At 63.9% G+C, this 53,681-nt stretch carries 57 protein-coding genes, 2 tRNA genes, 1 pseudogene and 1 riboswitch (2 of these 61 only partly in view); of the genes and pseudogenes, 35 read left to right on the top strand and 25 right to left on the bottom strand.

The window, feature by feature from the left end; translation table 11 throughout:
- The 3 genes from AC2FMM_RS08445 to AC2FMM_RS08435 all read left to right on the top strand — a co-directional run.
- A protein-coding gene (locus AC2FMM_RS08445; RefSeq protein WP_496680135.1) for a tripartite tricarboxylate transporter permease crosses the window boundary here: on the top strand, positions 1-1,176 show its 3' portion. Its footprint begins 363 nt before the window's first position; only the last 1,176 of its 1,539 coding nucleotides appear in the window; its start codon lies beyond the left edge, outside the window; it ends in the stop codon at positions 1,174-1,176.
- Positions 1,177-1,535: 359 nt separating this feature from the next.
- A complete protein-coding gene (locus AC2FMM_RS08440) occupies positions 1,536-1,829 on the top strand; it encodes an ABC transporter permease (RefSeq protein WP_496796314.1) in 294 nt (97 codons plus the stop codon).
- Positions 1,830-1,994 carry a hypothetical protein gene (locus AC2FMM_RS08435; RefSeq protein ID WP_496796313.1) on the top strand — a complete coding sequence of 55 codons (165 nt, stop codon included), beginning with the start codon at positions 1,830-1,832 and terminating at the stop codon, positions 1,992-1,994.
- A 91-nt stretch (positions 1,995-2,085) separates the two neighbouring features.
- Here AC2FMM_RS08435 and AC2FMM_RS08430 read toward each other — a convergent pair.
- The 7 genes from AC2FMM_RS08430 to AC2FMM_RS08400 all read right to left on the bottom strand — a co-directional run bounded on the left by AC2FMM_RS08430 (position 2,086) and on the right by AC2FMM_RS08400 (position 7,627).
- Positions 2,086-2,161, bottom strand: a tRNA-Thr gene (locus AC2FMM_RS08430).
- A 209-nt stretch (positions 2,162-2,370) separates the two neighbouring features.
- Positions 2,371-4,299: a 1-deoxy-D-xylulose-5-phosphate synthase gene (gene dxs, locus AC2FMM_RS08425; protein ID WP_496796312.1), complete on the bottom strand. Its 1,929-nt coding sequence runs from the start codon at positions 4,297-4,299 to the stop codon at positions 2,371-2,373.
- Between the two features lie 15 nt (positions 4,300-4,314).
- On the bottom strand, positions 4,315-5,181 hold the full coding sequence (locus tag AC2FMM_RS08420) for a polyprenyl synthetase family protein (protein WP_496796311.1): 867 nt from the start codon (positions 5,179-5,181) through the stop codon (positions 4,315-4,317).
- Positions 5,181-5,423 carry an exodeoxyribonuclease VII small subunit gene (locus AC2FMM_RS08415; RefSeq protein ID WP_496796310.1) on the bottom strand — a complete coding sequence of 81 codons (243 nt, stop codon included), beginning with the start codon at positions 5,421-5,423 and terminating at the stop codon, positions 5,181-5,183. Before AC2FMM_RS08415 ends, AC2FMM_RS08420 begins: the two co-directional genes overlap by 1 nt.
- Positions 5,420-6,346: a histone deacetylase family protein gene (locus AC2FMM_RS08410; protein ID WP_496796309.1), complete on the bottom strand. Its 927-nt coding sequence runs from the start codon at positions 6,344-6,346 to the stop codon at positions 5,420-5,422. Before AC2FMM_RS08410 ends, AC2FMM_RS08415 begins: the two co-directional genes overlap by 4 nt.
- 70 nt (positions 6,347-6,416) lie before the next feature.
- The gene (locus tag AC2FMM_RS08405; protein WP_496689442.1) at positions 6,417-7,118 is read right to left on the bottom strand and encodes a response regulator; all 702 of its coding nucleotides are present in this window, start codon (positions 7,116-7,118) and stop codon (positions 6,417-6,419) included.
- Positions 7,115-7,627, bottom strand: a complete 513-nt coding sequence (locus AC2FMM_RS08400; RefSeq protein ID WP_170391323.1) for a MarR family winged helix-turn-helix transcriptional regulator — start codon at positions 7,625-7,627, stop codon at positions 7,115-7,117. Before AC2FMM_RS08400 ends, AC2FMM_RS08405 begins: the two co-directional genes overlap by 4 nt.
- 158 nt (positions 7,628-7,785) lie before the next feature.
- On the opposite strand from AC2FMM_RS08400, the gene AC2FMM_RS08395 reads away from it, so the two are divergent.
- Entirely contained in the window at positions 7,786-8,652 is an 867-nt protein-coding gene (locus tag AC2FMM_RS08395) for a branched-chain amino acid aminotransferase (RefSeq protein ID WP_170340845.1), read from the top strand.
- 59 nt (positions 8,653-8,711) lie between these two features.
- Here AC2FMM_RS08395 and cobO read toward each other — a convergent pair whose 3' ends face one another.
- From cobO to AC2FMM_RS08370, 5 genes are all read right to left on the bottom strand, one after another.
- Positions 8,712-9,311 (bottom strand): cob(I)yrinic acid a,c-diamide adenosyltransferase, encoded by a 600-nt coding sequence (gene cobO / locus AC2FMM_RS08390; RefSeq protein ID WP_496796308.1) that lies wholly within the window; start codon positions 9,309-9,311, stop codon positions 8,712-8,714.
- A 56-nt stretch (positions 9,312-9,367) separates the two neighbouring features.
- Positions 9,368-10,303 carry a DMT family transporter gene (locus AC2FMM_RS08385; protein ID WP_496680121.1) on the bottom strand — a complete coding sequence of 312 codons (936 nt, stop codon included), beginning with the start codon at positions 10,301-10,303 and terminating at the stop codon, positions 9,368-9,370.
- A 32-nt stretch (positions 10,304-10,335) separates the two neighbouring features.
- Entirely contained in the window at positions 10,336-11,010 is a 675-nt protein-coding gene (locus AC2FMM_RS08380; protein ID WP_496680119.1) for an HD domain-containing protein, read from the bottom strand.
- On the bottom strand, positions 10,994-12,094 hold the full coding sequence (gene aroC / locus AC2FMM_RS08375) for a chorismate synthase (RefSeq protein WP_496796307.1): 1,101 nt from the start codon (positions 12,092-12,094) through the stop codon (positions 10,994-10,996). Before aroC ends, AC2FMM_RS08380 begins: the two co-directional genes overlap by 17 nt.
- Positions 12,095-12,188: 94 nt before the next feature.
- Complete coding sequence (locus AC2FMM_RS08370; protein ID WP_496796306.1) at positions 12,189-12,629, bottom strand: 6,7-dimethyl-8-ribityllumazine synthase; 441 nt, start codon at positions 12,627-12,629, stop codon at positions 12,189-12,191.
- A gap of 117 nt (positions 12,630-12,746) precedes the next feature.
- A riboswitch (FMN riboswitch) is annotated at positions 12,747-12,901 on the bottom strand.
- A 54-nt stretch (positions 12,902-12,955) separates the two neighbouring features.
- On the opposite strand from AC2FMM_RS08370, the gene AC2FMM_RS08365 reads away from it, so the two are divergent.
- On the top strand, positions 12,956-13,570 hold the full coding sequence (locus tag AC2FMM_RS08365; protein WP_496796305.1) for an FMN-binding negative transcriptional regulator: 615 nt from the start codon (positions 12,956-12,958) through the stop codon (positions 13,568-13,570).
- Between the two features lie 12 nt (positions 13,571-13,582).
- Here the strand turns inward: AC2FMM_RS08365 and AC2FMM_RS08360 are convergent, their stop codons facing one another.
- Positions 13,583-14,026, bottom strand: coding sequence for a c-type cytochrome (locus AC2FMM_RS08360; RefSeq protein WP_496680113.1), 444 nt, complete (start codon positions 14,024-14,026; stop codon positions 13,583-13,585).
- 473 nt (positions 14,027-14,499) lie between these two features.
- Here AC2FMM_RS08360 and petA point away from each other — a divergent pair, with 473 nt between their 5' ends.
- The 6 genes from petA (at position 14,500) to AC2FMM_RS08330 (ending at position 18,796) form a co-directional block, all read left to right on the top strand.
- Positions 14,500-15,060, top strand: coding sequence for a ubiquinol-cytochrome c reductase iron-sulfur subunit (petA, locus tag AC2FMM_RS08355; protein ID WP_496680112.1), 561 nt, complete (start codon positions 14,500-14,502; stop codon positions 15,058-15,060).
- A 12-nt stretch (positions 15,061-15,072) separates the two neighbouring features.
- Positions 15,073-16,404 carry a cytochrome b gene (petB, locus tag AC2FMM_RS08350; protein ID WP_496689455.1) on the top strand — a complete coding sequence of 444 codons (1,332 nt, stop codon included), beginning with the start codon at positions 15,073-15,075 and terminating at the stop codon, positions 16,402-16,404.
- An 18-nt stretch (positions 16,405-16,422) separates the two neighbouring features.
- Entirely contained in the window at positions 16,423-17,208 is a 786-nt protein-coding gene (locus AC2FMM_RS08345; RefSeq protein ID WP_496680110.1) for a cytochrome c1, read from the top strand.
- 210 nt (positions 17,209-17,418) lie between these two features.
- Positions 17,419-17,667, top strand: coding sequence for a PepSY domain-containing protein (locus AC2FMM_RS08340; protein WP_496796304.1), 249 nt, complete (start codon positions 17,419-17,421; stop codon positions 17,665-17,667).
- Between the two features lie 8 nt (positions 17,668-17,675).
- On the top strand, positions 17,676-18,251 hold the full coding sequence (locus AC2FMM_RS08335) for a cytochrome b/b6 domain-containing protein (RefSeq protein WP_496712372.1): 576 nt from the start codon (positions 17,676-17,678) through the stop codon (positions 18,249-18,251).
- The gene (locus AC2FMM_RS08330) at positions 18,248-18,796 is read left to right on the top strand and encodes a helix-turn-helix transcriptional regulator (protein WP_496689461.1); all 549 of its coding nucleotides are present in this window, start codon (positions 18,248-18,250) and stop codon (positions 18,794-18,796) included. Before AC2FMM_RS08335 ends, AC2FMM_RS08330 begins: the two co-directional genes overlap by 4 nt.
- On the opposite strand, the gene mtaB is transcribed toward AC2FMM_RS08330, so the two are convergent.
- Positions 18,778-20,034 carry a tRNA (N(6)-L-threonylcarbamoyladenosine(37)-C(2))-methylthiotransferase MtaB gene (gene mtaB / locus AC2FMM_RS08325; RefSeq protein WP_496796303.1) on the bottom strand — a complete coding sequence of 419 codons (1,257 nt, stop codon included), beginning with the start codon at positions 20,032-20,034 and terminating at the stop codon, positions 18,778-18,780. The genes AC2FMM_RS08330 and mtaB overlap by 19 nt on opposite strands.
- Positions 20,031-20,873, bottom strand: a complete 843-nt coding sequence (gene dapF, locus AC2FMM_RS08320) for a diaminopimelate epimerase (RefSeq protein WP_496742484.1) — start codon at positions 20,871-20,873, stop codon at positions 20,031-20,033. Before dapF ends, mtaB begins: the two co-directional genes overlap by 4 nt.
- A gap of 211 nt (positions 20,874-21,084) precedes the next feature.
- Here dapF and AC2FMM_RS08315 point away from each other — a divergent pair.
- Together AC2FMM_RS08315 and AC2FMM_RS08310 are read left to right on the top strand one after the other, a co-directional pair.
- Positions 21,085-21,160: transfer RNA gene (locus tag AC2FMM_RS08315), tRNA-Lys, on the top strand.
- Between the two features lie 244 nt (positions 21,161-21,404).
- The gene (locus tag AC2FMM_RS08310; protein ID WP_496796302.1) at positions 21,405-23,855 is read left to right on the top strand and encodes a class I SAM-dependent DNA methyltransferase; all 2,451 of its coding nucleotides are present in this window, start codon (positions 21,405-21,407) and stop codon (positions 23,853-23,855) included.
- A 200-nt stretch (positions 23,856-24,055) separates the two neighbouring features.
- Here the strand turns inward: AC2FMM_RS08310 and AC2FMM_RS08305 are convergent, their stop codons facing one another.
- Positions 24,056-24,586 carry a thermonuclease family protein gene (locus AC2FMM_RS08305; RefSeq protein ID WP_496680102.1) on the bottom strand — a complete coding sequence of 177 codons (531 nt, stop codon included), beginning with the start codon at positions 24,584-24,586 and terminating at the stop codon, positions 24,056-24,058.
- A 189-nt stretch (positions 24,587-24,775) separates the two neighbouring features.
- Entirely contained in the window at positions 24,776-25,471 is a 696-nt protein-coding gene (locus AC2FMM_RS08300) for a site-specific integrase (RefSeq protein ID WP_496796301.1), read from the bottom strand.
- On the opposite strand from AC2FMM_RS08300, the pseudogene AC2FMM_RS08295 reads away from it, so the two are divergent.
- A pseudogene (locus AC2FMM_RS08295) lies at positions 25,362-25,673 on the top strand (helix-turn-helix domain-containing protein); the annotation flags it as partial. The gene AC2FMM_RS08300 and the pseudogene AC2FMM_RS08295 overlap by 110 nt on opposite strands.
- Here the strand turns inward: AC2FMM_RS08295 and AC2FMM_RS08290 are convergent.
- Positions 25,670-26,566 (bottom strand): LysR family transcriptional regulator, encoded by an 897-nt coding sequence (locus AC2FMM_RS08290; protein WP_496712531.1) that lies wholly within the window; start codon positions 26,564-26,566, stop codon positions 25,670-25,672. The pseudogene AC2FMM_RS08295 and the gene AC2FMM_RS08290 overlap by 4 nt on opposite strands.
- Positions 26,567-26,691: 125 nt before the next feature.
- Between AC2FMM_RS08290 and AC2FMM_RS08285 the strand changes: the two genes are divergently transcribed.
- Genes AC2FMM_RS08285 through AC2FMM_RS08275 form a run of 3 tightly spaced genes read left to right on the top strand, consistent with a single transcriptional unit; the run spans position 26,692 to position 28,519 of the window.
- Positions 26,692-27,114: a DoxX family protein gene (locus AC2FMM_RS08285; RefSeq protein ID WP_496712505.1), complete on the top strand. Its 423-nt coding sequence runs from the start codon at positions 26,692-26,694 to the stop codon at positions 27,112-27,114.
- Between the two features lie 60 nt (positions 27,115-27,174).
- Positions 27,175-27,996, top strand: a complete 822-nt coding sequence (gene ygiD, locus AC2FMM_RS08280; RefSeq protein WP_496712506.1) for a 4,5-DOPA-extradiol-dioxygenase — start codon at positions 27,175-27,177, stop codon at positions 27,994-27,996.
- Positions 27,997-28,048: 52 nt separating this feature from the next.
- A complete protein-coding gene (locus tag AC2FMM_RS08275) occupies positions 28,049-28,519 on the top strand; it encodes a glutathione S-transferase family protein (protein WP_496796300.1) in 471 nt (156 codons plus the stop codon).
- Between the two features lie 459 nt (positions 28,520-28,978).
- On the opposite strand, the gene AC2FMM_RS08270 is transcribed toward AC2FMM_RS08275, so the two are convergent.
- The gene (locus AC2FMM_RS08270; protein ID WP_496711579.1) at positions 28,979-29,518 is read right to left on the bottom strand and encodes an RrF2 family transcriptional regulator; all 540 of its coding nucleotides are present in this window, start codon (positions 29,516-29,518) and stop codon (positions 28,979-28,981) included.
- A gap of 502 nt (positions 29,519-30,020) precedes the next feature.
- Here AC2FMM_RS08270 and AC2FMM_RS08265 point away from each other — a divergent pair.
- Genes AC2FMM_RS08265 through AC2FMM_RS08235 form a run of 7 tightly spaced genes read left to right on the top strand, consistent with a single transcriptional unit; the run spans position 30,021 to position 38,614 of the window.
- A complete protein-coding gene (locus AC2FMM_RS08265) occupies positions 30,021-32,207 on the top strand; it encodes a 4Fe-4S binding protein (protein ID WP_496711580.1) in 2,187 nt (728 codons plus the stop codon).
- Positions 32,200-34,143: a TAT-dependent nitrous-oxide reductase gene (gene nosZ, locus AC2FMM_RS08260; RefSeq protein WP_496711581.1), complete on the top strand. Its 1,944-nt coding sequence runs from the start codon at positions 32,200-32,202 to the stop codon at positions 34,141-34,143. Before AC2FMM_RS08265 ends, nosZ begins: the two co-directional genes overlap by 8 nt.
- Positions 34,144-34,145: 2 nt before the next feature.
- The gene (locus AC2FMM_RS08255) at positions 34,146-35,483 is read left to right on the top strand and encodes a nitrous oxide reductase family maturation protein NosD (protein ID WP_496796299.1); all 1,338 of its coding nucleotides are present in this window, start codon (positions 34,146-34,148) and stop codon (positions 35,481-35,483) included.
- A complete protein-coding gene (locus AC2FMM_RS08250; RefSeq protein ID WP_496796298.1) occupies positions 35,458-36,345 on the top strand; it encodes an ABC transporter ATP-binding protein in 888 nt (295 codons plus the stop codon). The genes AC2FMM_RS08255 and AC2FMM_RS08250 overlap by 26 nt, the downstream gene beginning before the upstream one ends.
- On the top strand, positions 36,342-37,163 hold the full coding sequence (locus tag AC2FMM_RS08245; protein WP_496796297.1) for an ABC transporter permease: 822 nt from the start codon (positions 36,342-36,344) through the stop codon (positions 37,161-37,163). Before AC2FMM_RS08250 ends, AC2FMM_RS08245 begins: the two co-directional genes overlap by 4 nt.
- Positions 37,160-37,708, top strand: coding sequence for a nitrous oxide reductase accessory protein NosL (locus AC2FMM_RS08240; protein WP_496796296.1), 549 nt, complete (start codon positions 37,160-37,162; stop codon positions 37,706-37,708). Before AC2FMM_RS08245 ends, AC2FMM_RS08240 begins: the two co-directional genes overlap by 4 nt.
- Positions 37,709-37,717: 9 nt before the next feature.
- Positions 37,718-38,614: an FAD:protein FMN transferase gene (locus AC2FMM_RS08235; RefSeq protein WP_496796295.1), complete on the top strand. Its 897-nt coding sequence runs from the start codon at positions 37,718-37,720 to the stop codon at positions 38,612-38,614.
- 58 nt (positions 38,615-38,672) lie between these two features.
- Here the strand turns inward: AC2FMM_RS08235 and AC2FMM_RS08230 are convergent, their stop codons facing one another.
- From AC2FMM_RS08230 to AC2FMM_RS08220, 3 genes are all read right to left on the bottom strand, one after another.
- Positions 38,673-41,783, bottom strand: a complete 3,111-nt coding sequence (locus AC2FMM_RS08230; protein ID WP_496796294.1) for an efflux RND transporter permease subunit — start codon at positions 41,781-41,783, stop codon at positions 38,673-38,675.
- The gene (locus AC2FMM_RS08225) at positions 41,780-43,015 is read right to left on the bottom strand and encodes an efflux RND transporter periplasmic adaptor subunit (protein WP_496796293.1); all 1,236 of its coding nucleotides are present in this window, start codon (positions 43,013-43,015) and stop codon (positions 41,780-41,782) included. Before AC2FMM_RS08225 ends, AC2FMM_RS08230 begins: the two co-directional genes overlap by 4 nt.
- A gap of 67 nt (positions 43,016-43,082) precedes the next feature.
- Entirely contained in the window at positions 43,083-43,580 is a 498-nt protein-coding gene (locus AC2FMM_RS08220; RefSeq protein WP_496711588.1) for a cytochrome b, read from the bottom strand.
- 137 nt (positions 43,581-43,717) lie between these two features.
- On the opposite strand from AC2FMM_RS08220, the gene AC2FMM_RS08215 reads away from it, so the two are divergent.
- Positions 43,718-44,290, top strand: coding sequence for a TetR/AcrR family transcriptional regulator (locus AC2FMM_RS08215; protein ID WP_496711589.1), 573 nt, complete (start codon positions 43,718-43,720; stop codon positions 44,288-44,290).
- Positions 44,291-44,387: 97 nt separating this feature from the next.
- Positions 44,388-44,660, top strand: coding sequence for a hypothetical protein (locus tag AC2FMM_RS08210; protein ID WP_496711590.1), 273 nt, complete (start codon positions 44,388-44,390; stop codon positions 44,658-44,660).
- Here the strand turns inward: AC2FMM_RS08210 and AC2FMM_RS08205 are convergent.
- Positions 44,639-45,052, bottom strand: a complete 414-nt coding sequence (locus AC2FMM_RS08205; RefSeq protein WP_496711591.1) for an RrF2 family transcriptional regulator — start codon at positions 45,050-45,052, stop codon at positions 44,639-44,641. The two genes, AC2FMM_RS08210 and AC2FMM_RS08205, sit on opposite strands and share 22 nt — an antisense overlap.
- Before the next feature lie 118 nt (positions 45,053-45,170).
- Here AC2FMM_RS08205 and AC2FMM_RS08200 point away from each other — a divergent pair, with 118 nt between their 5' ends.
- From AC2FMM_RS08200 to AC2FMM_RS08165, 8 genes are read left to right on the top strand one after another with little or no spacing between them, the layout of a single operon-like run.
- The gene (locus AC2FMM_RS08200; RefSeq protein WP_496711592.1) at positions 45,171-45,653 is read left to right on the top strand and encodes a hemerythrin domain-containing protein; all 483 of its coding nucleotides are present in this window, start codon (positions 45,171-45,173) and stop codon (positions 45,651-45,653) included.
- Positions 45,654-45,711: 58 nt separating this feature from the next.
- Positions 45,712-46,194 carry a DUF2478 domain-containing protein gene (locus tag AC2FMM_RS08195; protein ID WP_496796292.1) on the top strand — a complete coding sequence of 161 codons (483 nt, stop codon included), beginning with the start codon at positions 45,712-45,714 and terminating at the stop codon, positions 46,192-46,194.
- A complete protein-coding gene (locus AC2FMM_RS08190; RefSeq protein WP_496711594.1) occupies positions 46,191-46,877 on the top strand; it encodes a 5-formyltetrahydrofolate cyclo-ligase in 687 nt (228 codons plus the stop codon). The genes AC2FMM_RS08195 and AC2FMM_RS08190 overlap by 4 nt, the downstream gene beginning before the upstream one ends.
- Entirely contained in the window at positions 46,874-47,401 is a 528-nt protein-coding gene (gene ubiT / locus AC2FMM_RS08185) for a ubiquinone anaerobic biosynthesis accessory factor UbiT (RefSeq protein ID WP_496711595.1), read from the top strand. The genes AC2FMM_RS08190 and ubiT overlap by 4 nt, the downstream gene beginning before the upstream one ends.
- A complete protein-coding gene (gene ubiU, locus AC2FMM_RS08180) occupies positions 47,398-48,396 on the top strand; it encodes a ubiquinone anaerobic biosynthesis protein UbiU (protein WP_496711596.1) in 999 nt (332 codons plus the stop codon). Before ubiT ends, ubiU begins: the two co-directional genes overlap by 4 nt.
- Positions 48,397-48,401: 5 nt before the next feature.
- A complete protein-coding gene (ubiV, locus tag AC2FMM_RS08175) occupies positions 48,402-49,313 on the top strand; it encodes a ubiquinone anaerobic biosynthesis protein UbiV (RefSeq protein ID WP_496711597.1) in 912 nt (303 codons plus the stop codon).
- A gap of 20 nt (positions 49,314-49,333) precedes the next feature.
- Positions 49,334-50,539 carry an NnrS family protein gene (locus tag AC2FMM_RS08170; protein WP_496711598.1) on the top strand — a complete coding sequence of 402 codons (1,206 nt, stop codon included), beginning with the start codon at positions 49,334-49,336 and terminating at the stop codon, positions 50,537-50,539.
- 11 nt (positions 50,540-50,550) lie between these two features.
- A complete protein-coding gene (locus AC2FMM_RS08165) occupies positions 50,551-51,216 on the top strand; it encodes an NnrU family protein (RefSeq protein ID WP_496796291.1) in 666 nt (221 codons plus the stop codon).
- A gap of 3 nt (positions 51,217-51,219) precedes the next feature.
- Here the strand turns inward: AC2FMM_RS08165 and AC2FMM_RS08160 are convergent, their stop codons facing one another.
- Together AC2FMM_RS08160 and AC2FMM_RS08155 are read right to left on the bottom strand one after the other, a co-directional pair.
- A complete protein-coding gene (locus AC2FMM_RS08160) occupies positions 51,220-51,531 on the bottom strand; it encodes a carboxymuconolactone decarboxylase family protein (RefSeq protein WP_496796290.1) in 312 nt (103 codons plus the stop codon).
- An 11-nt stretch (positions 51,532-51,542) separates the two neighbouring features.
- Positions 51,543-52,241, bottom strand: coding sequence for a cyclic nucleotide-binding domain-containing protein (locus AC2FMM_RS08155; protein ID WP_496796289.1), 699 nt, complete (start codon positions 52,239-52,241; stop codon positions 51,543-51,545).
- Between the two features lie 257 nt (positions 52,242-52,498).
- Here AC2FMM_RS08155 and AC2FMM_RS08150 point away from each other — a divergent pair, with 257 nt between their 5' ends.
- Positions 52,499-53,681: the 5' end (the start) of a nitrate/nitrite transporter gene (locus AC2FMM_RS08150; RefSeq protein WP_109565320.1), read on the top strand. It continues 1,541 nt past the right edge of the window; the window shows 1,183 of its 2,724 coding nt (coding positions 1-1,183); the start codon lies at positions 52,499-52,501; the stop codon falls past the right edge of the window.

Genomic DNA, 53,681 nt, shown 5'->3' with positions numbered 1-53,681 from the left:
GGTGCGTTCTTGGCGACCTGGGGCCTAATCGTGCTGGCGCCGCAGCTGGTCAAGATCGCCCTGCTGTTCGGCCCGGCTGAATATTTCGCTCTGTTCGCGCTGGCCTTCATGACGTTGGGCGGCGTGTCTTCGACCAACCAGGCGAAATCGGCCTTTGCCGCCGCGCTGGGCCTTGGGCTTGCGACCATCGGGGTGGACACCCAGACCGGCGTGCCGCGCTTTACCTTCGGCGAAGTGCATCTGTATGACGGGCTGGATTTTCTGGTGGCCATCGTCGGCCTGTTCGCCCTGTCCGAGGTGTTCATCTTTCTGGAACATCGCCATGGAGGGTCCGATGCCGAGGGCCGCAAGCTGAACATCGGCAAGCTGTATCCGCCGATGTCGATGATCAAAAGCTGCACGCCCACGATGCTGCGCACCTCGTTTCTGGGCTTCATCGCGGGGGTTCTGCCGGGCGCGGGCGCCTCTTTGGGGTCGTTCATTTCCTACACGATGGAAAAGCGGCTGGTGGACAAGGAGAACACCTTCGGCACCGGCGATCCGCGCGGCGTGGCCGCGCCCGAGGCCGGCAACAACGCCGCCGCCGGGGGCGCATTGGTGCCGATGCTGGCGCTGGGCGTGCCGGGGTCGGGCACCACGGCGGTGCTGCTGGCGGTGCTGCTGGCGTTGAACATCACGCCGGGGCCGCTGCTGTTCACCCAGAACCCGGATGTGGTCTGGGGGCTGGTGGCCGCGCTGTTCATCGCCAACTTCATGCTGCTGGCCATGAATATCCCGATGGTGGGCCTGTTCACCCGCGTGCTGATGATCCCGTCGCGCATCCTGATGCCGATCGTGGCCATGGTCAGCTTTGTCGGCATCTACGGCATTTCGGGGTCCACCTTCGATCTGCTGGTGATGATCGGGTTCGGCGTGATGGGCTGGGTCCTACGCAAGCTGGACGTGCCGCTGGTCCCGATCATCCTGGGCACCCTGCTGGGCAACGCGATGGAGAACAACCTGCGCCGCGCCGTGACCATCGACAATGGCAACTGGTGGACCCTGATCGACAGCCCGTTGTCCATCGGGTTGTGGACCATCGCCGTGATCGGCTTCATCCTGCCGCTGATCGTGGGTGCGCGGGTCAAGGCCCGGATGCACCAGCGCCGCGACGAAGAAGGCGCGATCAGCGACTGACCGCCGCGCCATCCCGCCCTCCGCCCATCCGGGCGGGCGGCGGCCCTCGGGGGTCGGGTTGCGCTGTTGACGATTTTCTCGTGCAGGTTAGGCAGGACGGGTCCGCAGACGCAGGCAGCAGGCGAAGCCAGTGCCACAGGCAGCGCAGATTCTCGAATTGGAACAGTGGCCGACGATCCGCCCGGATGACCGTCAGGCCATCCACCAACTCGTCACCGCGCTGGAATTCGCGCCTCCGGGTATGGTGCCTGTCGGGCCAAATTCGGACGCACAGGCCCAACTTGCGGCCCTGCGGGGCCCCGACTGCCACGAGGACCTGCTGGTGCCCGACCCGCCTGCACAAACGGTGAGCCGAGTGGATGCGGATCCTGTCGGCGCACGGTCTGCACCACGCGGTTTCGATCGGGCAGGTCATTTCGGGCCGGGTTCTGACGATCAACGGAACGGTTGCGGGCTCGGTGCTGCTGTTTGTGCCGGGGGCCGTCATCTACCTGGCCCCGGTGACCGGGTTGGGCATCCTGCTGGCCACTTTCACGTCGTCGATGCCCCAGTTCGGCCTGCTGGCGCTGCCGGTGCTGATCGTGATGAACCTGCTGTCGGGCAGCACGACCCCGATGGAAAGCATGCCGGACTGGCAGCGCATGGCGATGTAGGTGTCTCCCTCGACCCATTTCGTGGGTTTTGCCCAGGCCATCCTCTATCGCGGGGGCGGTCCTGCGATTGTCTGGCCGCAGATGGCGATCATGGCCGGTCTGGGGGCGGCCTTCTTCGCGCTGGCCTTGCGCCGGTTTCGTCAGTCGATGGCCTCGGCCCGGTAACCCGGCCCCGAGCCGAACCGTCCTGCGGAATGGCCGAGACCAATGTGTCCCGCCGCGCGATCTGCCGAGTATTCTTGGGTCCAAAGAAGGATGGTGCCGGTGAAGGGACTCGAACCCCCGACCCCATCATTACGAATGACGTGCTCTACCAGCTGAGCTACACCGGCATCCTTCTTGCGTCATGGGCCGTGATGGCCCTGCGGATCCCTGCACCTTGTCCGACCGGGGCAATTGTGACCCGACGCGTCGGTGGAGGCGACCTCGGGGCGTCCCTTAAACCAAGGCTTGCCGCCTTGCAAGAGCGATTGGCGGCCTGACCCGCGACCTTGGGTCGGTGGCGCGGCGCAATCGGCCGCTTGATGAAAGACGCCCGGATTCAGGCGCGCCGTTCACCGATCGAAGCCACGCCCAGCACCGAGAGAACCTTGGCCTCGATATGCTCGGCGTTCATGCCTGCGACTGCGTACATGTCGGCGGGGCTGGCCTGGTCGATGAAAATGTCCGGCAGCACCATCGAGCGGTATTTCAGGCCGCGATCGAACACGCCCTCATCCGCCAGCAGTTGCGCCACGTGGCTGCCGAACCCGCCGATGGCGCCTTCCTCGATGGTGATCAGTGCCTCGTGGTTGGCGGCCAGGTCCAGGATCAGGTCGCGGTCCAACGGCTTGGCGAACCGGGCGTCGGCGATGGTCGGGGTGATACCGCGGGCGGCCAGCGATTCTGCGGCCTTCTGCACCTCGGTCAGGCGCGTCCCGAAAGACAAGATCGCCACCCGCGCCCCCGACTGGATCAGGCGGCCCTTGCCGATTTCCAGAACCTGCCCACGTTCGGGCAGATCGACGCCCACGCCTTCGCCCCGCGGATAGCGGAATGCGATGGGGCCGTCGTCGTGGGCGGCGGCTGTGGCGACCATGTGCACCAGCTCGGCCTCGTCGGCGGCGGCCATCACCACCATGCCCGGCAGGTTGGACAGGTACGCGATGTCGAACGACCCGGCATGAGTCGCGCCATCAGCACCCACCAGCCCCGCGCGGTCGATGGCAAAGCGCACTGGCAGGCGCTGGATCGCCACGTCGTGCACCACCTGGTCATAGCCGCGCTGCAAAAACGTGGAATACATCGCGCAGAACGGTTTCAGCCCGCCCGCCGCAAGCGCGGCCGAGAACGTGACCCCGTGCTGCTCGGCAATCGCCACGTCGAAACAGCGCGATGGGTAGCGTTCGGCGAACAGGTTCAGCCCGGTACCGTCGGGCATCGCCGCGGTCACCGCCACGATCTTGTCGTCGCGGCTGGCCTCGTCCACCAGGGTCTTGCCGAAGACCGAGGTGTAGGACGGCGCGTTCGACGGCGCCTTCTGCTGCTTGCCGGTGACCACGTCGAACTTGGCGGTGGCATGGCCCTTGTCCCGGGCCTGCTCGGCCGGGGCATAGCCCTTGCCCTTTTTGGTCAGCGCGTGGATCAGTATTGGCCCGGTCGCCCGCGCCTTGACCGTGCGCAGAACCGGCAGTAGCTGGTCCAGGTCATGCCCGTCGATCGGGCCAACATAGGAGAATCCCAGCTCTTCGAACAGGGTGCCGCCCACCGCCATTCCTTTGAGCATTTCTTTGGCGCGCTTGGCGCCTTCGCGGAACGGTTCGGGCAGCAGAGACACCGCCCCCTTGGCCGCTGCTTTCAGATCGTGGAACGGCTCTTCGGCATAGATGCGCGAGAGATAGTTTGACATCGCACCCACGGGCGGGGCGATGCTCATCTCGTTGTCGTTCAGGATCACGATCAGGCGTTTTTTCAGGTGGCCGGCGTTGTTCATCGCCTCGAAGGCCATGCCGGCCGACATCGACCCGTCGCCGATCACCGCGATCGCGTCGCCCAGCCCCTCGGGTGTGACCCCGCCCAGGTCGCGGGCCACGGCAAAGCCCAGCGCCGCGCTGATCGAGGTCGAGCTGTGCGCCGCGCCGAACGGGTCATAGGGGCTTTCGCTGCGTTTGGTGAACCCGCTGAGGCCGCCTTTCTGGCGCAGGGTGCGGATACGGTCGCGCCGCTCGGTCAGGATCTTGTGGGGATAGCACTGGTGCCCGACATCCCAGATGATCTTGTCGCGCGGCGTGTCGAACACCGCGTGCAGGGCCACGGTCAGCTCAACCACGCCCAGCCCTGCGCCCAGATGCCCGCCGGTCACCGACACGGCCGAGATCGTCTCGGCCCGCAACTCGTTTGCCAGCTGATGCAACTGCGCGTCCGAAAACTGCTTGAGATCCGCCGGGCGGTTCACAAGGTCCAGAAGCGGGGTGTTCGGACGGTCTGACATGGCATCCCTTACGGTTCAGCTTTCACGCGCAATAACGAAGCGGGCGGCTTCCTTCAAGGTTTCGGCCTGCGGTCCGTAGCCGTCCAGCGCGCCGCAGGCCTGCTCGACCAGCTCGGTCGCGCGGGCCTTGGCGGCGTCGAGGCCCAGCAGGGATACGAACGTCGCCTTGCCCGCCTGTGCGTCCTTCTGCAATCGTTTGCCCGCCTTTTCGCTGTCACCCTCCACATCAAGGATGTCGTCGGTAATTTGAAAGGCAAGGCCCAGCGCGGAGGAATATTGACGCATGCGTTGGACGTCCTCTCCGGCCAACCGGGCCCCGGCACAGGCCGACCATTCGATCAGCGCGCCGGTCTTGCCGGCCTGCAACCGGGTGATGTCCTCCAGCGAGAGCGGTTGCTGCGCCGTTTCCGCCGCAATGTCCAGCGCCTGCCCCAGCACCATGCCCTGCGCGCCTGCCGCCTGCGCCAGCGTCAGGGTCAGGTCGGCGCGAATCTCGGCCGGCCCCACTTCGGGGCGGGCGCACAGCTCGAATGCCAGCGCCTGCAAAGCGTCGCCAGCCAGAACCGCGATGCCATCGTTCCATTGCTTGTGCACGGTCGGGCGGCCGCGGCGCAGGTCGTCATCGTCCATGCAGGGCAGATCGTCATGCACGAGGCTATAGGCGTGCAGCGCCTCGATCCCGATCGCGGGCCAGATCGCGCAGGTCTCATCTATTCCGTGCAGTCGGGCGCTTTCCAGCACCAGAAATCCGCGCAGCCGCTTGCCGCCCTGCGTGGCATAGGCCATCGCCCGGGTGACATCGACATCGTCCAGCGCACCCAGAATCAGATCGAACTGCGCCTGGATCAGCGCCGCATCCTGCGCCAGCCTTTCGGAAAACATTACAGACCTTCGACAGGGGTCGTCCCGGTGGGCTGACCATCGGAATCCAGCGTGATGGCGGCCACTTTCTCCTCGGCGCGCTTCAGCTCTTCCTCGCAGCGTTTCTTCAGCTTGGCGCCGCGCTCGTACAGGGCGATCGACTGGTCCAGCGCCACGTCGCCGCGCTCCAGTTGGCCGACCACGGCCTCCAGCTCTTTCATCGCCTGCTCGAATGTCATCTGTTCAACGGGGGTCTCGGTCATCGGGCTGCCTTCATCAGTTCTTCAACATGGGCGCGTGTGGCTTTGGCCAGTGCGTTCAGATCATACCCGCCTTCCAGAGTCGAGACGATACAGCCCTTACACAGCTCGTCGGCGATCCGGCAAAGCTGAGCGGTGATCCAGGCGAAATCGTCGGTGGACCAGTTCAGATTGGCCAGCGGATCGTCCTGATGGGCGTCGAAGCCGGCAGAGATGATGATCAGCTCGGGCTTGAACGCGCGCAGCCGGGGAAAGGCCTGTGCCTCGTAGGCCGCGCGCATCTCGGCCCCGCCGGTGCCGGGGGCCAGCGGGATGTTCACGATGGTGTCATGCGCCCCGGTTTCATCCGGCCGTCCCGAGCCCGGCCACAGCGGCATCTGCTGGCTGGTGATCACCAGCGCGCGGGCCTCGTCCCACAGCAGATCCTGCGTGCCATTGCCGTGATGCACGTCGAAATCCACCACCGCGACCCGACCCAGCTCGTGATGATCCAGCGCATGCTTCGCCGCCAAAGCGGCATTGCCGAACAGGCAGAATCCCATGGCGGTTTCCCGTTCGGCGTGGTGGCCCGGCGGCCGAATGGCGCAGAACGCATTCGGCGCCTCACCGCCCAGCACCATGTCCACCGCCCGAACAACGGCCCCCGCCGCCCGATAGGCCGCATCGACCGAGCCGGGTGACATGAACGTATCCCCGTCGATCTGGCGGAACCCCTCGGTCGGGCGGGCGTCACGGATTTCGCGGATATAGCTCTCGGGATGGATACGCAGCAGATCGTCATCCGCCGCCAGCGGCGCGGTCACCCGTTGCAGGTCCAGAGGCTCCAGCGCATGCAGGATATGTTCCAGCCGGGCCACCCGCTCGGGATGCCCCTCAGGGGTGACATGACCCAGACAGTCGGCATGCGTCAAAACAGCGGTCTTCATCAAAATCCCCCACTTCATCTGGCCAAAAATATCCTCGCCGAAGGCAACAAAACGCCGCGCAGCGGCAAAATCAATCCGGCGCCAGCATATAGCCCGCGCCCCGCACCGTCTGCAGATAGCGCGGCTGCTTGGGGTCTTGCTCGATCTTGCGGCGCAGGCGCGTGATCTGCACGTCCACCGCACGCTCCTGCGCCTGCCCCTTGTCGCGCCCCAGATCCTCGACCAGCTTCGACCGGCTGATCGGCTCGCCCGGCTGGGCCGAGAAGATCTTCATCAACTGGCTTTCGGTGGCGGTCAGCCGCACCGGCTCTTCGCCCTGCCACATCTCGCCGCGTTCGATGTCATAGCGGATCGGCCCCAAATGCAGGATCTTGGTGGCCGTGTCCTGCGCTGTGGTTTCCGGCATCCGCCGCAGGATTGCGTTGATCCGCAGCAGCAGTTCCTTGGGTTCGAACGGCTTGGCCAGGTAATCGTCTGCTCCGGCTTCCAACCCGGCGATCCGGTGCTCGGTCTCGCCGCGTGCCGTCAGCAGCAGAATCGGCGTGTCATGCGTCTCGCGCAGGGCACGGGTCAGGCTGACACCATCCTCGCCCGGCATCATCACATCCATCACGATCAGGTCGAAATCCAGCCCCGACAGGACCCGCCGCGCATGGGCGGCATCACGCGCCGCGGTCACAAGAAATCCGCTGCGCATCAAGAATTTCTTGAGCAGATCACGGATGCGTTCGTCGTCATCGACGATCAGAAGATGGGCGTCCACGTCGCTCATGAAGTTGAATCCCGCAGTTTCGTGTAAGCCCGACGCATATCAGCATCCATCATCGCTTCAAGAACCTTGCGGAACCCGGCAACCGCCTCGGGGCCGGCTTCCTTGTAGGCCGCGCGCATCCGGGCGCGCTGGGCGTCCGACAGCTGCGCCTCGAGCGCCTTGCCCTTTTCAGTCAGGTACAGGTGGCGTTCGCGCTTGTCGACGGTGCCGACCCGGCTCTCGACAAGGCCGTCGTCGATCAGCGTGCGTAGCACCCGGTTCAGCGACTGCTTGGTCACCCCCAGGATCGCCAGCAGGTTGTTCACCGTGGTGCCCGGCGCACGGTTGATGAAATGGATCGCCCGGTGATGCGCCCGGCCATAGGCCATTTCGCTCAGAATGCGGTCGGGGTCGGCGGTAAAGCCGCGATAGGCAAAGAACATCGCCTCGATCCCCTGCCGAAGCTGTTCATCTGTCAGAAACAACAGGCTTTCTCCGCCAAAGACCGGGGCGGGGCGGATCTCGGACATATCGGGCCTCATTCGTTGCACGCCCCGACTTTAAGTCAGCGTTATTGACATTCCAAGGGCGGACAGGTATCGAATCGCAGTTTTTGCGCAATTTTGTGTCCGGGTCGGACCTAAGTGGCGCAACAATCGGAAATGTGACCCGGGTCAGGAGGTTTCGGATGGCGGGATATGACGATCGTGACGGTGTCATCTGGATGGATGGCGAATTTGTGCCCTGGCGCGATGCCAAGGTGCATGTCCTGACCCATGCGATGCACTATGCCAGCTCGGTCTTCGAGGGCGAGCGTGCCTATAACGGCAAGATCTTCAAAAGCCGCGAACATTCCGAGCGGTTGATCAAATCGGCCGAGGCGCTGGACATGCCGATGCCTTACACGGTTGATCAGATCGAGGCGGCCAAGGCCGAAACGCTCGAGAAAAGCGGCCTCAAGGACGCCTACGTGCGCGCGCTGGTCTGGCGCGGCTCGGGCGAGGATATGGGCGTGGCCTCGGCGCGCAACCCGGTGCGCATGGCCATCGCGGTCTGGCCCTGGGGCGCCTATTATGGCGATGCCAAGATGCAGGGCGCCAAGCTGGACATCGCCGAGTGGAAGCGGCCCAGCCCGGAAACCATCCCGGTCCATGCCAAGGCGGCGGGGCTGTACATGATCTGCACCATCTCCAAGCACAAGGCCGAGGCCAAGGGCTGTTCCGATGCCTTGTTCATGGATTACCGCGGCTATGTGGCCGAGGCGACCGGTGCCAACGTGTTCTTCGTCAAGGATGGCGAAGTGCATACGCCGCTGGCCGACTGCTTCCTGAACGGCATCACCCGCCAGACGGTGATCCAGATGCTGAAAGACAAAGGCATCACCGTACACGAACGCCACATCCTGCCCGAGGAGATGGCCGATTTCGAACAGTGCTGGTTGACCGGCACCGCGGCCGAGGTCACGCCGGTGGGCCAGATCGGCGAGTACACCTTCGAGGTCGGCGACCTGACCCGCGAGATCGCCAACGATTACGAACAGCTGGTCCGCAGCTGACGCATACGAAAAACGGGCGCCGTTGACGGGCGTCCGTTTTTTCTTTCGCGTCGAAATATTCAGAAATCGATGCCGCGCTGGGCCTTGATGCCGGCCTGAAACGGGTGCTTTTCCTCGGTCATTTCGGTGACCAGATCGGCATAGTCACGCAGCGCCTGCGGCGCGTCGCGCCCGGTCAGAAACACGCTGGTCCGGTCCGAGCGCGCCTTCAGCCCCTCGATCACCGCGTCCACCGACAGGTATTCATAGCGCAGAGCGATGTTGATCTCGTCCAGCACCACAAGGTCATAGTCGCCGCTGGCCATCAGGTCGCGCGCCTTATCGAAGGCGGCGGTCGCGGCGGCAATGTCGCGGTCGCGGTCCTGGGTGTCCCAGGTGAAGCCTTCGCCCATCGTGTGCCAGGTGACCAGATCGCGTTCTTCGAAGAACCGCCGTTCGCCGGTCTTCCATTTGCCCTTGATGAACTGCACCACGGCGACCTTCTGGCCCCAGCCCAATGCGCGGATCACCACGCCGAACGCGGCCGAGGATTTGCCTTTGCCCTTGCCGGTGTTGATCAGCACCAGCCCCCGACCGGGATCCACGGCCTCGGACACTTTTTTGCGGTGCTGGGCCTGCACCTGTTGCATCTTCTGTTTGTGGTCCTGTGCGTCGCTCATGGCAAAACCTCGTTGATTGTCCGCGCCAACCTAGGCGATGGGGGCGAAAGGTAAAGTCAGGGTTTGTGATCGGTCAGCGACCGCGCCTTGCCGCGTTCCAGACCCAGCTGGTGTTCGCGCCAGATCACCACCGCATTGCCGGCGATCACCAGCGCCGCCCCCAGCAGGATCGCCAGGGTCGGCAGTTCGTCAAACCAGACATAGCCGATGAAGATGGCAAACAGCATCGATGTATAGTCATAGGGCGCCAGCATCGAGGCCTGCCCGAACCGGTAGGACGAGGTCACCAGAATCTGCGCGACGCCGCCGATCAACCCCATCGTGATCAGGATCAGCAGCTGGTTCAGGGTGGGCGCGGTCCAGCCCCAGAACACGGTCAGCGCCGACAGCAGCGTGGCGGTCATCGAGAAATAGAAGACGATCGCGGCGGGATGGTCGACCTGCACCAGTTGCCGGATGTGGATCTGCACGAAGCCGCGGGCCACGGTCGCGCCCAGCACGCACAGCGCGCCGATCGTGGCGCCGGTGCCCAGATCGGCCGAGCCCAGCCGCGGCCAGATCATGATCAGCACGCCCAAAAGCCCGATCGCCACCGCGCCGATGCGGATCAGGCGGATGCGCTCGCCCAGCAGCAGCGCCGCCAGGATCAGGGTGAAGATAGGGGTGGCATAGCCGATCGCCGTAACCTCGGGCAGGGGCAGCAGGCTGAGCCCGGTAAAAGTCAGGCCCATGGCGGTGGTGCCCAGCACTCCGCGCCAGAAATGGCCCATGGGCTTCCTGACGACAAAGCCCTGCGCGAGTTCCCCGCGCGAGATCAGCCAGGCCACGATCACCGGCACCGCGAACAAGGAACGAAAAAAAACCATCTGGCCCGGCGGGAAATCGGCCGACAGCGCCTTGACCAGCGCCGACATCGCCGTGAACAGGAACAGGGCGCTGAGTTTCAGCGTCACGGCAAGCACGGGGCGATGAGAGGTCAGGGATTGGGCCATCGGCGCGACCCTGCGCCTTTGTGCGGCAAAGATCAACGGGTCGGATTGGGGCGTGTCCAGCTGTCGGGCAGGGGGCTGCCGATCTCTTCGGCGAATTCGGTCAGAAACCGGATCATGCGCCGGACCCGTTGCTGCGCGATCTGCCGTCCGGCCTCGGTCAGCATGTCGTCGGGCAGGGCCAGCAGCTTCACCTTCCAGTGGTCGATCGAATAGTGCAGATCGTCCAGCGGCCGGTGGGCTGCGAACGGATCGGCCGGATCATAGAGCGTCCGCCCCAAAGCGCCGGACACCGAGAAATTCCGCGCGATCCCGATGGCGCCCAGCGCATCCAGCCGGTCGGCATCGCGCAGGATGCGCGCCTCGGGCGTCTCGGGCGGGATGTTGGCGGAAAAACTGTGCGCCTCGATCGCGTGGCGGGTGGCGGCGATCTGGGCATCGCTCAGGCCCAGTTCCCGCAGAACAGGCTCGGATTCTTCGGCCGACCGGCGCGAGGCCAGGTGCCGGTCGGGGTCGTTCTTGGGCAGGTTGACCAGATCGTGCAGATAGCAGGCCGCCAGCAGTACGGTCCTGTCGGTTTGCGCATCGGCGATGGTGCGGGCATTGACCCAGACACGGTCCAGATGGGCCAAGTCATGGGCCGGGTCGGTGATCATCCGCTGCGCGACGACCGCGCGCAGGCGGTCGCGCAGCTCAGCCAATCCGTCCACGGTTTTCACCGATCTGGCCGCGATGCAGCAGCAGGTGGTCCAAGATCACGCAGGCCATCATCGCTTCGCCCACCGGCACGGCGCGGATGCCGACGCAGGGGTCGTGGCGGCCCTTGGTGATGATCTCGGTCTCTTCGCCCGATTTGGTGATGGTCTTGCGCGTGGTCAGGATCGACGAGGTGGGCTTGACCGCGAAACGTACCACGATGTCCTGCCCGGTCGAGATGCCGCCCAAGATGCCGCCCGCGTGGTTCGAGCTGTATTGCGGGCCGTCCTGGCCCATGAAGATCTCGTCGGCATTGGCCTCGCCGGTCAGCTCGGCGGCGGCCATGCCTTCGCCGATTTCCACGCCCTTGACAGCGTTGATCGACATCATCGCCGCGGCCAGATCGGTGTCGAGCTTGCCATAGACCGGCGCGCCGAGGCCCGCGGGGACGCCGCGCGCCACCACTTCGACCACCGCGCCGACCGAATTGCCGGATTTGCGCAAATCGTCCAGATAGGCTGCCCAGTCCTCGGCGGCTTTTGCATCTGGGGTCCAGAACGGGTTCTGTTCGATCTGCGCCCAATCAAAGTTGGTCCGGTCGATCCGGTGCGGGCCGATCTGGGTCATGTAGCCGGTGATCTGGACGTTGGGCGCGATCTGCTTGATCGCCTCGCGCGCCAGCCCGCCCGCGGCCACCCGCGCCGCCGTTTCGCGGGCCGAGCTGCGCCCGCCGCCGCGATAGTCGCGGATGCCGTATTTCTGCCAATAGGTGATGTCAGCATGGCCGGGGCGGAACTTTTCCATGATGTCCCCGTAATCCTTCGAGCGTTGATCGGTGTTCTCGATCATCAGCTGGACGGGCGTGCCGGTGGTCTGGCCCTCGAACACGCCCGACAGGATTCTCACCTGATCGGGCTCGCGCCGCTGGGTGGTGAACTTGTTCTGGCCCGGTTTGCGCTTGTCCAGCCAGTGCTGGATCATGCCCTCGTCGATCGGGACGCCGGGCGGGCAGCCATCGACCGTGGCGCCCAGCGCGGGGCCGTGGCTTTCACCCCAGGTGGTGACGCGGAAAAGGTGTCCAAAGCTGTTCATCGACATGGGGCATGCTCCTTTGAGGGTCGTGATTAACGGCGAGAGCCTGCCGCCTCAAGCGGATTTGCGGTCGGGGCATCGCTGCCCCAACCCAGTGTGCCTAGGCCGCACGGGTCAGTGCGGCGCGGGTTTCGATGATTTTCAGCGCCGCCCGGGCTGCCTCGCGCCCCTTTTCCACGAAATGCGCGCGGTAGATAGCGTTGTGATGGTCGGTTTCCTGGTACTGGTGCGGCGTCAGCGACACCGACAGGACCGGCACGCCGCTTTCGAGCCCTGCGCGCATCAGCCCGTCAATGACGGCCTGCGCCACGAAATCGTGCCGGTAGATGCCGCCATCGACGACAAAGGCCGCGCAGGCCACGGCGGCATAGCGGCCCGTCTGGGCCAGGTCGCGGGCCAGCAGGGGCATTTCGAACGCGCCCGGCACGTCGAACACATCGACCTGATCGGCGGGGATCAACTCCAGAAATCCGTCCAGCGCGCGGTCGACGATATCGGCATGCCAGTTGGCTTTGACGAAAGCATAGCGGGTGTGTGTCATCGTGATCTCCTTTCAGCTTGGTGGCCTGCTGGCGGGTGCGAATGGTTTCGCGGCCAGCGCGGCATGACACGTCACCCAAGGCGATCACGGACAGACGCGCCCGTGGCGGGGCGCGCTGCTCGTTCTCTTTCATCCGGACTGTAACCGTCGGCTCTGGCCTCTCACCAGATCTGCTGACACTCTGCCGGTTGGACGGCAGAGCCGCTCGCGGGCTGGCGGGCCTGGGCCCGCATACCGCCGGTGGGGAATTCCGCCCCGCCCTGAGAACGGCGCGACCTTGCCAAGCGCACGCGCGATCTGCAAGACCTGTCGACAGGAGGACGGCCATGCACCCCAACCCAGCCTTTCGCGCCGAGGACCGCGCGCGCCATGTGGAGTTTGCCCGCAGTCGGGGATTCGGCGTACTGGCGCTGTCCGCTGACGGCCCGCCATTGATCAGCCATGTGCCCTTTCTGCTGTCCGAGGATGGCGCGGTGGCCGAGCTGCATCTGGTGCGGTCGAACCCGATCGTGCGGGCGCTGGCCGACCCGAAGGAGGCGCGGATCGCGGTTCAGGGCCCCAACGGCTATGTCTCGCCCGATTGGTACGGGGTCGCGGATCAGGTACCCACATGGAATTACGTGGCGGTCCACCTGACTGGCCGGCTGGAATTGCAGCCCCAGGACCGGCTGCGCGATCTTCTGGATCGGCAATCGGCCTTTTTCGAAGAGCGGCTGAAGCCCAAGCCGCTCTGGTGCGCCGACAAGATGGACCCGGCAGCGCTGGAGCGCATGATGCGCATGATCGTGCCCTGCCGGTTGCAGATCACTCAGATCGACGGCACCTGGAAACTGAACCAGAACAAGCCCGAGGCGGCGCGGCTGGCCGCCGCCGGGCATGTCGAGCAATACGGGATCGGCACCGAGCTTGGTCAACTGGCCGCCCTCATGCGCGAAGTCTGATCCGATTACGCTTCAGTCGCTGAACGTCGCCAGATAGGCGGCGATATCCTCGGCGCCTTGCTTCAGCTTGATGCTCATGTTCGGGCGGGCGGTGTCGTCGTTCAGGAAGTCCCGGATGAACCCGATCGGGTCGCGGGCGTAGGCGGCGATGTTCTCTTGCGTCCAGACCAGGCCGTTTTCACCAGCGCGGATCATGTCATCGGTGAACATGCCGATGGGCAGCCGTTCACTGCCGTTCAGATAATCGTTTTCGGTTCCGGCGGTCCTGCCGACCACGCCATAGAGATTCGGGCCGGTGATGCCGCCTTTGACCAGAACCTCGCCATCCTTGATGATGGCGTGGCAGGACGAGCAGCGGTTGTAGAGTTTCTCGCCGCGCGCGGGGTCGCCTTCAGCCCAGGCTTGATGGGTGGCGGCGACCGTGACCAGCAGGACGGCGGTTCTGAATAATGTCATGGGACTCCTCGATCACTGCGTTCGCGCGCGCGCCGAATTGCGTCAAATCTGACTGGTCCGCAACCCAAAAATGCGCGCCATGGTTGTTGAAAAAATGACTTGAAAATAAAAATTTGGCGGATTCTCGGTCGGCCACTGCCCCGGATGCTCGAGGGCCTGCCGGTCCGTATGGTGATGCCCGGCGCTCATTGTGCGCGGGCCCGGATCACCGCCCGGCCGGAGCGACGACGCCCCGGGATTCGCCTGCCGCGTGATTCGCGCGTTCACCCAGGGATTTCCGCCGTTTCGGGGCAAAGATCTTGAAAAATGACCCCCGCATTGTGACATGAATGCCCAGATGCGGCGTAGTGCGCGCCTATGACCGCTGGACGAACCGTTTTCTCCCGGCTAGATACCCGCGATGAGACGCCGCTTTGATGCGGTGCTGATGCATGTTTGCCCGAAAGCCGGGCGCTGGAATCGGAGAAAACCTCGTGTCCCACGCAGAAGACCACGAAGGCACCCGCAGAGATTTCCTCTACTACGCCGCCGGCGGCGCAGGTGTCGTTGCGACGGGTGCCGCCGTATGGCCCCTGATCAACCAAATGAACCCCTCGGCGGACGTTCAGGCGCTGTCCTCGATCCGCGTGGATGTCAGCGGTGTCGAGGTCGGCACCCAGATCACCGTCAAATGGCTGGGCAAGCCGGTGTTCATCCGCCGCCGTACCGAAGAAGAAATCCAGCTGGCGCGCGAAGTGTCGCTGGACGAGTTGCCGGATCCGATCGACCGCAACGCCAACAAACCGGGCCTGCCGGCCACAGACGAGAACCGCACCCTGGACGAGGCTGGCGAATGGCTGGTGATGATGGGGGTGTGCACTCATCTGGGCTGTGTGCCGCTGGGTGACGGTGCAGGCGACTTCCAAGGCTGGTTCTGCCCGTGCCACGGGTCGCACTATGACACCGCGGGCCGCATCCGCAAGGGCCCGGCCCCCGAGAACCTGCATGTTCCGGTTGCCGAGTTCCTCGACGAAACCACCATCAAGCTGGGTTAAGGAGGCGCGCTGATGTCCGGTATCCCGCACGACCATTACGAGCCGAAGACCAAGGGCGAAAAGTGGCTGAACAGCCGCCTGCCCATCGTCGGGCTTCTTTACGACACCCTCATGATTCCCACACCCAAGAACTTGAACTGGATGTGGATCTGGGGGATTGTGCTGGTCTTCTGCCTGGCACTGCAGATCATCACGGGCATCGTCCTGGTGATGCACTACACCCCGCATGTCGATCTGGCCTTTGCCAGCATTGAACACATCATGCGCAACGTAAATGGCGGCTTCATGTTGCGGTACCTGCACATGAACGGCGCCTCGCTGTTCTTTGTGGCCGTCTATATCCACATTTTCCGCGGTCTGTACTACGGTTCCTACAAGGCCCCGCGCGAGGTGACCTGGATCATCGGCATGCTGATCTATCTGCTGATGATGGCCACCGCCTTCATGGGCTATGTTCTGCCTTGGGGGCAGATGTCCTTCTGGGGCGCAACCGTGATCACCGGCCTGTTTGGCGCGATCCCCTTCGTTGGCGACGCAATCCAGACCTGGCTGCTGGGCGGACCCGCCGTGGACAACGCCACGCTGAACCGTTTCTTCTCGCTGCATTACCTGCTGCCCTTCGTGATTGCGGGGCTGGTCATCGTGCATGTCTGGGCCTTCCACACCACCGGCAACAACAACCCCACCGGGGTTGAGGTTCGTCGTGGATCGAAAGCAGAGGCCGAGAAAGACACCTTGCCGTTCTGGCCCTATTTCGTGATCAAGGACCTGTTTGCGCTGGCCGTCGTGCTGGTCGTGTTCTGGGCAATCGTCGGCTTCATGCCGAACTACCTGGGCCACCCGGACAACTACATCGAAGCCAACCCGCTGGTTACGCCCGCGCACATCGTGCCCGAATGGTACTTCCTGCCATTCTACGCGATCCTGCGTGCCTTCACCAGCGAAGTATGGGTCGTGCAGTTCGCCAGTTTCATCACCGGTGGCATCATCGACGCCAAGTTCTTTGGTGTTCTGGCGATGTTCGGTGCAATCCTGGCCATGGCGCTGGCGCCCTGGCTGGACACTTCGAGTGTGCGGTCGGGCAAGTACCGCCCCATGTTCAAATGGTGGTTCTACCTTCTGGTCATCGACTTCTTCGCCCTGATGTGGCTGGGAGCCATGCCTGCAGAGGAACCCTATGCGACCTTCTCGCTGATCGCCTCCGCCTACTGGTTCGCCTATTTCTTCGTGATCCTGCCGATCCTCGGCGTGATCGAGAAGCCCGAGCCGCAGCCGGAAACCATCGAAGAAGACTTCAACGCGCATTACGGCAAGGCTGACGCCGAAGCCACGCCGGCCGAGTAAGAAGAGGGACGGGAAACCATGTTCAAGAAACTTGCAATCGGCGCCGCGTTTGCCATCGCTCTTGCTCCTGCTGCGGTTTCCGCAGCCGGGGGCGGCGAGCAGCACATCGAAGACTTCGCGTTCTCGTTCGAAGGGCCATTCGGCACCTGGGATCAGAACCAGCTGCAGCGCGGCCTGCAGATCTATACCGAGGTCTGCGCGGCCTGCCACGGCCTGAAATACGTGCCGCTGCGCGATCTTACGGCGTTGGGTTACTCGGAAGAAGAAGTCATCGCCTATGCGGCTGGAACCTTTGAGGTGTTCGACCCCGAGCTGGACGATTTCCGTCCGGCCAAACCGACAGACCATTTCCCCGAAAATGACGGTGTGGGCGCACCAGACCTGAGCCTGATGGCCAAGGCGCGTGCGGGCTTCCACGGGCCTTACGGTCTGGGAATCAACCAGCTGGTCAAGGGCATGGGTGGTGCGGAGTACATCGCCTCGTTGCTGGACGGTTATACCGGCAAGGAAAAGGAAGAGGCCGGCACGGTTCTGTATGAAAACACTGCCTTCCCCGGCGGCTGGATCTCGATGGCCCCGCCCCTGTCGGACGATCAGGTCGAATTCGCCGATGGTCACGAAGCCACCGTCGAATCCATGTCACAGGACGTTGCTGCGTTCCTGATGTGGACGGCCGAGCCGAAGATGATGGAGCGCAAGCAAGCCGGCTTTGTCGGCGTGCTGTTCCTGACCATCCTGTCGGTGCTGTTGTACCTGGTGAACAAGCGCCTGTGGGCGCCGGTCAAGGGTAAGAAATCCGCCTGATCCGTCAGGGACCATACCAAAGACACCAAGGGCCCCGCGCATCGTGCGGGGCCCTTTTTCTTGCCGGTCCGTTGGCGGGTTCCTGCCGTCAGCGTCGGCTTATCCCGGCCATCTAAGCCCAAAGAATATGGTGCCGCGTGCCACCTGCCGGCAGTTTCCGTTTAGCGCCGGACTGCATGGCGCGTTCACCTGAACCGAGGAGACCACCACATGAAATTCCCTTTCATCGCAGCCGCTTTGCTTGTTGCCGCCCCCGCGCTGGCCGCCGATCTGACGCCCGACATGGAACTTGGCAAAACCGAAGACGCCGTGCGCAGCGCACTGACCGAGCTTGGCTTTGACGTGCGCAAGATCGAGGAGGAAGACGGCGAGATCGAAGCCTATGTCGTCAAGGACGGCGAAATGGCCGAGGTCTATGTGGATCCGGCAATCGGCAAGGTCTCGAAGGTCAAGGGGTGAAGTCGGACATGCCCGGTTTCAACCTGGCCGAGGGTGGGCGCGACAGCGCCCGCCTGGTGCACGTTTGGGACCCGTTGGTGCGCGTGATTCACTGGTCTGTGCTGGCCGGTGTGTTGTTGAATGCGGTCGTCACGGACCCCGAAGGGGACCTGCATGAAATCATTGGATATGCCACCCTGGGTCTTGTCTTGCTGCGGCTTGTCTGGGGTTTTCTGGGGGTCCAGACGGCGCGGTTCACGGCGTTTCCGCCCAACCCCCGGGCCGCGCTGGCCCATACGGGCGAGATCCTGCGTGGAGACCGGACCGTTCACCTGTCGCACAACCCGCTGGGGGCGTGGATGGCCTACAACATCTGGGCCACGCTGATCGTGATCTGCATCACGGGGATCATGATGGGCACCGTTCGGTTCTTTGGGTTCGAATGGGTAGAAGAACTGCACGAGCTTGGGTTCAACTGGCTGATGGTCTCGGTCGTACTGCACGTCTGCGGGGTTGTGCTGGACCAGCGCAGGACCGGTGTTGCTTTGGTCAAAGCCATGATAACAGGAAGCAAGAACATTCCTGATGGAATTTCGACAAAATGAAGAAACACATTCTCGAAACTCTTTGGCCCGGGGATACGGATGTGCGCCGGGCCAAGATTCTGACCGCGATGATCATTGTCCAGGTCTTGTGTGCCACGTTCTTTCTGATCGATGTCATTCTCGATTTCGATGCGGGCGGGCACCCGACGCATCTGGCGCTGGAAACCTTCGTTGCGGTTGTTCTGGGCGCTGGAATCTGGGTTCTGATGGTCGAACTGCGGGCGCTGCTGGTTCGGATGGAGCAGGCAAGGCAGGGCTTGCGCGTGGCACGGGGGGAATTGGCCCAAGTGATCGATGGCTTCTTTGATCGCTGGGGCCTGACCGGCGCGGAACGTGACGTTGGCCTGCTGATCCTCAAAGGATTCGACAACGAAAACATCGCGCGTATCCGGGGCCGGGCGGTCGGAACCGTGCGCGCGCAATCCGCGTCAATTTATGCCAAGGCAGGTGTGGATGGCCGGGCCCAGTTGATCAGCGTGTTCTTCGAAGAGCTTCTGGCCAATGATACCCCAACCGGGGACGCCGGTCAGGCGGTCAGCCGTTGACCATCCAGTCCGATGATCCGGGCCGTCACGATCTGTCCTTCGGGTTGCGGAGTCGTGAATGAAACCTCGGTGAACTGCTCGGTCCGGCCCATGTGGGGATTCTCCATCAGGATGTGATGGGTCTTGCCCAGCTGTGCCGCCAAGTGCTTGGCAACCTGCGCGTCGCCGGCCGCCCGCAGCCGCGCGGCACGATCCTTGATGACGGCGCCGTTGACCTGCTGCGGAATGCGCGCGGCGGGGGTGCCTTCGCGTTTGGAATAGGGAAAGACGTGCAGCCAGGTCAGGTCGCAGTCGGTCACCAGTTTCAGCGAGTTCTGGAAATGCGCCTCGGTTTCCGTCGGAAAGCCCGCGATGATGTCGGCGCCAAAGGTGATCTCGGGGCGCAGTTTGCGGACCTCTTCGGTGAATCGGATGGCATCGTCGCGCAGGTGGCGGCGCTTCATCCGTTTCAGGATCAGGTCGTCGCCATGCTGCAGGGACAGGTGCAGATGCGGCATCAGGCGCGGCTCGGTCGCGATGGCCTGCATCAGATTCTCGTCCACCTCGATCGAATCGATCGAGCTGATGCGCAGGCGCGGCAGATCGGGCACCAGTTTCAGGATGCGCATGACCAGATCGCCCAGCTTGGGGCTTGCGGGCAGGTCGGCCCCCCAGGATGTCAGGTCGACGCCAGTCAGCACGACCTCGTTATAGCCCCGGTCCACCAGCCGCTTGATCTGGTCCACCACCACGCCCGCCGGGACGCTGCGCGAGTTGCCGCGGCCATAGGGGATGATGCAGAAGGTGCAACGATGGTCACAGCCGTTCTGGACCTGCACATAGGCGCGCGAGCGGGTGCCGAATCCGTCGATCAGGTGGCCGGCGGTTTCGGTGACCGACATGATGTCGTCGACCTGAACCGCCTCGGTTTCGCCGATGAAATCGGCGGCCATGCTCTTCCAGGTCTCGGGGCGCATCTTTTCGGTATTGCCGATCACCGCATCGACCTCATCCATCGTGGCAAAGGTCTGCGGTTCGGTCTGGGCCGCGCAGCCGGTCACGATCAGGCGCGCATTCGGGTTCTCGCGGCGCAGCTTGCGGATCTCCTGCCGGGCCTTGCGCACGGCCTCGGCGGTGACGGCGCAGGTGTTCACGATTACCGCATCGGTCAGCCCGGCCTGCTGCGACAGCTCTTTCATCGCCTCGGTCTCGTAGGCGTTGAGCCGGCAGCCCAGCGTGGTGAATTTCGGCGGGTTCATCCCAGCGTCCTCAGGAATTCGGGCGTCAGCGTGCCCGAGAAGACATGGCAGGTGGGGCCGGTCATCCAGACGCCGTCCTCGCGCCAGTCGATCCAGATGGTGCCGCCGTCCAGCTCGATCTGCACCTTGCGCCCGGTCAGGCCACGCCGCGCCGCCGCCACGGCCGTGGCACACGACGACGAGCCCGAGGCCAGCGTGATGCCCACGCCGCGCTCCCACACCCGCATGCGGATGTGATCCGGGCCGATGATCTGGGCGATTTGCACATTGGTGCGCTGCGGATAGAGCGGGTGATGCTCATAGCGCGCGCCGAATTCCTCCAGCGGAATCGCCTCGGCGTCTTCGACGAAGAAGGTGCAATGCGGGTTGCCCATGCCGGTGGCCACCGGTCCGCCTTCGATCGGTAGTTCCAACGTATCCACTTCTTCCGCCAATGGAATATCGGCCCAGTCCAGCTGCGGATGCCCCATGTTGACCGAGGTCAGCCCGTCGCCTGCGCCCCGCGCCAGCAGCGTACCGTGGCTGGTGGTCAGCGTCAGTTCGGATTTGCCGCTTTCCTGCATCAGGAACCGGGCGATGCAGCGGGTGGCGTTGCCGCAGGTGGCCGAGATCGACCCGTCGGCATTGTAGAACACCAGATGCGCATCCGATTCGCCGTTTTCGATGACGGCCAGCTGGTCGAATCCGACCCCAAATTGCCGGTGTCCGATCCCGCGCGCCAGCGCCGGCGTGATCTGCACCGGATGCGCGCGCGCGTCCACAATGACGAAGTCATTGCCAAGCCCGTGCATCTTCATGAAGGGCAAACCAGTGTCGGGTCGCTGTTGCATGGCGGGCATATAGCCTTGCCGCAGACATGAATCCAGCCCGGCGCGAAGATTCCTGAAAAAAGGGGTTGACCCCCCGCCGCCTCAACCCTAATTAGGCCGCCTATCGGGACGCCGGGAACACACTGATTTCAGGCGGAACGCGGTGCAAAAAAGGGCTTGTACCCGGTGGGGAAAATGCCTTAGACAGCGCCACGGATCACAACGATCCAATGAAAAGAGTGGGCCGTTAGCTCAGTTGGTAGAGCAACTGACTTTTAATCAGTGGGTCGCAGGTTCGAATCCTGCACGGCTCACCACTTTTTCCAAGATAATCAATAACTTGTGGGTGTGAGGATTTTCTTGCGCCGGTAGGCTTCATCTGCCGGAAGCAATACGGAAGCACCGTAACAGCCATTTTCACCGCTATTAGCCGTTGCAACTCCGTCACATTTCCCGCGGTTGCACCTGACCTATCTCGCCCTTGTTGGTTTAATCGAATCTGCGCGTTGCCACCCGCAATAGTTGTGTGCATCAATGGCGCAAAAGTGGTGATGTGGGCGAATGCAGACGATTTCCGAATTCATTGAGCGTTGGGCAAAATCCGGTGGCAGCGAGCGTGCCAACTACGCCCTTTTCCTGACCGAATTGACTGAGGTGCTGGGTGTCGAAAAACCGTTGCCGGCAACCGAAACCGGGGAAAACGATCACTACCGTTTGGAGCGCCCGGTTTCATCGGCAGTGATAGGCGAGACGTCCAAGAAATTCATCGACTTCTATCGGCGCGGCAGCTTCATCCTAGAGACCAAGCAAGGCTCACAAGCGCAGGCGTCCGATCCTGACCAGCTCTCCTTGCCGACCATTCCCAAGGTCAAGCGCGTCGGCCACGGTGTCAGGGGCAGCCGGACATGGGACAGGGCAATGGTCAAGGCGCGTGGGCAAGCCGATAACTATGCGCGCGGCATCGCCCGCGAAGATGGGTGGCCACCTTTCATCATCGTCTGCGACGTTGGTTACGTTTTTGAGATTTACGCCGATTTCTCGGGGCAAGGGCACGGCTACACACAGTTCCCCGATGGCAACTCGTTCCGCATCTTTCTGGACGACCTGGCAAAGCCCGAAATTCAAGACCTGTTCCGAACCATCTGGAACGATCCACAGTCCTTGGACCCATCCAAAAAGGCCGCTGAGGTCACGCGCGAAATTGCTGACCAGCTGGCCCTGCTGGGCCGGTCCTTTGAGGCTCAGGGCCACGAACCGGACAAAGTCGCAGCTTTCCTGATGCGTTGCCTGTTTTCGATGTTTGCCGAGGACGTGAAGCTAATCCCGCCGGATAGCTTTAAAAAACTTCTGATAGACATGGCGAAGACCCCGGAAAACGCCGCACCCATGTTGCAAGAGCTTTGGGAAAAGATGAACGTGGGTGAGTTTTCGACCGCGATCCGCCACAAGGTTCTGCGCTTCAACGGTGGCTTGTTTGCCGATTCCACAGCCCTGCCGTTGGACAGCCAGCAAATCGCCCTGCTGATCGGTGCGGCGAACAAGGACTGGAAAACCGTCGAACCGGCGATTTTCGGCACGCTGCTCGAACGTGCCTTGGACAAGAGGCAACGGCACAAGCTAGGTGCGCATTACACACCGCGTGCCTATGTGGAACGTCTGGTGATGCCCACCGTGATCGAACCCCTGCGCCGCGATTGGGAGAACGTGCAGACCTCAGCCCTTAGCCATATGGAAAAGGGCGATCAGAAAAAGGCATTGGCCGAAGTTCACGCTTTTCACCGCTACCTGTGCGAGGTGCGGGTTCTCGATCCGGCCTGTGGGTCCGGAAACTTTCTTTATGTCGCGCTGGAACTGATGAAGCGGCTGGAAGGCGAGGTGACGACCCTTTTGGAAGAACTGGGCGAAACCCAATCCGCCCTTGGGCTGGCCGGGCACACGGTTGACCCGCACCAATTTCTGGGGATCGAGCTGAACCCGTGGGCCGCCCGTGTGGCTGAGCTGGTGCTGTGGATCGGCTACCTGCAATGGCACTTCCGCACCCATGGTACCGCCACGCCTGCCGAACCGGTGCTGCGCGATTTCCACAATATCGAAAACCGCGATGCGGTGCTGGACTACACAGGCACAAGCCCGCGCACGGTCGATGGGCAGCCGGTCACGCGCTGGGACGGGATCACCACCAAACCCCATCCCGCAACAGGTGAGGAAGTGCCCGACGAAACCGCCCGCGTGCAGGTTCTGGACTATGCCAATCCTAAGCCTGCGACCTGGCCGCAAGCGGAATTCATCGTCGGCAACCCTCCTTTCATCGGGGCCAGCCGGATGCGCGAGGCCTTGGGCGACGGATATGCCGAGGCGCTGTGGGCAGCTTATCCCAAGATGCCGAAATCGGCCGATCTGGTGATGTTCTGGTGGGAAAAGGCGGCGTTGCAGGCGCGGGCGTGGAACGCCAAGACCGGAAAGGGCGTGCGGCGGTTCGGCTTCATCACCACCAACAGCTTGCGCCAGACCTTCAACCGCAAGGTGTTAGAGCCGCATTTGAACGACCCCAAGAAACCCTTGTCGCTGCTGTTCGCCATTCCCGATCACCCATGGGTGGATGCCAGCGACGGTGCAGCGGTGCGTATCGCAATGACGGTTGCGCAGGCGGGGCGGCGTGACGGGCGGTTGTTGACCATCACCGAGGAGCGCAAGGGACAGACCGAGGATGAGGGCCGTTTGGTGCGCTTTGATGAGGTGCGGGGGCGGATTTTCGGAAATCTGCGGATCGGAGCGGATGTGGCAGGGGCAAAGCCATTGGAGGCGAACGGACAGATCGCGGGGCGTGGCGTTCAACTAATGGGTCAAGGGTTTCTAGTACCAAAATCCCTCGTCCTGACTCTTGCGAGTGCAACAGCCCCGATGACGGAAAAGCATCTGAAGCCTTTTTTGAATGGGCGCGACTTGACGGGCTCTTCAAGGGGGCTTTTCGTCCGCCACGCCGATTTCTCCGCCGAAAGTTTATTGGCCTGATGCGATTGCGTCCTGCTGTTGGCCGAGCAAGAGAAGCCCTTGCTATGGTTTCAGGGTGCTCAAATCTTCCTAATTAAACGATACGTAGGGAACCAGCTGCCCTAGCCATCCAACAATTTAAGTCCTACGCAGCGTGTAGGTAATTACTTTACTACGCATAGGCGCGGCTTGTGTAACGAGCTGCAAGCAAATTGTTGACCTTACGAATCAAAGCTCTTCAAGCGGCCTTGCTGTCTGGCAGCGGCGCGCCACAATTTTTTTCTGATCCCCGGCGGCTCAAGGTGCCGATACTTGCCGCCCGAGAATTTGGGCCAATCGAGTGCCAGACCTTGTCGCACGAGTTCCGCTGCAATGTCGGTTCCGTCCGGCAGAAAGCAATTCGCCACGATACGGTCGTAAGAAACCTCTTCCCTGATTACTGCCGTAACGACCTTACCTTTACACATCCCAATCACTGCGTACTTGGCCTTCTTTCCCCAAGGGTGATCAAGTTCGGGGGCGTCTATTCCCGCTATCCTGATCTTAGTGCCGCTGATGACAATAGTGTCGCCATCAATTACGTGACACTTGCCCTTTAAAGTTTCTGTTGTCGGAACTCTAACGGGCTGGTGCTCACCAGTTGAGCGCTTAGGGGGAATGCGCGGTCGCGAGGAATTCCGCGTCGAAAAGTCAAAAACTTGCGCACTTTTTGAAGGAGGTCGAAAGAAAATACGAAGCAGCGCCTTGAACATTGTTCCCTTTCAAATGACCAGATAATGCAATGCACTCGATATTGATGATCTGTAGCGACAAAAACAAGGCGACCTTTTGAAGGTCTTTCGTCAAGTTTAAGGCCGTCAGCCGTTCATACCTATCCTATACATAGGGAACTGGCGGCCTGAATTGCCGAATGAATTGGTTTCTACGTAACGTATTAGTTTCTATCTAACGACCCGCAGGCGTGCGGCACGTGGATCTTTATGTACGGCACGCGCCAGACGCGCTGCCACCGATCCCGCCGCGCGCTGCACCGCATCGTCGGCCAGATGCGCATAGCGCAAGGTCGTGGTCAGGTTCTTGTGCCCCATGATTTCCTTGAGGGTGAACGGGTCGATCCCGTCCTTCATCGCCACCGAGGCATAGGTGTGCCGCAGATCGTGTATACGCACGTCGTCCAGCCCTGCCGCCTTACGTATACGCCGCCACGGCTTTTGCAGATTGTTCAACGGCCCATGTTCCGACTCGCCTAGAATTACGTAGGGGTTTCCCGGTTGCCGGGGCAACTCCATCAGAATGTCATAGGCTTCGCGAGGCAACGGGATGCGCCGCCGCCCGGTCTTGCTGTCGGGCAGTTCCAGATGGTGCGTGGTCACATAGTCCCAGCGCAGCGTCAGAATCTCGCTGAGGCGGCATCCGGTGTAGATTAGCAGCAGGAGTGCTGAAACCACGTAAACGGACTCTGTGCCCGCTTCCAGCGCCTCTGCCAGCACCTCGCCAAGCCGTACCTGTTCTTCGTCTGACAGGTAGCCGCCCGAACGTTTGGCCCGCTGGCTGGATGGGATGAACAGCGCAATTCTAACGGCGATGCGCCATCTAGATGGTACCCAAACATGGAGTGTTCGGGCGGAAGGAGCCATGTCTCAGCTTTCGGGCAGAACTCCGGCCGCTCTTCGGTCTGTGTTGACAGAGTGGCCTTTGGTGTCGGCCCCTATGGCGGAGGCCCTAACAGGCGCAAGTCGCGCGGCTGTTCAAAGGAACCTCGCATGGATGGAAGAGCGAGGCCTGATCCGAGAAGTGACAGGGCAAGGACGTTTCAGGATGTGGCGAGTCGCGTTCTAGATTGATCTTGTAGTTCCGAAATCCAAAACCGCAAAATCGATGAGTGCGCGCACCTTTTGGGGCAGCGTGCGCCCTTCAAGGTAGACGGCAGCGACGTCGCCGCGTTCTCCGGTATGGCTTTCAAGCAACCGGACCAGTTCGCCGCGATCGAGTGCGCCGCACAAGGCGAAGCTTGGAACATACGCGATCCCAAGCCCGCGGCGTGTCAGCTCGACCGCGGCACTTGCTGAATTGACGTGAAATCGGCCCTCGATCTGAGCCACGACCTTAGTGCCGTTTTGTTCGAAGGCCCAACGCTTGGGGTTTCTGCGATTGGTATCGACGATGCAGCTGTGTTCTGAGAGGTCGTTTGGCGTTTCTGGGCCGCCGACCCGCGCGAGGTAGTCCGGGCTGGCGACGGGGAGGCTCTCGAATGTGCCAAGTCGCCGGACTTTGAGAGCGGCGATGTCGAAGCGTCCAATCCGAAAGGCAAGGTCGATCCCGTCTGCGGCAAGGTCGCTGAAGGCATCGCTCAGCCTGAGGTCGATGGTGATCCCTGGGTGAAGTTCGGAGAACCGCGCCAGCATTCCCGCGATATAGACCTCGCCGAAGGTGATCGGGGCGGAAATCCTCACAACGCCCGACAACCCCTTCGACGAGTCCGAGATATCGGCCAGCAAGTCGTCGAGATCGTCCAGCAGGGCAGGGGCACGGGACAGCAGGTCGGAACCGGCCGGCGTCAGCCCAACTTTTCGGGTTGTGCGCTGAAAGAGCCGCACACTGAGGCGTTGCTCAAGCTCGGCCACATACTTCGAGGTCAATCGGTTCGAAATACCCAGTTGAGTTGCCGCTCCTGTGAAGGAGCCGGACTGCGCCGTGGCGACGAAGGCGCGGAGCTGATCGAAAAGGTCCATGTGACTATTGCGAACAAATTGTGGATGGTCATTCTCGATCTTCGCCATTTCGGGCTTTATCTGCAAGCCGTATGTTCCTTCACAGACAAGCTGCCCCGGGCGGCTTTCAACAAAAGGACACGGATATGACCACGCACACAAACTCTGATTATGCCGCCTTCGCACTTCGCGTCGCGAGCGGTTCGCTCTTTCTCGCCCATGGCTGGCTGAAGATCAGCGTCTTCACCATCGCCGGAACCGTCGGCTATTTCGAAAGCCTCGGCCTGCCCGGGCTTCTGGCCTATTTCACGGTCGCGGCCGAGATCGTCGGTGGCATCGCCCTGATCCTCGGCATCGGCACGCGTCTTGTCTCGCTGGCGCTGATCCCGGTGCTTCTGGGGGCAACCTGGGTCCATGCCGGGAATGGCTGGCTGTTCTCGGCGGAAGGCGGCGGCTGGGAATTCCCGATCTTCTGGGCACTCGTGCAGGGTGCGATTGCCACGCTCGGCAGCGGTGCCTTCGCGCTGAAAGTCCCGGCGCTGCAGAGGGCACTGGGCCAGTTCGCCTAATTCTCCCATCAATCCCGGGCGGCCTTTGGGCCGCGCGGACACAATCGAAAGCGGCCCATCATGCGCATTCACAGCCTAGAAGACCTCAAGGATCGCTTTGCGCCCTCCGACCGGATGCCGGTCGTTTTTCTCGGGCATGGTAGCCCGATGCACGCGATCGAAGACGGGCCGTTCAGTCGATCCTGGGCGCTGCTTGGCCAGAGCCTGCCACGACCCAAGGCGATCCTCGTCGTCTCGGCACATTGGATGACCCATGGCACGACGCTAGTGGATGTCTCTGCCATGCCGCGCACGATCCACGATTTCTACGGGTTTCCCGAGGCCCTCTATCAACAGCGCTACCCGGCCCCCGGCCAGCCCAATCTGGCGCGCGAGGTCGTGTCGCTTCTCCATAGCCATCGCGCCGCCGGGGATGAGACCTGGGGTCTGGACCACGGTGCCTGGGCCGTCCTGAAGTTTCTTTATCCCGATGCGGATGTGCCGGTCTTTCAGGTCTCGGTCGACATGGGACGGGGACTGGAACATCAACTCGAGATCGGCCGGGCCCTCTCAGACCTGCGGGACCGGGGCATCCTGATCCTCGGCTCGGGCAATGTCGTCCACAATCTGCGCGCCATGCGCCGGGGTGGCACGCCACAGGATTTCGCGCAGGAATTCGATGCGCTTTTTGCCGACCGTCTCTCGGACCGGGATTTCCGGACGCTGGCGGATGCGGAAGGGCTGGGCGCCCTCTTCACCGCTGCACACCCGACCGTGGATCATTATCTGCCAGCGCTGACAATCGCCGGCGCGTCGGACACGCGCGACGACCTGACCTTCATGACCGATGCGATCGATCTTGGATCAGTGTCGATGCGGTCCTTCATCTTTCACGCGACCTGAGGAGACAAGGCATATGCTTGTGGACGGCAAATGGATTGAAAACTGGCAGCCAGTGCAGAAAGCCGACAAGGACGGCCGCTTCGTGCGCCAGACCTCCAGCTTTCGCAACTGGATCACGCCGGACGGTGCGCCCGGCCCGACCGGGGAAGGCGGGTTCACGGCCGAACCTGGCCGCTACCGGCTTTATGTTGCTCTGATCTGTCCCTGGGCGTCGCGTGCGCTGATCGCCCGAAAGCTGAAGGGACTTGATCACATAATCCCGGTGACCGTGGTGAACCCGACCCTGACCGATCAGGGATGGAGTTTCGGTGGTTTTCCCGGCGCTGACGGGGATCCGCTGTTCGGGTCACGCTATATGCACGAGATCTATACTCAGGCCGATCCAAGTTTCACCGGGCGCGCAACGGTTCCGGTGCTCTGGGACACGAAGCGGAATGTGATGGTGAACAACGAAAGCGCCGATATCCTGCGCATGTTTGATACCGCCTTCGAACATCTCGTTCCCTCCGATCTGCGGCTCTAGGGGCATTGACCACGGGTGAAGTGATTGGGCGAGGTGTTGTGCAAAGCCCAGCGGCCGTGCAGGCGGTAGCAAAAACCGCCAGCGCTCAGCTGCTAAGGATGTCGGAAAGGGCAAAGAGGTTGCTCCATTGATTGACGGTGGAGATTTCTTATACTGTCAATGAGTTGCAGGGTGTCTTGTGCAGTGCTTGTTCAGTTTGTGATCGCGCGACTTCGCGCTGTGTTGCAGGCATTCCGGCGCGTTCGCCCAGACCCTAAAAAAGTTGCGATACAGTGAGACCGCTTCGGTGGTGTCCTTCGCGCAAAAGCGGATTCCGTAAGTTCTGTTTACCTCGTCGGCGCTGCGGTGCCACCGATTTGGAAAGGCAGAGCATTAGGCACCATGCGGCAGCCGATACACTGGCTCGCCTGGAAGAAGAAGGGCACTATCTGTGATCCGGTGTTCGTGAACGGGCGTCTTCTAGGTCCGGTGCAGATCGGATTGTGGAACTAGAAAATCCGAGCCGTCGACGACGATATCGGAAAGGCTGTAGCGGTCAAAGACCTCAAGCATCGCCTCGATGGCACTGTCAAATATGCGGGGTAGGCGGCATGAGCGCGTGATCAGGCATTTGTTGTCTGCTCGGAAGCATTCGACCAGCGCGAAATCCGACTCGGTTGCCCGAATGACGCTGCCGAGGTTGATCGTCTCTGACGGCCTCGCCAGACGGAAGCCGCCCGAGCGTCCGCGCTTAGCCTCGAGGAACCCTTCGCGCGTCAGCGTCCGAACCACTTTTTTCAGATGCGGTGCAGAAATTCCGTAGACTGCGGCGGCCTCTTCGATGGTCACGTTCTTGCCGTCCTTGCTGGCCGCGAAAATGAGGATGCGCAGCGCATAGTCGGTAAATTCTGTCAGTCTCACGCGGGTCACCTCCATCTGCGGCAAGCGTCTGTGACACCGGTCTTGCCAGTGCCTGAAGATTACCCCTTCGGAAGGGTCATCTTGCTTGATCTCAATCAAGGCGCCGTTCTGAGTTCGATGCGACAAGCCTTCCAGAAAAGGGTGATCTGAGATGACCCAAATATCGCGGCTTTGGAATGTCTAGGACTGATCCACATACGAACCCGGCATGTCTTCGGAACCTTTGCAAGGTTTTCTGCCGCGTTTTTGTGATCCTTGCCGTCATTGGACTGGTCATGGATATCGCCCGACCCGGTCGCGCTCATGCCGGTGAGAGCGTTTATGGGTTCGAAATCGTCATATGCTCCGGCGACGGGGCCAAAACGATAACGGTCGATCGAGAGGGCAATCCGATCGAAGCGCCTGGCGACGCCGTGTGCGATTGTGGCTGTGCCGCATGTCCATCTTCCGGTGGTGTTTGCCTGATCCTGGAAGCTTCTGCCCAGGACCAGCCGATGTCCTTTGCGGCCGCCGCCCCATGCACCTTGAAATCGACAAACCGCACCCGTGAACGCGGGCGGTTGCCGGTCCCGCGTGGCCCCCCGACCGAGAAAGAAGCCTGATGTTCCTGTTCCGAAGCCTCCTTCGCATCCTGTTCCTGCTTGCCGCAATGGCCGCGCCCGCATCCGCGCAGAGTCCGGTTCTCGGCCAGTTTCTCGGCGAAGTTTCCCCTTCCGAGCTTATCGAAGGCGCAGACGCCTTCGGCCCGATCCGTGACGATCTGCCGGTCGTCCCCGTCCAGACCGGCGGCGAAACCGTGGGCTGGGCATTCATCACGTCGGATTTTGTCGGCACGACCGGCTATTCCGGCAAACCCATCCACGTGATGGTCGCCATCGGACAGGATGCCGTGCTGCGCGCAGTCCGTCTGGTCAAGCATTCCGAACCCATCGTTCTGATCGGCATTCCCGAGGCCAAGGTGCAGGCGCTGACCGCCTCATACGCCGGTCTGGACATCGCGGCCGAAGCGGCGGTCGGCGGTGTCGCGCATGATCTCAACATCATTTCCGGCGCGACGGTCACGATCATGGTCATCGACGACTCGGTCGTCCGGTCCTCGATCCGGGTGGCGCGCACCCTGGGTCTGGGTGGACTCGCCCCCGAAACTGCGCGCGAGGGGCCGAAATACGCGATCAATGCCGAGGCGACCGCGGCAGGCGACTGGCAGACGCTGGTCGGGGACGGCACGATCCGGCGCCTGTCGCTGGATGTCGGACAGGTGAACCGCGCCTTTGAACAGGTTGAAGACCCGCGCGCGGCGGCGCGTCCCATTGCCGGGGCGGAAGACGACACGTTCATCGATCTCTACGCCACACTTGTCTCGATCCCGGGGATCACTGACGCGCTGCTTGAACCGGCCGAGGGCCAGAACCTTCGCGACTGGCTGGCCGAGGGCGAGCACGCTCTGCTGGTCGCCGGTCGTGGGCAGTATTCCTTCAAGGGCTCGGGCTATGTCCGTGGCGGCATCTTCGACCGCATCCAGTTGATCCAGGGCGATATCTCGGTGCGCTTCCGCGACCGCGACCACCGCCGTGTGGGCGCCATCGCCACGGACGGGGTGCCGACCCTGTCCGAGATGGACCTGTTCCGCATTCCCGCTGACATCGGCTTCGATCCGACCGAGCCATTCCGCCTGCAGCTTCTGGTCCAGCGTGATGTGGGCGCCATCGAGCGTGTCTATACTACCTTCGAGATGGGCTGGCAGCCACCCGCCGCCTTCCTGGAGCCGATCACACCCGAACCCGCGCCCGCCGCAGCGATCGCGCCCGAGCCGGACGAGGCCAGCGCCAAGACGGCGCTCTGGCAGCGCATCTGGCGTGACAAGACGGTGGAGATCGCCGTTCTGGCGGTGATGCTCGCGGTTCTGACGGTCGTGTTCTTCTTCCAGGACCTCGTCACGCGCTCAGCCCGCGCCACGCTCTGGTTCCGCATGGGTTTTCTGACGTTCACGCTGGTTTTCCTCGGCTGGTATGCCAACGCGCAACTGTCTGTTGTGAACTTGATGGCGCTGGCCAATTCGCTGGCGACCGACTTTACATGGGAAGCGTTCCTGCTGGATCCGCTGACCTTCATCCTGTGGTTCTCAGTTGCTGCCGCACTGATCTTCTGGGGGCGCGGTGCCTATTGCGGCTGGCTCTGCCCGTTCGGCGCGCTCCAGGAGCTCTCGAACCGCATCGCTAAAGTCTTCAAAGTGCCGCAATGGGAGCTGCCCTGGGGTCTTCATGAACGCCTGTGGGCGGTGAAGTACATGCTCTTTCTGGGGCTGTTCGGCGTCTCCCTCGCCTCCATCGAACAGGCCGAGCATCTGGCCGAGGTCGAGCCGTTCAAGACCGCGATCGTGCTGAAGTTCGACCGCGCGTGGCCCTTCGTGCTCTATGCCAGCGTCCTGCTGTTCATCGGGCTCTTCGTCGAGCGGTTCTACTGCCGCTATCTCTGCCCGCTGGGCGCAGCCCTCGCAATTCCAGCCCGGATCCGGATGTTCGACTGGCTGAAGCGCTACCGCGAATGCGGCAATCCCTGCCAGACCTGTGCCAACGACTGCATGGTCCAGGCGATTCACCCGACCGGCGAGATCAACCCGAACGAGTGCCTGAACTGTCTGAACTGCCAGGTACTCTACCGGTCGAAAACGAAATGTCCTGTCGTCCAGCGCCGCGAGAAACGCCGAGCGAATGCTTCGGTGAGCACCGAGGCGCTCGACAGGGTTCTGACCAATCACCCCAACAGAAAGGAGACTCGAAATGTCTGACAAAATGGGGAAAAGCGGCATCAGCCGGCGTGGCCTTCTGGGCGCGACGGCGGGAGGGGCCGCACTCGGCACGCTGGGCGTATCCGGCAGTGCCATGCTGGGCGGCGCAACGGGCGCGGCCTTGCTGGGATCGGCCACGCCGGCCCGGGCCGCAACAGAGGCCGGCCATGTCGCGCCGGGTGAACTGGACGAGTATTATGGCTTCTGGTCGTCTGGCCAGACCGGCGAGATGCGAATCCTTGGCGTCCCCTCGATGCGCGAACTGATGCGGGTGCCGGTGTTCAACATCTGCTCGGCCACCGGCTGGGGCATCACCAACGAGTCGAAGAAGATCCTGACCGAGGGCCTGACCCAGAAGACCAAGGACTACCTGGCTGCCAACGGCCTGGAATTCCCGCGCAATGGCGACCTGCACCACGTCCACATGTCCTTCACCGAGGGCAAGTATGACGGCCGCTTCCTGTTCATGAACGACAAGGCCAACACGCGCGTCGCTCGGGTGCGCTGCGACGTGATGAAATGCGACAAGATCATCGAGATTCCGAACGCCAAGGGCATCCACGGCCTGCGTCCGCAGAAGTGGCCGCGCACCAACTACGTCTTTGCCAACGGCGAGGATGAGGCGCCCATGGTCAACGATGGACAGGTGCTCGACGATCCGTCGAAATACGTGAACTTCTACACGGCCATCAACGCCGACGACATGACCATCGCCTGGCAGGTGATGGTGACCGGCAACCTCGACAACACCGATGCGGACTATGACGGCAAGTACGCATTCTCGACCTCCTACAACTCCGAGATGGGCATGAACCTCGCCGACATGACGGCGGCGGACATGGACCATGTCGTGGTCTACAACATCGCCGAGATCGAAAAGGGCATCGAGGCCGGCGACTTTGTCGAATTGAACGGCGTCAAGGTGATCGACGGGCGCAAGGGATCGGAAAAGAACTACGTCCGCTACATCCCGATCCCGAACAACCCGCATGGCTGCAACATGGCGCCGGACCGGGTGCACCTGTGCATCGGTGGCAAGCTGTCGCCGACGGTCAGCGTGATCGACGTGCGCAAGCTGGACGCGGTGTTCTACGACGGCGCCGAGCCGCGCTCGGCCGTGGTGGCGGAACCGGAACTGGGTCTCGGGCCGCTTCACACCTGTTTCGACGGCCAGGGCAACGCCTTCACCACGCTGTTCCTTGACAGCCAGGTGGTGAAGTGGAACATCGAGAAGGCGGTGCAGGCCTATGCCGGAGAAAGCGTCGATCCGATCATCTCGAAGACCGACGTGCACTACCAGCCGGGCCACAACTCGACCGCTGAGGGCGAGACGCTGGATGCCGCGCCGAAATACTACATCTCTATGAACAAGTTCTCGAAGGACCGCTTCATCAACGTCGGCCCGCTCAAGCCCGAGAACGAACAGTTGTTCGTCATCGACGGTGACAACCTGACGCTCATCCACGACGGACCGACCTTCGCCGAACCGCACGACTCGATCCTGGTGCACCGGTCCAAGGTCAATCCGCTGCATGCCTGGAACCGCGACGACCCGATGTGGGAAGACGCGCGCCAGCAGGCCGCAGCGGACGGCGTCGACCTCGACTGGGGCCATGACGAGATCATCCGCGACGGCAACAAGGTCCGCGTCTACATGTCCTCGGTCGCGCCGCAGTTCAGCCTCGAGAAGTTCACCGTCAAGCAGGGCGACGAAGTGACGGTCTATGTCACCAACATGGACGACATCGACGACCTGACCCACGGCTTCACCATGGGCAACCACGGCGTCGCGATGGAGGTCGGGCCGCAGCAGACGGCCTCTGTGACCTTCACGGCGGCGCAGCCGGGCGTCTACTGGTACTATTGCCAGTGGTTCTGCCACGCGCTCCACATGGAGATGCGCGGCCGGATGTTCGTCGAACCGCAAGGCGCCTGACTATGAAGTGCATCCGGCTCCTCCTTGTCGCCATCCTGGCCGCCCTCGCGGTCCAGGCGGCGGCGGAAACGCGGACGGTAGCGCCCGCGCCGGGTGCGCTTGTCTCCGCCGTCGCCGGGGCCAGCCCCGGCGACGTGCTGATCCTGATGCCGGGCCTGCATGAGGGCCCGGTGTCCATCGACCTTCCGCTGACCCTTGAAGGCCACGACGGCGCCATCCTCGAAGGCAACGGAACGGGCAGCGTCGTTTCCGTGAGCGGCGACGGCGCAGTGATCCGCAACCTGACGATCCGTGGCTCGGGCAATGACGGCGCAGAAATCGATTCAGGAGTAAAGCTCGAACGGACGGCCACGAACGCGCTTGTCGAGAACAACCGCCTGACTGGCAACCTGCACGGCATCACCGTGCATGGCGCGCGCGACAGTATCGTGCGCGGAAACCGGATCGAAGGCCGCCGCGATCGGCGGGTGAACGACCGGGGCAACGGGATCTACGTCTGGAACGCACCCGGCACGCTGGTCGAGGCCAATGACGTGATCTGGGGCCGCGACGGAATTTTCGCTAATGCCTCGAAGGAGAACACCTTTCGGAACAACACCTTCCGCGACCTGCGCTTTGCCGTGCACTACATGTACACCAACAATTCCCAGGTCATCGGCAACATCTCGCTGGGCAACACCCTGGGGTTTGCCCTGATGTTCTCGAACCGGATCGAGGTGCGGGACAACCTGTCGCTGGGCGACCGCACGCATGGCATCATGCTGAACTACGCCAACAACGCGCAGGTCACTGGCAACCTGGTGCGCGGCGGCACGCATGAAAAGTGCACCTTCATCTACAACGCGCACAAGAACCGGATCGCGGGCAACCGCTTCGAGGGATGCGAGATCGGCATTCACTTCACCGCCGGGTCCGAGCGCAACCAGATCACCGGCAATGCCTTCGTCGGCAACCGCCACCAGGTGAAATACGTCGGAACCCGACACATGGAATGGAGCGCGGAAGGCCGCGGCAATTTTTGGTCGGACCACCCGGCTTTCGATCTGGACGGTGACGGGATCGCGGACGGGGCCTTCCGGCCGAACGACCTGATGGACCACATCCTGTGGTCGCAGCCTTCGGCCAAGCTGCTGCTGGGCTCGCCCGCGGTGCAACTGGTGCGCTGGAGCCAGTCGGCCTTTCCGGCGACCTTGCCCGGCGGCGTCGTGGACAGCGCGCCGCTGATGGTGGCGCCCGAGATCGCAGTGCCGGGCGAAATCGAGGCGATGGAGGCCGAAGCCCTGGCCCGCGCCGAAGACAGACAGGAGATGAGCGATGCTGACCTGCTCTCGGGTCACTAGGACCTTCGGCGCCGTCGAGGCGCTGCGGGATGTCAGCCTTTCGGTGGCCGAAGGCGAGCGCGTGGCGCTGCTGGGTCACAATGGGGCGGGCAAGTCGACCCTGATGAAGACCATCCTTGGCCTGATCCCGGCAACCTCGGGCGAGATCCGCGTGGCGGGCGCCGCGCCCGGCGACCGCGCCGCGCGCGAGGCCACGGCCTATCTGCCGGAAAACGCGGCCTTTCACCCGGCCCTGACCGGGCGCGAGCAGATCGCGCTGTACCTGCGGCTGCGCGGCGAACCGGCCTCGAAAGCCGGCGCCCTGCTGGAACGGGTCGGGCTGGAGCAGGCCGCCGACCGCCGGATCGGCACCTATTCCAAGGGGATGCGGCAGCGCGTCGGGCTGGCGCAGGCGCTGATCGGACGGCCGCGCCTGATGGTGCTGGACGAACCGACCAGCGGCCTCGACCCCGTCTCGCGGCGCGAATTCTACGCCATCCTCGCCGACCTGGCGCGGGACGGCACGGCGATCCTGCTGTCCTCGCATGCCCTGACCGAGGTCGAGGCGCGCACCGACCGCATCGCCATCCTGTCGGAGGGGCGGCTCGTCGCCAACGACACGCTGGCCAACTTGCGCCGCGAGGCCGGGCTGCCGATCCATATCCAGGTGGCCGCCCGGCCCGAGACGGTGAGCGACGTGGCACGGCGGCTGGATGGCACCCGCGTCAACGGCGTGCGGGTCGACCTGACATGCGCGCATGGCGACAAGCTGTCCCGCCTCGGCCAGATCGCCGGTCTCGGCGGCATGATCGAGGACGTCGAGGTGATCCCGCCGAGCCTAGAGGACCTGTACACTCATTTCAGCCGGAGGGCAGATCAATGACCCGTGTGATGGCCGGGGCCGGATCCGAGATCCGCATCGCGATGCGCAACCGCTGGGTCGCGATCGCGGTCGCGATGATGGCGCTCTTTGCGCTTGTCCTGTCGGCGGCGGGCAGCGCGCCGACAGGACAGATCGGCGCCGACAAGCTGTCGGTCACGGTCGCCAGCCTCACCTCTCTCGCCGTGTACCTCGTTCCGCTTCTCGCGCTGCTGATGTCCTTCGACGCGGTGGCGGGCGAGATCGAGCGCGGCACCTTGCCGCTGATCCTGACCTATCCCGTCAGTCGGGGCGAGATCCTGGCGGGTAAGTTCCTCGCCCATCTGGCGGTTCTGGGCATCGCCCTTCTGGCCGGCTACGGCGTGGCCGCCGTGGCGGCCTTCGCTTTCGATCCCGGGGCGGCGGCAGGCCTGCCCGCGCTTGTGCGGTTGCTGCTGTCCTCGCTGTTGCTGGGCGCGGCTTTCCTCGGGGTGGGATATGCCGTCTCAGCGGTGTCGCGCCGCCCGGGCGCGGCCGCCGGGGCGGCCATCGGGCTGTGGCTGGTCTTCGTCGTGCTTTACGATCTCGGACTGCTTGCCGCCGTGGTCGCCGATGGCGGGGGCGCCTTCACCACGGGGGTCTTCCCCTGGCTGCTGCTGGCCAACCCGGCCGACGCCTTCCGCCTCTATAACCTCGCCGCCTCCGAGGCGGCGGGCGCGGCGGCGGGCGTCGCAGGCGCGGCGCAGACCATTCCGCCGGCCTTGGCGCTATCCTTGCTGCTGGTCTGGGCGGCGGGCGGTTTTGCCCTTGCCCTGCTCGCCTTCCGGAGGGTGCGGCCATGACCCGCCTCATGGCTCTCGCGCTTGTCGCTATCGTGCTGTCGGGCTGCAAGGAAGAGCTGGCCGAACGGCCGTTGCCCGTCACCATGACCGCCGAGGCCGTGGGGCATTACTGCCAGATGGACCTGCTGGAACATCCCGGCCCCAAGGCGCAGATCCATCTGGCGGGTCTGCCCGATCCGCTGTTCTTCAGCCAGGTGCGCGACGCGATCGCCTACCAGCGGATGCCCGAGCAAAGCCACGCCATCGCCGCGATCTATGTCAGCGACATGGGTGCCGCCCCTAGCTGGGAGGCGCCCGGCGCCGACAACTGGATCGCCGCCGAGACCGCCGTCTACGTGGTTGGCGCCACCGTCGCAGGCGGCATGGGGGCGCCCGAGCTGATCCCCTTCGCCGATCGCGCCGCTGCCGAGGATTTCGTCGCCCGAAACGGCGGCGAGATCCTGTCGCTGCTCTCGGTGTCGGACGAGACGGTGCTGGCCCCGGTCGAGTTCACGCTCGACGACGAGGGCAATTTCATTCCGCCCGAGGGGGCGGCCATCGACTAGGAGACCACCATGCCCAGCCTTTCCCGCCGTCGCTTCATCGCGATCTCTGCCGCCACCGCGCTGGCGGGCCCCGCTTCGGCGGCGCCGAAGCGGTACTGGTCCGGTACCGCGCTTGGAGCGCGGGCGTCGATCACGCTGGACCACCCGGATTCTGCCAAGATCGTCACGGCCGTGCTGCGCGAAATCGACCGCCTCGAGGATGTCTTCAGCCTCTATCGGCCGGGCTCGGCCCTGTCGCGGCTGAACCGCGACGGGTCGCTGGATGCGCCGCCGTTCGAGCTTGTCGAATGCCTTGGCATCGCCGGTGCCGTGCATAACGCGACCGGCGGTGCCTTCGACCCGACGGTTCAGCCGCTCTGGGCGACCTATGCCGAGGCATATGCCGTGGGCGGCACGGTGACGGGCCCGATGCTGGAGGAAGCGCGATCGCGCGTCGGCTGGTCACGGCTCACAGTCGCCCCGTCGCGGATCGCCTTCGCACGGTCGGGCATGGCCCTCACGCTGAACGGCATCGCGCAAGGCTATGTCGCCGATCGCGTGGCAAGGATGCTGGAGGCGCAGGGCCTCGACCGAATCCTGATCGACACGGGAGAGTTGCGCGCCTTGGGTGGCATGCCGTCTGACGCCCCATGGTCGGTGTCGCTGCCCGATGGCAAGGCGTTCAGGTTCCGTGACCGCGCGCTGGCGACATCGGCACCGCTGGGCACGTCCTTCGACACGGCTGAAACCATCGGCCACATCCTCGACCCCCGGACCGGACTGCCCGCCCCGGCAACGGCGCGCAGCGTGTCGATCACCGCGCCCACGGCAGCCTTGGCCGACGCCCTTTCGACCGGACTTTGCCTGCTCGCCGACGCAGAGGCAAAAGAGACCATTGGACGGCTGCAGGACTGCCGCCTGGTTTGACGCAGCGCCTGGGACCGCGCCGCAAGGCGGCAGGCCGCTCGCGACCGTCGATCCCGGGTCAGGGGCGCTCCAGTCCGCGACTGACCGCCGGGTCAGCCGATCTTGGTTCGCGCATGTCCTCCAGCACGGCATAGAAGGCAGGCAGGATGACGAGGATCAGAACGGTGGCGGCGAGCAGCCCGAAGACTACCGAGATGACCAGCGGCTTGAGCGTCTGCGCCTGCGTCGAGGTTTCGAGGAGTAGCGGCGCCATTCCCATGATGGTGGTTGAAACAGACACGAAGATCGGTCGGAACCGGGACCGCACGGCTTCGCCTGCGGCGCGTGCGGCGGACAGACCCTCGGTGCGGCGGGTCTTGATGACACCGACAAGAAGGATGGCGTTGTTAACCACGATCCCTGCGAGCGAGGCCGCCCCCACCAGCGAGGGCATCGAGATGTTGTAGCCCATCAGCACATGACCCCAGATCACGCCGAGAAACGCGAGCGGGATGGTGATCATCACAATCAACGGCTCGACATAGCTGCGGAACTGGAAGCTGAGCACGAGGTAGATGCCCACCAGCCCGATGAGGAACCCACGCAGGATCGAGGCGACGGTTTCCGCCGAATTCGCCGCTTGGCCGCCGATCTCGAAACCCAGGCCGGGGGTGGTGGCCGCCAGGTCGGGCAGGAAACGCTCGGCCAGCCGCGCGGTGATCGCGTCGGCATTGCCGATGCGACCATCCACATCGGCTGCAACGGTCAGCGCACGCAGGCCATTGCGGCGCGTGATGGTGCCCCAGCCGCGCGCCTCGTCGATGGTGGCGATGCTCGACAGCGGCACCGTGCCGCCACCGGGCAGGGCGATTTCGAAGTTGCTCAGATCGGCGCGGCTGACGCGGTCATCATCGGCCAGCCGCACCTCAAGGTCCCAGGCCAGATCGCCGCGCCGGATTTCAGAAAGCTGCGTGCCGAGAAAGGCCGCGCGGATCTGGCCAGCGACGTCCGTGGCGGCCAACCCGAGGGCTTCGGCGCCCGGCGCAAGTCTCAGTCGCAATTCGGGCGCGCCCGGGCGCAAATCGAGGATCGCGTTGCGCACACCGGCATAGGTCTCGAGTTCCGCCAACACAGTGCGGCCTGCGGACTCCAGGGTGGCGAGGTCTGGGTGGGTCAAGCGCAATTCCACCGCGATGCCCTGCGGGCCGATCCCCGGCTCGGTCAGGATCAGTGAGTTCACACCGGGCAGAGTGCCGATTTCCTCGCGCCAGAGCGTCACGATTTCGTCCAGCGTGCTGCTGCGTGTCTCGGCGCCGAGCAGGTCCACTGCGACGGTGGCGACATGGGCACCGGTCTCGCCCGCCGACAGATTGCGGCCCAGCCGCGTGATGCGTCGGACGACAAGCGCTTGCGCCCCGGGTTGTTCGGGGGACAGGCGGGCGTTCACGCGCTCCAGCGCCGCCTCTACCTGGGCGACGGCCTCGGTCGTGCGCCCAAGCGGTGTGCCCGCGGGCAGCATCAGCCGCGCCTCCAGCACGTCGCCGTCGATCTCGGGCATCGCCTCGCGCTTGACCACGCCGCCGCCCAAGGCGCCGACGGTCACGATCAGCGCGCCGATGGCCAGCCCGACAACAAGCCAGCGCGCCTTGATCGCTGCGTCTGCCAGGCGGCCCACGCCACGTTCGCGCAGGGCATCGAAACCCGCCTCGAAGCGCATTCGCAAGTGCGACGGGGCGGTGTCCTTCATCCCACCTTTCAAGTGGTGGGGCAGGATCAGGAAGGCCTCGATCAGCGAAGCGGCGAGCGCGGCCAGCAGGACCACGGGCAGAACCTCCAGGACGGCCCCCAGTTCGCCCGCCAGAAAGGCCAGAGGCAGGAACACGGCCAGCGTCGTCAGGAAGGACGAGATCACGCCGGGCGCCACGGCGGCGACGCCCGCCGCCACGGTTTCGACCGTCGCGCCCTTGGCGGCATGCACCGCGATGGAATCCGCGATCACGATGGAATCGTCCATCACGATCCCGATCGCCATCAGCAGGGCCACCAGTGTCATCATGTTCAGGCTGAGCCCGGTCAGCCCCATCCAGACGAATGCCCCGGCAAAGGCCACGGGCAGGCCCATGGCGGCCCAGACCGCGAAACCGGGGCGGAAGAACAGGCTCATCACCACGACAACCAGCACAAGCCCGATCACCCCGTTCTGCACCAGCATCACCAGCCGGTCGCGGATGATGGAGGTCACGTCCTGCACCACCTCAACCGTGATCGTTTCGGGCAGGCGTGCCGTTTCCTCGGCCACCAGCGCTGCGACGCTGTCCAGTACCCGAAGCGCGTCGGCTTCGAGCGCCTTGGCCACATCGATCACGATGGCGGGCGTGCCGTCGACAAGGGCGCGGTCCTGCGGCGGCTCGAAGCGCTCCTCGATCACTGCCACGTCCCCAAGCGTCAAAGTCGCACCATTCGGCAGAACCAGCACGGGGATCGTGGCAAGGGAGATGGTCGTGTCGCGTTCCGCAGTGAAGCGCAAGGTCAGGTCCGCGCCCGGCCCCTCCAGAGTGCCGGCGGGCAGGTCGATGCTCTGTGCAGCGATTGTTGCGGCCAATGCGGCTGGCGTCAAACCGTGGCTGTCGAGCGCGGCGCGCGTGGCGGTGATGGAAAGCGTCCGGGTGCCGAGACCCCCGCGTGTCACGCGGGCGACACCGGGCAGGGCGGTCAGGCGGTCCGACAGGGCGTCAGCATAAAGATCCAGTTCGCTCAGCGGCAAATCACCCGAGATCGCGACGGAGGTGACCGGATCGGAACGGTGCAACTCGCGTACCACGGCGGGATCGGCGCGGTCGGGGAAGGTGTCGATGGCCGACACCTCGGTGCGCAGCGAATTGACGAAGCGCAGCGCATCGTTACCGGGCGCCATGGTTGCCACGGCCCGCGCGCGACCAGTCTGGGCCGTGCACGTGAAGGTTTCCAGCCCCTCGACACCCTGCACTCCGTCCCAGAGCGGCGCGCAGATCGCGGCTTCCACATCCTCGGCTGCAGCGCCCCGGTAGGGCACGGTGACCTCGGCCTCGACGGCGCGGAAATCGGGGAAGGTTTCGCGCAACAGGCCCGGCGCGGCAAAGATGCCCGCTGCAAGGAACAATAGAAGCAGCAGGTTGCCCGCCGTCGGGTGGCCGGTGAACCAGCGTATCATGGCTGGACCTCGACCGGGATCAGGGCCATGCCGGGAATGGCCGGCGCGATGTCGTCGATCACCACGCGTTCGCCCGGCGACAGGCCAGCGGCGATAACGACGCGGCCATCCTGCGCGAAGGCGGCGGTGACGGGGCGCAATTCCAGCAAGTCTTCGGGGCCAAGGATACGCACCATGTCGCCATGCAACGCCGCCTCGGGGATCGCGATGAGGCCTGTCATGGAAGCGCCCGAAAAGGCAAGCTGCACCTGCATGTTGGGTACCAGCGGCAGGCGGCGGGGCGGGTCGGCGCCCTCATAGGGGTCGTCAACCCTGACCACGACCGGCACGGTGCGCGCACGGGCATCCAGCGCGCCCTCGATCCCGACAACGCGGGCGCTCCAGATCTGCTTCGGGTCCGACAGAGGGCTGAGCGTCACTGCAATCCGCGTGGCGGGCATGTCGCGCATCATGTCGGCAAGGGTGATGCCCTCCGGTGCATCTCCCAGCAGCTGTCGAAAGCTGTCGATGGGCAGATGCGCCACGACCTCGGCCGCCGCGATCCCGTCGGCACGGATCACCACCTGACCGGGGGCGACGGTCTGAAACAGCTCAGCATTCACCTCGGTCACGCGCAGGTCGAACGGCGTCGTCAGGGTCGTGCGGTCGAGCGAGCGGCGCGCCCGGTCTATGGCGGCCTCGCTGCGTGCGACCTGCGCCGCTATCCGCGCTTGGCGAGACGGGATCAGGGCGAGCGTGTTCTCCAGTTCCGCCACCGTGCGGCGGGCCAGAAGGGTCGCGCGCTCGGCCTCGTCGGCGCGCGATTGCGGAACGGCGCCTTGCGCGACGAGTGTGCGCGTGCGTTCCAGATCGGTCTCGGCCAGGGCCAGCCGGTTCTGTTCCAGCGAAAGGATGCGCCGCGTGTTGTCCGCCTCTGCCGTAAGCTGCACGCGCTCGGCCTCCAGCACCGCGAGGTCGGCCTGCGATTGCGCCAGCGCCAGCTCGTAGTCGGCGGGGTCGGTCCTCAGCACTTCCGTCCCCGCCGGGATCAGGCGACCGGGCTCAAGGTCCGGATGGCGCCAGATCACCTCGCCCTGCACCTCGGCCACGGCGACCCAGTTCTCCGCCGCGCGCAGGCTGCCCCAAGCGGTCGCGGCGGGCCGAATATCCTGCGCCGCGACCGTCATCACCCGAACGGGCAGCGCGGGCGCGTCGCCCCCGACCTGCGCGGGGCCGGGGGCAGACGCGATCATCCATACCGCCGCGGCAATGCCGAGCGCGATGGGTGGCAGTGCCAGGAGCGGGGCGAGGCGCATGGGTTCAGCCCTGCGCCCGGCGCATCCGCGCCAGCGTGCCGTCGCGCAGGATGAACTGGTGGTAGAGCGCGCCAATCACATGCAGCGCAACCAGCGCCAGCAGGATGATCTTCATCACGTTATGCCCCTGCGCCGCGGCCTCGACCCCACCGAACCACGCGACAGACCCGCTGAGTGGCATCAGGATCATCAGCGCGTAAAGCCCGACATGGGTGAGCTTCGCGAGAATGCCTTGCACCTTGCTGGCCTCGATCGCCGGGGGCACGCCGCGCCTGGCGAGCAGGGTCAACCGCCACAGTGCGAAGATCATCACCAGCGCGCCGCCCGCCACATGGGCCAGCACGAGCGGGTCGAACCCAGCCTCCAGCCCATCGGTGATGCGGTCCCATGCGGCCGACATCGCGTCCTTGAAAAGATATTGCTGCGCGATCAGTGCGAAGATGAGCCAATGCAGCGCGATCTGAAGGCGGGAATAGCCCTTGGGGGCGGTTCTGGCGGGCATGGCGAGGATCCTTTCGGTCAGGGTGCGCGACTCGGATAGAGGTTGCGGTTGTCAACAGTATATGTTAGTGAGTTATAACTAACAAGAGGTGACTCATGTCGGGCCGTCAAAGTGCTGAAGAGAGAAAGGCGCAAATTGTGGCCGAGGTTCTGCGACTGGCCGACGAGATCGGACCCGACCGGCTGAGCACCACAGATGTCGCGCGTGCCATCGGCCTCAGTCAGCCTGCGATCTTCCGGCATTTCCCCACCAAGGGCGCGCTCTGGCTGGCGGTGGCCGAGGATATCGCTGACCGGTTGCAGAGTTACTGGGCTGCGGCCGAGGCAGGGGCCACCGGGCCGCACGAACGCCTGAAAGCGCTGATCGGTGCGCAGCTGTCAGCCATATCCGAGACGCCAGCCCTGCCGTCGATCCTGTTCTCGCGCGAGTTGCAGGTGGACAATCAAGCCCTGCGCGACGTGTTCCGGGGGCTTCTGGGCGCTTTTCAGGGCCGCCTTGTTGCCGTGATCCGTGATCTTCAGGCTGCGGGCGATCTGAAGCACGACGTCAGCCCGGAAGATGTCGCCATCCTGTTGACGTCGCTGGTGCAGGGTGTCGCCATCCGCTGGACGCTCGGCGCCCGGGGCTTTGCGCTCGTGCCTGAGGGGTTGCGGCTGTTTGACGTGCAGATGGAACTTCTACGCGCAAAGGAGGGCGTTTGCGATGCCTAGAACCAGCCTGACGCGCCGCATAGCGGGCGGTGTTGCGATTGCCTTTGGCGTGTTGACCATTTTTTCTGGTGGCCGAACATTGCTCGGATCAGCCGACATGGGGGCAGTCGTACCCTTCGTGCTGTGGTTCAACACGCTGGCCGGGCTCGCCTATGTCGTCGCGGGTCTCGGCCTGTGGCAGGGGTGGCGATGGGCCTGGCCACTATCGTTCGTGATCTTCGCCGCAACGCTGCTGGTTTTCGCGGCGTTCGGCCTGCATGTCGCCCAAGGTGGAGCCTTCGAGATGCGTACCGTTTACGCCATGGCCTTGCGCAGCGCGGTCTGGGGCTGGATCGCGTGGGTGGCGCGTCAGGCGTTTTCCGGTCGGTAAACGCAATCGGCCAGGGTGCTGCGGTTGAGGTCGGCGACAAACGCCGCCTCGGCATGGGCTAGCCGCGCTTTCAGCCGACATTGCGGGGTCAGGGTGCAGCTGTTGGTGCCGGCCGCGAAGCATTCCACCAGAGCCTGATCTGCTTCGAGGGTCGCCACCACATCGCCCAGGCGGATGTCCTCGGGCGCGCGGGCCAGCATGGCGCCTCCCCCACCGCCGCGCCGGGTTTCCAGAAGACCTGCGGCGGCAAGCGCCGAGATCACCTTGGCCAGATGGTTGCGCGACACGCGGAATTCATCGGCCAGTTCCGCGGTGGTGAAGGCCCGGTCGGGTGCGCCCGCCATCCGCATCAACACGCGCAGACCGTAATCGGTGAAGGAGGTGAGGCGCAAGGTCGCGCTCCTGATTTGGTAGTTGAAGTGCGTATTCACGAGAGGTATGCGTATTTCAAATACCAATTCGCTGCAGCCCACGCAAGGACCCGGCGACGCGCGAGGGAAAGGACCCGCGATGAAAGACCTCCCCGAAACGGACGTGCCGCAGGACACCGGCGGCCTGATCGACCATATCCTTACGCGCTTTCACGAGATGCACCGGGAGGATCTCGCCTCGCTCATGCCGCTGGCCGACCGGGTCGAGCGGGTGCACGCGGACGATCCCGAGGCGCCCACGGGGCTCGCCGCGGCCATCCGGACGCTCGCCGGGGAGATGGAGGATCACATGATGAAGGAGGAGATGATCCTGTTTCCGGCCATGCGCGCGGGCGGCGGGCCGGGGATTGAGCACCCCATCGCGGTGATGCGCACCGACCACGACGATCACGCCGAAAACATCGCACTGATCCGGCGGCTCACCTGCGATCTGACGCCACCCGAGCACGCCTGCGGCTCCTGGCGCTCGCTCTATGGCGGTCTGACGGCGCTGTTCGACGACCTTGCTGCCCATATCGCGTTGGAGAACGATGTGCTGTTCCCGCGATTCGAGCAAGCTTGAGGCGAAGATGCGGCTCGCGGGAGTGACAGTCGAAGGACGCGGCGGGACGGATCGTCTTATGGACGCGGTGGCTGACCAGCTAACGCGGGACGGCGTCCGGCTGGTGGGTGCGTTGCGCGCGGCCTCGCACGATGCCGGATCGGGATCGTGCGACTGCGATCTCTGGCTTCTGCCCAACGGGCCGCGCTGGCGCATCACGCAGGATCTCGGACCCGGCGCCACCGCCTGCCGGATGGATGCGGGCGCCTTCGAGGAGGCCGTCGGGTTGGCGATGTTGCGGCTTCTGTCCGGCCGGGCAGACCTCGTGATCCTCAACAAGTTTGGCCTGAGCGAGGCAGAGGGGCGCGGTTTCCGCGCGCTGATCTCCGAGGCGCTTGCCCGCGGCGTTCCTGTCCTGACTGGCCTCTCCGAAACCCACAGGGCCGCGTTCGACCGCTATGCCGATGGCATGGCGACGATCCTCACACCGACCGAGGCTGCCGTCACGAACTGGTGCAACGCCGCCGTCGGAACCGTGGCCCAGGAGGGCGCGTCTCCATGAGTGGACAGGGAGCCTATGCCTCGCCCCCCTGCATGGCGGCGGAGGTGGACCCGGCCTATTTCGATCCGCTTGGCACGGATGTGCAGCAGGCGCGCGACGTGGCGCGCTGGCGCCGGGCCGAGCGGTCAAGGCTCGCTAGCCTGAGGGAGGGGCTGGGCCAGATACGACGGGCGCAGGTGAGCAATTCCATCTGCGGTCATCTCGAAACGGTCCTCGCCCCGCGCGGGACCCTCCGTGAGACCGTGCTCGCCGGCTACTGGCCGATCCGAGGAGAACCGGATCTGCGCCCGATCCTGTCCGATCTTCACGCGGCGGGCGTCTGTATCGCGCTGCCGGTGGTGGAGACCCCCGCAGCGCCGCTCGTGTTCCGACGATGGATGCCGGGCATGCGCATGCTGCGCGGCCATTGGAACATCCCCGTTCCGCCGCCCGAGGCGGAGGTCCTGACGCCCGACATCGCGCTCGCGCCCTGCCTCGGCTGGGATGCAGGCTGTTATCGGCTCGGCTGGGGCGGCGGCTATTACGACCGGACACTGGCCGCGCTCTCGCCGCGGCCCGTCACCATCGGCATCGCGCTGGCGGCAGCCCGACTGACCACAATCTACCCGCAGCCCCATGACATTCCCCTCGACAGGATCGTGACGGAGAAGGGCGTATCGGGGGAGCGAAAGGACCCATCATGACTCCGACGAGCGAACCAACGGCCCGGTTGCGGCCCGGCGAAGGCGCGATCGCGCGGCTTGCCTGCCTTGTGCTGCAACCGGTCCTGACGCGCGTTGTCCGTCGGGTCGCGGCGCGGCACCCGTCTCTCTTCGCGCGGCTCGGACCGCACCAGGCGACTGACTTCCTGATCGATCCCGTGGAACTGCCCTTTGCGCTGCATCTCCGCCCCGACCCGCAGGCGCTCGTCTTCCGCGCCGTGCCGCGCGATACGGCGCCGCAGGTCGGGGCCACGATCCGCGGGCGGTTCTTGCTGCTTCTGGAACTGATCGACGCCGAGCAGGACGGCGATGCGGCCTTCTTCTCGCGCGATCTGGAAATCAGCGGGGACACCGAGGCCGTCGTTCGTCTTCGGAATGCGCTCGACGACATGGACGGCTCGCTGGCCGAGGAGGCGTCGGCGATGTTCGGGACACCTGGACGGGCGGTTCTCGCACGGTTGCGGCGGGCCTATCCGGATGCCACCAAACCGAGGGAATACGCATGAGCCTTGCCGAACTGATCTGCCCTGCGGGCACCCCCGCCGCGCTGCGCACCGCCGTCGATGCAGGCGCCGATGCGGTCTATTGCGGCTTCCAGGATGCGACCAATGCGCGGAACTTCCCGGGGCTGAACTTCATCCCTGATGAACTGGCCGAGGCGGTAGCCTATGCCCATGCGCGCGGCACCAAGGTGCTCTTGGCGCTGAACACCTATCCGCCCGCGGGCAAGGTGGATCTCTGGCGGCAAGCAGCGGACACCGGCGCGCGGCTAGGCGTGGATGCTTTCATCGTGGCCGACATGGGCGTGGCCGACTACATCGCCCGGACGTATCCGGGCATCCGGCTGCACCTGTCGGTACAAGCCGCGGCCTCATCGCCCGAGGCGATCCGCTACTATTGCGAGAACTTCGGTGTAAAGCGCGTGGTCCTGCCGCGCATCCTCACAATCCCCGAGATCCGCCAGATCCGCCGCGAAATCCCCTGCGAGATCGAGACCTTTATCTTCGGCAACCACGGGCTGATGGTCGAGGGGCGCTGCAGCCTGACCAACTACCTGACGGGTCAATCCACGAACATGGACGGGGTTTGCTCGCCTGCTTCGGACGTGGAATATGTGCGCGACGCTGACGGGTCGATGTCCTCGCAGCTCGCGGGTTTCACCATCGACCGGTTCGGGCCCGAGGAGAAGGCCGGCTATCCCACGATCTGCAAGGGCCGCTACTCCGCGCCCCATCGCCCCGAGGGCTACTACGCCTTCGAGGAACCGATCAGCCTGAACCTGTCGCGGCTCCTGCCCGAATTGATCGAGGCGGGCGTGCATGCTTTCAAGATCGAAGGGCGTCAGCGCTCGAAGAGCTATGTCCGCGGCGTTGTGCGTGCGTTCCGCGCAGCGGTGGATGACATCAAGGCCGGACGCGAGGCAAACATCGCCGACCTGATCGCCCTGACCGAAGGGCAGAAGCAGACCCAAGGCGCATTCGAGACAAAGAAATGGCGGTGAATACCATGACGAAACTGACGCTCGGCCCGATCGCCTACCACTGGTCCGCGGATGCACGGCGTGACTTCTATGCCCGTATCGCGGATGAGGCGCCCGTCGACGAGGTTTATCTGGGCGAGGTGATTTGCTCCAAGCGCGCGCCCTTCCACGAGGCAGACCTGCCGGCCACGATCGAGCGGTTGGAGCGCGCAGGCAAGCGCGTGATCCTGTCAACGCTGGCCGAGGTGATGCTGAAACGCGAGCGCAAGGCAACCGAGGACATCGCCGAGATGGTCTCGCCCGAGATCGAGGTGAACAACGCCGCAGGGCTTTACGCGCGCGGCAAGCGCCCGCACCGGATCGGCCCCTTCATGAACGCCTATAATGAGGCAACCATAGCCTGGATGGCCGGGCAGGGCGCGACCCATGTCTGCCTCCCGGCCGAGATGCCGGCACCGGCCATCGCCGCCGCGGCGCGGGCTGCGCGCGCTCTGGGGCTCGGCGTCGAGGTGCAGGTTTACGGCCGCGCCTCTCTGGCTGTGTCAGCGCGGTGCTATCACGCCCGCGCGCACGGCCGCACCAAGGACAACTGCCAGTTCGTCTGTGAAGAAGACTCCGACGGCATGCCGCTCCGCACCCGCGACGACCGGCCGATCCTGCGGGTGAATGGCATCCAGACCCTGTCGGAAAGCTATGTCGACCTGCTCCCCGAAGCGGCCTGTCTGATTGCCGATGGCGTCACGCACCTGCGGCTGATGCCACAGGCGGTGGACATGGTTGCGGTGGCGCAGGTGTTTCGTGATGTGCTCGATGGGCATGTGCCGACAGGCGAGGCCGATGCTCACCTTGCGATGCTGAGCGGGCATGCGGGCCTGAGCAACGGTTTCTATCATGGCACGGCGGGCTACCGCCGCATTGCCGCTGCCGCGCCGGCCTGAATTTGCAAGGGACGCCACAAATGACCTCGACCGCCGAACAGATGCGCGCCTGGACCGGACCCGCGATCCTGACCTACGGGTTCCGCCCGTTCTTTTTCGGCGCGGCGGTCTGGGCCGTGCTGGCGATGGTGTTTTGGGTGCCGATGCTGTCAGGGCACCTGATGTTGCCCACAGCCTTCGACCCCGTGTCATGGCACGCGCACGAGTTCCTCTACGGTTATCTCGGCGCCGTCGTCGCGGGCTTTCTCCTGACTGCGGTGCCAAACTGGACGGGGCGCCTGCCAATCGTCGGCTGGCCGCTGGGCGGACTGGCGGCTCTGTGCCTCGTGGGGCGCGTGGCTGTGATCTTTTCGGCGGGGTTGCCGGGGCTGCTGGTGGCGGCGCTCGACCTTGCCTTCCCGGTCATACTGGCCACGGTGATCGGGCGCGAAATCGTGGCGGGCCGGAACTGGCGCAATCTGATCGTGCTGGGGATGCTCGCGGTCTTTGCCCTCGGTAACGCGCTGTTTCACTGGGAGGCCGCGCGAGGCGAGTATGCCGCGCAAGGTTACGGCCTGCGACTAGGCCTGGGCGCGGGCGTGATGATGATCGCGGTAATTGGCGGCCGCATAGTGCCGTCCTTCACCCGCAACTGGCTGGTGAAACGGCGCAGCGCCGTCCTGCCCGCAGCGCCGATGCAGCCCTTCGATAAGTGGGCGCTCGGGACCCTTTTGGTGGCGGTTATGCTGTGGGTAGCACTGCCTCTCGGGACGCTGACTGGATTGGCGCTTGCGCTGGCAGCCGTGTTGCACGCCCTGCGATTGGCCCGTTGGGCCGGACACCACACCTTTGCCGAGCCGCTGGTGACTGTGTTGCACGCAGGCTATGCCTTCGTGCCGTTGGGGGCCCTGGCATTGGCCGCAGAAATCTTGGCTCCCGGGTCCTTCGGAATGGCGGGCGCGCAGCATTTCTGGATGGCGGGGGCAATCGGCCTGATGACACTGGCGGTGATGACACGCGCCACGCTTGGTCATACCGGGCAGGACCTGCGGGCGGGAGCAGGGACCGTCATGATCTATCTGGCCCTGATCCTGTCCGTATTCGCGCGGGTCGCTGGGGGCGTATGGCCCGAATTTTCCAGCCCGTTGCACACGGTGTCCGGGCTGTCGTGGATCGTCGCCTTCGGCAGCTTTGCGGTCATTTACGGCGGGCTTTTGCTACGTCTGCCCGCCGCCAAGCGGATCTGAGGCGCGCACCGATGGGATGGTTCGAGTTCGCCCTCGCCTATGTCGTGTTCTTCCTGTCGCATTCCTTGCCCGTGCGCCCGCCGTTGCGACCCTGGCTTCAGGCGCGGCTTGGCCCTGTCGGTTTCACGCTGGTCTATTCCGCCCTGTCGCTCGCGGTGCTGGCCTGGCTGATCGCGGCGGCAGGCCGCGCCCCGCACGTGGCCCTTTGGGACTGGGCGCCATGGCAGATCCATGTCCCTTTGACGGTCATGGGGCCGGTCTGCCTGATCCTTGCGCTCTCCATCGGCCGGCCCAACCCTTTCTCGTTCGGGGGTGCACGCAACGAGCAGTTCGACCCAGCACGGCCCGGCATAGTTCGCTTGTCGCGTCATCCGCTGCTTCTGGCGTTGGCGCTTTGGGCGGCGGCCCATGTCGTGCCCAACGGAGATCTGGCCCACGTGATCCTGTTCGGTACCTTCGCCGCCTTCGCGCTGCTGGGAGGCCGACTGATCGACCGGCGCAAACGCCGCGAGATGGGGCCAGAATGGCAACGGATGCGTGATCTCGTAGCGGAGGCGCCGCTCCTCTTGGCGTCCCTGTCGGGGGGCACTCTCCTGCGGCTTGCGGCAGGCGTTGCGCTTTACGGGGCGCTGCTCTGGGCGCATCCATTTCTTTTTGGGGTCAGCCCGCTTCCCTGAACGTCAATCCTTGATGTCTTCGATCCAGGTCTTCGCGGCGACGGCCCGCGGCAGCCCAAGCGGGCCGATGGCCAGCATCGCGACCTGCATGATCGCCTCAGCCTCAATCCCTTCCGATCTGGCGCGCCGGGTGTGGGAATGGACCGCACCTTCTGAGCCCGCGCCAATGGCTAGCGCGAGTTTGACAAGGCGCTTTTCGCGGTCCGTCAGCGAGCCGCATTCGGCCGTTGCCTTGCCCAAGGCAGCATAGGCCTTCCAGACATCGGGGTGTTCCTCGGCGAGATCTCCGGCGGCGCCGGGCATGGATTTGGTCATCTGTCAGTCCCTCAAGTTGAAAAGTCATCAATCAGTGGATTTGGTCTCGCAAAGCGCTCAAGGTCCGCCTGATTGTCGATGGTGATGCGGGTGCCGGTCACGGTCACCCCGTAGGGCTGCAGGCCTTTGAAGGCGCGGCTGAGATTTTCAGGTGTCATGCCCAGCACGGAGGCAAGGCGCCGCTTCTCGAAGCTAAGCTCGAATGCTGCCGCGCCGCCGGCGTGCCTTTGCTGCCTGAGCAGATAGTTCGCAAGCCGCTCGAGCGACGTTCTTAGTTTCAGATCCTTCTGCGCCTTGATGACCGAGCGATAACACTGCGCCAGTTCCGTGACGACCGCACGCGCAAAGTTCATGTCGGCATCGAAGATCGCGCGCACGTCCTGACTGGGGATCAGCGCAATCCTGCTTTTCTCGAGCGTGCGCGCCGACATCAGGTAAGGCAAATCCTTGATGGTCGCGGCAAGAACGAAGGTCGAAATGGGGCGGACAGTCGCCATGCTGGTCTCTCGGCCATTCCAGGTCGAAAACAGATCCACAGAACCCGAAATGACGATGTGAAGAAAATCGCTCGGTTCTCCTTCAGTGATCAATTCGATCTGTGCAGGGAAATTCTGCACATAGGCGCCCCGCATCAAGGATGTGAAATTATCATCCGCCATCTGCGCAAAGAGATCGAGTTTTCGAATATCCCGGTATTCGGAATCGGGCATGTCGGTCCCCCTTCGACTTTGCGCGCCTAACAATTGTCACCAAATCAATTGATATATGTCAACCCGTCGGTTGACCTTCGCGACCGCAGCCTTGATCTGCGACCGCGCGCCAGATGATATATTTCTCTAACCCATTTATTTCGTTATCGTTTTCGTCGTTTCATGATCTAGATCAAGTCATGAGTGTCGTTCCGGCGTCAGGTCTGGCACTGAACCCCTCGCAGGGGTGACAGCACCGTTCTTGCCGGAGAGTCATCATGCAGACTGTAGCCACAGCCTCACGCGCCGATCAGACACGCGCCCTGAGCCTGAGCACGATCGCCTTCACCGCCTGTTTCGCGGTATGGACGATCTTTTCCATCATCGGTGTCGCCATCAAGGCCGAGCTTGGCCTGAATGACACCCAGTTCGGCCTGCTGGTCGCCACCCCGATCCTGACCGGATCGGTCACCCGCCTGTTTCTCGGCGTCTGGACCGAAAAATACGGCGGGCGGCTAGTGTTCTCGAGCCAGATGATCCTGACGGCGCTGGCCACATGGGCGCTAACGCTCGCAGACAGCTACATCATGTATCTGATCGCGGCCCTTGGCATCGGCCTCGCGGGCGGATCGTTCATCATCGGCGTCGCCTATGTCAGCCGCTGGTATGACGCCGGCCACCAAGGGACCGCGCTGGGTATCTTCGGTGCGGGCAACGTCGGCGCCGCGGTCACCAAGTTCGTCGCTCCCTTCGTCATGGTCGCCTATGGCTGGCATGGCGTGGCCTATGTCTGGGCGGCGGGGCTCGCCATCATCGGCGTGCTGTTCTTCCTGCTCGCCAAGGACGACCCTGAGCTGGTCGAGCGCCGCAAGACCGGCACCAAGGCACCGACACTGGCGCAGCAATTCGCGCCATTGAAGAACCTCCAGGTCTGGCGCTTTTCGCTCTACTATTTCTTCGTGTTCGGTGCCTTCGTCGCGCTGGCGCTGTGGATGCCGCACTACCTGATCGACGTCTACGGCATCGATGTGCGCTTCGCTGGGATGGCGGCGGCGTCCTTCAGCCTTTCAGCCTCGTTGTTCCGCGCCTATGGCGGCGTGCTGTCGGACAAGTTTGGCGCGCGGAGGGTCATGTACTGGACCTTCGGCTTTTCCCTGCTGTTCCTGTTCATGCTGAGCTACCCGCCCACGGATTACGTCATCCAGGGCAAGGACGGTGCCATCGCCTTCTCGACACAAATGGGTCTTTGGCCCTTCATCGTCACGCTCTTCGCTCTGGGCTTCTTCATGAGCCTCGGAAAGGCGGCAGTCTTCAAGCACATCCCGGTCTACTACCCCAAACATGTGGGCGCCGTCGGCGGTCTTGTTGGCATGATCGGGGGCCTTGGCGGTTTTGTCCTGCCGATCGCCTTCGGCGCTCTCCTCGATCTCACGGGCATCTACACGTCATGCTTTGCGCTGC

Source organism: Ruegeria sp. BHSC043 (assembly GCF_059612985.1).
The sequence above is the reverse complement of the archived record's forward strand: the minus strand, read 5'-3'. Positions and strand labels throughout refer to the sequence as shown.

What these genes read in the sequence shown, in the direction of transcription:
- AC2FMM_RS08400 (WP_170391323.1), bottom strand. Translation starts at nt 7,627, where the DNA reads ATGTCCGAGATCCGCCCCGCCCCGGTCTTTGGCGGAGAAAGCCTGTTG.
- AC2FMM_RS08225 (WP_496796293.1), bottom strand. Translation starts at nt 43,015, where the DNA reads ATGATCGCGTCTGCCCCCGGCCCCGCGCAGGTCGGGGGCGACGCGCCC.
- ubiU (WP_496711596.1), top strand. Translation starts at nt 47,398, where the DNA reads ATGAGCCTTGCCGAACTGATCTGCCCTGCGGGCACCCCCGCCGCGCTG.
- petB (WP_496689455.1), top strand. Translation starts at nt 15,073, where the DNA reads ATGTCCGGTATCCCGCACGACCATTACGAGCCGAAGACCAAGGGCGAA.
- AC2FMM_RS08300 (WP_496796301.1), bottom strand. Translation starts at nt 25,471, where the DNA reads ATGGCTCCTTCCGCCCGAACACTCCATGTTTGGGTACCATCTAGATGG.
- AC2FMM_RS08165 (WP_496796291.1), top strand. Translation starts at nt 50,551, where the DNA reads ATGGGATGGTTCGAGTTCGCCCTCGCCTATGTCGTGTTCTTCCTGTCG.
- AC2FMM_RS08305 (WP_496680102.1), bottom strand. Translation starts at nt 24,586, where the DNA reads ATGTTCAAGGCGCTGCTTCGTATTTTCTTTCGACCTCCTTCAAAAAGT.
- AC2FMM_RS08230 (WP_496796294.1), bottom strand. Translation starts at nt 41,783, where the DNA reads ATGATACGCTGGTTCACCGGCCACCCGACGGCGGGCAACCTGCTGCTT.
- nosZ (WP_496711581.1), top strand. Translation starts at nt 32,200, where the DNA reads ATGTCTGACAAAATGGGGAAAAGCGGCATCAGCCGGCGTGGCCTTCTG.
- AC2FMM_RS08340 (WP_496796304.1), top strand. Translation starts at nt 17,419, where the DNA reads ATGAAATTCCCTTTCATCGCAGCCGCTTTGCTTGTTGCCGCCCCCGCG.
- AC2FMM_RS08250 (WP_496796298.1), top strand. Translation starts at nt 35,458, where the DNA reads ATGCTGACCTGCTCTCGGGTCACTAGGACCTTCGGCGCCGTCGAGGCG.
- AC2FMM_RS08370 (WP_496796306.1), bottom strand. Translation starts at nt 12,629, where the DNA reads ATGACACACACCCGCTATGCTTTCGTCAAAGCCAACTGGCATGCCGAT.
- AC2FMM_RS08335 (WP_496712372.1), top strand. Translation starts at nt 17,676, where the DNA reads ATGCCCGGTTTCAACCTGGCCGAGGGTGGGCGCGACAGCGCCCGCCTG.
- ubiV (WP_496711597.1), top strand. Translation starts at nt 48,402, where the DNA reads ATGACGAAACTGACGCTCGGCCCGATCGCCTACCACTGGTCCGCGGAT.
- AC2FMM_RS08200 (WP_496711592.1), top strand. Translation starts at nt 45,171, where the DNA reads ATGAAAGACCTCCCCGAAACGGACGTGCCGCAGGACACCGGCGGCCTG.
- AC2FMM_RS08155 (WP_496796289.1), bottom strand. Translation starts at nt 52,241, where the DNA reads ATGCCCGATTCCGAATACCGGGATATTCGAAAACTCGATCTCTTTGCG.
- AC2FMM_RS08240 (WP_496796296.1), top strand. Translation starts at nt 37,160, where the DNA reads ATGACCCGCCTCATGGCTCTCGCGCTTGTCGCTATCGTGCTGTCGGGC.
- dxs (WP_496796312.1), bottom strand. Translation starts at nt 4,299, where the DNA reads ATGTCAGACCGTCCGAACACCCCGCTTCTGGACCTTGTGAACCGCCCG.
- AC2FMM_RS08210 (WP_496711590.1), top strand. Translation starts at nt 44,388, where the DNA reads ATGGGGGCAGTCGTACCCTTCGTGCTGTGGTTCAACACGCTGGCCGGG.
- AC2FMM_RS08190 (WP_496711594.1), top strand. Translation starts at nt 46,191, where the DNA reads ATGAGTGGACAGGGAGCCTATGCCTCGCCCCCCTGCATGGCGGCGGAG.
- AC2FMM_RS08220 (WP_496711588.1), bottom strand. Translation starts at nt 43,580, where the DNA reads ATGCCCGCCAGAACCGCCCCCAAGGGCTATTCCCGCCTTCAGATCGCG.
- AC2FMM_RS08235 (WP_496796295.1), top strand. Translation starts at nt 37,718, where the DNA reads ATGCCCAGCCTTTCCCGCCGTCGCTTCATCGCGATCTCTGCCGCCACC.
- ubiT (WP_496711595.1), top strand. Translation starts at nt 46,874, where the DNA reads ATGACTCCGACGAGCGAACCAACGGCCCGGTTGCGGCCCGGCGAAGGC.
- AC2FMM_RS08310 (WP_496796302.1), top strand. Translation starts at nt 21,405, where the DNA reads ATGCAGACGATTTCCGAATTCATTGAGCGTTGGGCAAAATCCGGTGGC.
- AC2FMM_RS08440 (WP_496796314.1), top strand. Translation starts at nt 1,536, where the DNA reads ATGCGGATCCTGTCGGCGCACGGTCTGCACCACGCGGTTTCGATCGGG.
- AC2FMM_RS08395 (WP_170340845.1), top strand. Translation starts at nt 7,786, where the DNA reads ATGGCGGGATATGACGATCGTGACGGTGTCATCTGGATGGATGGCGAA.
- mtaB (WP_496796303.1), bottom strand. Translation starts at nt 20,034, where the DNA reads ATGAACCCGCCGAAATTCACCACGCTGGGCTGCCGGCTCAACGCCTAC.
- cobO (WP_496796308.1), bottom strand. Translation starts at nt 9,311, where the DNA reads ATGAGCGACGCACAGGACCACAAACAGAAGATGCAACAGGTGCAGGCC.
- AC2FMM_RS08195 (WP_496796292.1), top strand. Translation starts at nt 45,712, where the DNA reads ATGGACGCGGTGGCTGACCAGCTAACGCGGGACGGCGTCCGGCTGGTG.
- AC2FMM_RS08420 (WP_496796311.1), bottom strand. Translation starts at nt 5,181, where the DNA reads ATGTTTTCCGAAAGGCTGGCGCAGGATGCGGCGCTGATCCAGGCGCAG.
- dapF (WP_496742484.1), bottom strand. Translation starts at nt 20,873, where the DNA reads ATGCCCGCCATGCAACAGCGACCCGACACTGGTTTGCCCTTCATGAAG.
- aroC (WP_496796307.1), bottom strand. Translation starts at nt 12,094, where the DNA reads ATGTCGATGAACAGCTTTGGACACCTTTTCCGCGTCACCACCTGGGGT.
- AC2FMM_RS08410 (WP_496796309.1), bottom strand. Translation starts at nt 6,346, where the DNA reads ATGAAGACCGCTGTTTTGACGCATGCCGACTGTCTGGGTCATGTCACC.
- AC2FMM_RS08360 (WP_496680113.1), bottom strand. Translation starts at nt 14,026, where the DNA reads ATGACATTATTCAGAACCGCCGTCCTGCTGGTCACGGTCGCCGCCACC.
- AC2FMM_RS08385 (WP_496680121.1), bottom strand. Translation starts at nt 10,303, where the DNA reads ATGGCCCAATCCCTGACCTCTCATCGCCCCGTGCTTGCCGTGACGCTG.
- AC2FMM_RS08415 (WP_496796310.1), bottom strand. Translation starts at nt 5,423, where the DNA reads ATGACCGAGACCCCCGTTGAACAGATGACATTCGAGCAGGCGATGAAA.
- AC2FMM_RS08245 (WP_496796297.1), top strand. Translation starts at nt 36,342, where the DNA reads ATGACCCGTGTGATGGCCGGGGCCGGATCCGAGATCCGCATCGCGATG.
- ygiD (WP_496712506.1), top strand. Translation starts at nt 27,175, where the DNA reads ATGCGCATTCACAGCCTAGAAGACCTCAAGGATCGCTTTGCGCCCTCC.
- AC2FMM_RS08160 (WP_496796290.1), bottom strand. Translation starts at nt 51,531, where the DNA reads ATGACCAAATCCATGCCCGGCGCCGCCGGAGATCTCGCCGAGGAACAC.
- AC2FMM_RS08170 (WP_496711598.1), top strand. Translation starts at nt 49,334, where the DNA reads ATGACCTCGACCGCCGAACAGATGCGCGCCTGGACCGGACCCGCGATC.
- AC2FMM_RS08285 (WP_496712505.1), top strand. Translation starts at nt 26,692, where the DNA reads ATGACCACGCACACAAACTCTGATTATGCCGCCTTCGCACTTCGCGTC.
- AC2FMM_RS08330 (WP_496689461.1), top strand. Translation starts at nt 18,248, where the DNA reads ATGAAGAAACACATTCTCGAAACTCTTTGGCCCGGGGATACGGATGTG.
- AC2FMM_RS08265 (WP_496711580.1), top strand. Translation starts at nt 30,021, where the DNA reads ATGTTCCTGTTCCGAAGCCTCCTTCGCATCCTGTTCCTGCTTGCCGCA.
- AC2FMM_RS08290 (WP_496712531.1), bottom strand. Translation starts at nt 26,566, where the DNA reads ATGGACCTTTTCGATCAGCTCCGCGCCTTCGTCGCCACGGCGCAGTCC.
- AC2FMM_RS08255 (WP_496796299.1), top strand. Translation starts at nt 34,146, where the DNA reads ATGAAGTGCATCCGGCTCCTCCTTGTCGCCATCCTGGCCGCCCTCGCG.
- AC2FMM_RS08345 (WP_496680110.1), top strand. Translation starts at nt 16,423, where the DNA reads ATGTTCAAGAAACTTGCAATCGGCGCCGCGTTTGCCATCGCTCTTGCT.
- AC2FMM_RS08405 (WP_496689442.1), bottom strand. Translation starts at nt 7,118, where the DNA reads ATGAGCGACGTGGACGCCCATCTTCTGATCGTCGATGACGACGAACGC.
- AC2FMM_RS08365 (WP_496796305.1), top strand. Translation starts at nt 12,956, where the DNA reads ATGCACCCCAACCCAGCCTTTCGCGCCGAGGACCGCGCGCGCCATGTG.